Here is a 57,671-nt window from a genome sequence, read left to right on the forward strand (position 1 = left end):
AAGGGCACGTCCGGTGTGCTCGTCGACGATCATGACTTCGTCCTTGACTACGACGTAATCCTTGTCCTTTTTGAACAGCTCTTTGGCCTTTATAGCGTTGTTCAAGAACCCGATCAGCGGGGTGTTATTCGATTCGTATAGGTTTTCGATGCCAAGATAGTCTTCGACCTTCTCAATACCGGTTTCCAGCACGCCGATAGTGCGCTTCTTTTCGTCGACTTCGTAGTCGTCCTCACGGTCAAGGCGTTTGACGATTTTGGCGAATTCGGTATACCAACGATTCACGTCGCCGGAGGCTTGGCCAGAAATGATCAACGGAGTACGGGCCTCATCGATCAGGATCGAGTCGACCTCATCTACGATCACGAAATTATGCCCACGCTGGACAAGTTCAGCCTTGTTCCATGCCATGTTGTCACGCAGGTAATCGAACCCGAATTCGTTGTTCGTTCCATACGTAATGTCGTTTTCGTATTGTTTGCGTCGTGCAGCTGGATCCATATTGGACAAGATGCAACCACAGCTCAAGCCGAGGAAACGGAAAACGCGTCCCATAAGATCCGACTGATACTGTGCGAGGAAGTCGTTGGTGGTCACCACGTGAACGCCCTTGCCGCTGAGGGCATTGAGATAAGCCGGTGCAGTCGCAACCAAGGTCTTACCTTCACCGGTGCGCATCTCTGCGATATTACCCAGGTGCAAAGCTGCGCCACCCATGAGCTGCACATCGAAGTGGCGCATGCCCAATACTCGATCCGAGGCCTCGCGAACCGCTGCGAATGCTTCCGGAAGCAGGGCTTCAAGAGTTTCGCCTTCTGCTAGACGAGCACGGAACTTATCGGTTTCGGCTTTAAGCTCCTCGTCCGACATTTCGCGGAATTCGTCTTCCAACGTATTGATCGTGTCGGCGTAAGTTCGAAGAGTCCTTAGAATCTTCTTGTCGCCGGTACGCAAAATACGTTCTAGCAATGATGCCACGTGGTAGCTCCCAATATCTCAAGCACAGTAAATTCTGGCGTCTTTAGTCTACGTGAGGGAAACAGCACAATTTGCTATTTCCCGGGGTGGTTTGGCGTTCTGCATGCAAATAGAAACTGCACTGACAGGCTGTTCACAGTTTGTATCTCACGTTGTCTAAGGCGAGCCAGCGCGCCATTCGTTCGAGTTCAAATTCCAAGGCAACAGTAACTTCCTCTGGCGCGTGCGCCTCGTAATGCACCGAGTTTACTTGCAGTTCGCTCTTCGCACGATCGGCTTTCAAATCGACCCTACCAACGAACCGCTCGCCGTAAAGCATCGGGAAAACATAATAACCATAACGACGTTTCTCTTTGGGCACATAGATTTCCACCCGGTATTCAAAATCAAAGAAACGTTCAAGTCGTTTGCGGTTGAACACCATCGAATCAAATGGTGCCAGTAAGCGTAGGTCCGCTGAAATTTTCCGAGGGGTCTTCGTGCCCGGCATCATGTAGCACGTCTCTTTTATGCGTTCGACTTGCAACCGTTCCACCAAACCCTTGTCAGCCAACGATTCCAGAGCTGCTTTCACCTCCCTCACTGGCAATCTGAAGTAGTCGGCAACGCAATGCGTCGTACCTATTCCCTGAGCAGTAAGCGACTCTACGACTAGCCGATCTAACGCCTGAGTTTTATCCTTCTGAACGGCTTCCGGCAGCTCCTGCAAAACGTCTTGGCTCAGTGCAAATAGACGCTCGAATTGCGCGTTCCGACCCAAGGCAAGAATCTTGCCCTGAGCAAATAATGCTTCCGTGACAAGCTTGGTGTCGTTCCAGTTCCATCCCCAGTGATTTCGATCCTTCATGGGGTTTACCCCGAGGGAGACACTCAACTGACGTGCACTGGTGCCCGGATATAACGCCAGGTGATCCATCACACGGACGCTCAGATTATTCATGGCGTCGTCGAAATGCTCCGAGCGATCCACCCAGCGCCGCCGTTGCCAAGGCACCAGGGCCGGCACGAGCTCGCTACGCACGTAGCTTGCCTCATGCGCCCAGTATTCAGTTACCGGACCGTGCCGTTGAGATACCAGCGCGTCAAGCAGCTGAGTGTCATAGTGTCCGAGCCGAGCGAACAAAGGTACGTAGTGCGCCCTGCTAACCACGTTTATGGAGTCAATCTGTAATTGCCCGATGGCGTCAAGAACCGCCACGATATGGCGCTTTGAAACCGTGGTCTTGTTCCGTGGTCGAGACAGACCTTGGGCGGCCAACGCAATTCTTCGAGCTTGAGATAAGCCCAAAGAGCGTTGACCGCCCAGGTCGTGCGAGATATTAATGACTACCCCTCGTTCGCCAGAGCCTTATCGCGGTAGCCGCGAATTTCGGTTGGCAATTCATCGTCCTCACTCAACGACGGGTCTAAGGTGATGACACCGTACTGATATTGGGTACGTCCATATACGACCGAATGAGCGCCGGTAGCTTCATCGATGAACAGGTAGAAGGGGTGACCTACGAGTTCCATGCGGTCAACCGCGTCATCAACGCTCATGACTTCAGCGGGGAAGACCTTACGGCGAATGACAACCGGCGAGTACTCTGCTTCCTTCACATTTGCCTCGGCTTCAGCACTTGCCTGAGCTTCGAGAGTCTCCTGCACCAAAGTTTTGCCACTTGGCGCTACGGGCAACGAACTGGTCGCCTCGTGGACAGCGATTGGCGCATGATTTCCGCGGTGGACTTTCTTCTTGTCCCGTGCTTTACGCAGTCGTTCGAGGAGCTTTGCGAAAGCAATGTCGAATGCCGCAAATTTATCCGCTCCGCGAGCTTCCGCACGAATTGCGGGGCCTCGGGAAACGACCGTCAATTCGACGCTGAGCGCGGTGCTCTGGTTGCGCGCGTGAGCTTCCTTGACGACTTTCACATCGATGCGCTGAACCTTGCTGGCCAGCTGGTCGACCTTGGTGATTTTCTCGTCAACGTACTCACGGAATCGATCCGAGACGGTGATATTACGTCCGCTGTAATTCAGCTCCATGGTGTCCTCCAATAGGGAGTCGGGTGACACAACAGCCTGGGGTTTTCATCCCCCAAAGGCTGAAGATGGGCCTTCGCTGCATCTGTGATGCAACCCATACTTCACCCTATGCCACTTCCCGCAAGATTCAAGCACTAATCAGCTAGATTTCATATCGCGTTCAGCGAAATCGATTTGTCCTCGTCAATGCTTGGAGGTTTAGTGAAGGCGAGAACCACCGCTCCGATCACGTCATATCCCGCTTCGGAACAAGCAAGCGCTGCTTTGCGCAGCGTAGAGCCAGTAGTCGTCACGTCATCGACGAGGATTATCGGCTGTTTGAAATGTTCCGGAATTTCCGCAATCAGCTGCGTGTCGCCCGCACGTCGGGCGTGTCCTGTTTTCTTCTTCTGCTGCCCGCCAAGAAGCTCACTGAAACGATAGTGAAGCACCGAGGAGGTCCGAGTGTGCTCGCCCAGCAGTCCCCGTCGCTGTGCCATATTCAGCATCACTTCTACTGGTCGATAACCACGAGCACTCAGGGCTCGCACCGAGCTGGGCATGGGAACGACCAACGTGGGTTGGCCAAATAGTCTTGGAGGACAGGAGATGTTAATAGCTGCCGCTAGGAATGGTGCAAACTCTTGGCCTAAGAAATATCGTTGCTTGTTCTTGTACGCCAAAATAGCTCGCGCCAATTCGTTACTGTAGATTCCACTGGCGCTGACCGGCAACTGCCATTGCACACTGGGTAGCTCGATATAGAACTGCAGATGATCTCCCAATGGAGGCAAGAACAGTTGCTGATGAATCTTGTACCGGCATTCAGGACAAAGCCTGAAATCCGCACGCTCGCAAATTGCGCAGGACGTGGGTAAAAGTAAGTTCAGGGTCTCGCGCACCGAATGAATCATCCATCCGGTGCCCCGAGCATGAACTAGCGCATCAAGTAAGCCAGCAAAATGGGGTTGGATCGACATTCTTTAAGAATGTCGATCCAACCCCATTTTGATCGAGAACTAGTCACCAAATGTGCATTCAGCCCGGGTATGAGACGTCTTTGGCGTAGTCGTCGAGTGCATGCCATGAATTACCCACTCGCGTGTAAAGTTCCTCGCTAGTTTCGGCATACACCGGTCGGCGATCTCCGACACCAGAAGTTATGCCACTCATGCCAAGTAGCAAACCCAACCTTTCCGAACCATGTTCGAAAGTGATTTGTTCAGCTGCGACCTGTTCGGTAGCGCTTAACTCGGCAACGATGATTGAACGATCCGAGTCCCACACGGCAGTAGAAACTGGCACATCTGGGAAAATCTCCATTGGGTCATCGGTCAGTCCGCGTGGGACGCCATCGGCATCGCGCACGATGCCGGCAACATAAACCTTAGATTCGTTTTGTTCTTCGGCCACGATTAACGCACGTGAGCCATCACGAGAAATAGCCAAGGAGCTGACTTTGGTATCTTCGAGCCAGGAGACGCTGATCGGACGGGCCTCGCCCTGCCCTGCCACGTCTTCGGGTACAACCAACAATGGATGCTCAGCTGCGTTGTCAGCCGTCCATGTCCATCCAGCAACGTCTATGGAGGGGCGGATTAAAGCGCCCCCTTCAGCCGCGACACTGACGCTTCCGCTTTCGCTGATCGTCATCAACTGCGTACGTTTACCATTTAGGAAAGCATAACGATTGCCTACCGCCGACATGGCGGGATTGCGCGGGTGGAACGCCGAAATGTCCGGGACTCCGCCAACAGGGATAATCGATCGGCCCTTGACGTAAACCAGCGATTCATTTGAAATCGCGATTAGCGTGTCCGGCGTGCTCGGATTGACCAGCGCTGGCACAAAGTTCGCCGCGGGCGCTCCCAACGTCACTTCGGTTTCATCTTGAAGAATGCGTACAACGCTCACGGAGGACAAGGGCGTTAGTGTTTTATCAAGTTGCTGCTGCATGAGCTGTTTAGCATGATCTGAAGCTTCACTAATGCTCTCAGCACTGAGATCAACTGTTGCAGTTCCATCTCGAACCGGAACCGCCGAACGCACAAGTGTACTTGCTGGAGAAAAGGCCGAAACGACGGCATTCTGCAGATATGGCGCCGGACCGGCGAGTAAGGCCTCCACCATAGACGTGGTCGTTCCCGCGCCCGAGGTAAACCAACGTACATCCGGCACCAAATACTGGTAGCTGGCGTCGTAGAAATAAATGGTCTGCGGTGCGAAGATCTTGCTGAATGAACTCGATTCCAGCATGATCCCGTCTGGTGCTTTTGAGATCCGCCATTGATCATCCACTTTGGTCAATTCGACGTCCACGGCGCGCGTTGAATGTTCTGGTTCCTGGGTGTAGACACCCATCGCGTCGACTTCACCAGATATTTCGAGTTGAACCGTGTATCGGTTGCTGTCTGCGCCTGTGAGTACGTTCATTGCTTCATAGATCAGTGTGCGGGTATTTCCTCGCCAGTCCGCCGCTAGTTCAGGGGTCATGAATTCCCTCGAAAGCGCATAATCCTCGAGGACCGAGCGTCCAGCTTCGACGAAGCCTTCGACGATGCGTCGCGCATCTGCGCCTTCTGTTGGCCCCTGGGCATCAAAGCGGAAAGGCTGCGATTCGCCCTGGTCGGATTCGGCTTCAATCTTTTGCACGGTCGAATTACGCGGGATGGCGGCGCAGCTCGAGAGTATGAGCACCCCGGTAAACAAGATTGCTAATAGGCGCACTAGTTTCAAGCGCATTATTTGCCCTCCCCCGAATTGTCAGATGGATCCACTGGGTTAGAAAAAATCTCGTCTTCGATCAGGATTTCTTCATCGTCCAAGATCAACGGGGTGTATCCGATCTTCGGCACTTCTCCGGTCAGCGGGAAGGAATCACCGAGCAGACCGAGAATTTCTTCTGTCACCGGAGGTTCAAGTGGTAGCGGCGATGAGGTAATTGAGTCGTGTTCGGCCCGGGGCAGGGTTAAACGAAATACCGACCCCACGCCTTTCTTTCCCCAGGCTTCCAGGCGTCCGTCATGCAGGCGAGTATCTTCCATTGAAATGGACAGCCCCAGACCCGAGCCTCCTGTGGTCCGGGCACGCGCCGGGTCTGCGCGCCAGAAGCGATCAAAAACGTGCTTGCAAGCTTCAGGACTCATGCCGATACCGTAGTCTCGCACGGTCACCGCGACAGAACTTTCGTTCTGGCCGATGGTGATATCGATCGGGTTCTGTTCACCATGTTCAACTGCGTTCAATACGAGGTTGCGCACCACTCGTTCCACTCGACGCGGATCAAATTCTGCCACGCAACCCTCGGCAGGAGCGTTGAAGCGGATAATCGAACCGTATTCGTCGGCTACCGGGGTCGCGGTGTCGATGACCTTGCGTACGATGACATTCAGGTCCGTGGACTCGCGATCAAGTACCGCGACACCGGCGTCGAAACGTGAAACTTCCAAGAGGTCATTAAGCAGGTTTTGGAACCGTTCAATTTGCTCGTACATGAGCTCAGCAGAACGCGCGGTCAACGGATCAAAGTTCTCGCGAGCATCGTGAATCAGCTCGGCCGCCATGCGGACGGTGGTCAGCGGGGTGCGTAATTCGTGGGAAACGTCCGAAACGAAGCGTTGTTGCATGGCCGAGAGATGATTGAGCTGGGTGATCTGCTCTTGCAACGAGTGCGCCATGTGGTTGAACGCAGTACCTAGTCTGGCAACTTCATCCTTGCCAGCGACCTTCATCCTTCGGTCAAGATCACCTGAGGCAATCCGTTCCGATACATACGCCGCGTCGGCAACTGGGCGCACGACTGTTCGTGAGACTGACCAAGAAATAAACCCAACGACTAGCAGCAAGACCAGACCGGTGAAGGCCATCGCTCGGTTGATGAATTCCAAGGTGTCTTGCACGCTGGACAGGTCATAAACCAGATACAGCCCATACTCACGGCCGGGCGGGATCAGCACCTTGGTGCCGATGATGATGCCTGGCTGAATATCCGAATCGACGCCAAGCTCAATTGAACGCCAAAAAATCCCGGAATCACTCTGCACATTTTCGGCAAGGTCATCTGGGACTACCCGGGTCGTTAACGAGCCCGAGGCGGTGGGCCCCACGTACAGGTTCTCGTCTCCTTCGACCGGAATCGGCTTAAGCACAAAGTCGCGGATCACCGTGGCGCCGTCACCCTCTAGCGTCGCCAAGGTTGAGTTCACCAAGGACTGGGTAGAAACGCGGTCGGTAGTGGAGGCAGATTCAAGAATTGAGCGCGCTTGGGCCAGTCCACGTTCAGATTCTTTGGAAATCTGGTTGAACCGTTCGCTAAATAGCGCTGAGGAAATCTGGTTGGATAGAAAAGCACCGGCTGCCAACAGCGCCAACGAGGTAAAGAGCAGCGTCGAAATCACCGTGCGATACATCAGGTGGCGCTGCCAGCGCTGCCTGATCCATTCAATTGGCCGTCTGATCCACAGCCTTACCTTCAAGAATGCAGGAGCTACCGGAGGAGTTTGAGCACGCACTTCGACCGGTGCAATCTCGCTTCCGGTCGTGGCGTGTTCACTCAACTTGCCGTACCAGCCTTGTAACCCACACCGCGAATGGTCTGAATGACCTGTGGCTTCTCGGGGTCTAATTCAATTTTGGAGCGTAACCGCTGCACGTGAACGTTCACCAGACGTGTATCGGCTGCGTGACGATAACCCCAGACAGCTTCCAAGAGCTGTTCGCGGCTGAAGACCTGCCAAGGTTTGCGTGCCATAGTGACCAACAAGTCGAATTCAAGTGGGGTGAGCGAAACCTGATTACCAGCACGGGTCACCCGGTGCCCGGCGACATCAATAGTCACATCGCCCACGGTCAGAGTTTCTGCCGCATGCGTTTCGTTCGGGCGCAACCTTGCTCGGACGCGCGCCACCAGCTCTGCAGGCTTAAAAGGCTTAGGTACGTAATCGTCAGCACCGGATTCCAAACCACGAACCACATCTGCGGTATCAGATTTCGCGGTCAGCATGACTACCGGTACATCTGACTCCGCGCGAATCTGCTTACAGACCTCGATGCCGTCGATTCCAGGCAGCATCAGGTCCAGAAGGACAAGGTCGGGGTTGGCATCGCGGAATGCTTCTAAGGCGCCGGATCCGTCGTAGCAGAATGAAGCTTCAAAGCCATCATTTTGCAGGACGATGCCGATCATTTCCGACAACGCCTCGTCATCGTCGACGACTAAAATCCGAAACTTCATACAACATCCCCCTGAAACCAAAAACTGTGGCGTCACCCACGTCGCCTAAACGGGTACTTTTGCTTTCCCCGCTCATCCTAAGATACATGACACACCTCCATTTTCATGGTGTGACCGCACAATTCAAGGATTCCTCTACGCGTCAACCCGCGTTTGCTCCAAGGCTTGGGCATAACCGGTTAGATGTTGCAGACATTCAACCACTTGATTGGCACTCGTGTTGGCAAAGGTGCCTGCAGGCATCAGGGTTAGCTGGCCCAACTGAGTCAGGGGCAGGCCTAGCTGTCGCCAGGGCCGCAGCACTTTGTTTACCCCGTCGACGACTCCAGGGGCGCGCTGTCCCGCTTTCAGTAGCTGAATGAAAATCTGCGCACCGGTTTCCACCAGGGCGGCGACGCGTTCCCACGAACGATGATCCATTCGCACCGGATCAATCACAAACCCGTGCACGCCAGCCTGATGCATGATGTCCACGCGTTTGGTCCATTGTTCATCGGTGCTGGGCAGATCAACTACTACTTGCGTGCCTTCGACCTCGGTGAGCGTCTGTACGAACCGGGAGTAAACCTCGCGCACCTCCTGCCGTGGAATGGAACGCAAGGTGCGATATCCGCTGGCGGTGGGCAAGGCGCCGTCAAGTACCGCCGGCAGCTGCGGCTCATCGAGTTGCACCGTAAATCGTTGAATCGAGGTACTACCGCGCAAACGAAGTAGATGCTGCTTCACCCCATCGGCATAGGCCTCCAACACATCACGGCGTGCCCCATGATCGATCAGGATTCGCTCACCATGTTGGAGGTAAAGCCCCGCTGCCAACGACCACGGCCCCAGAGTCGAAAGCTTCAGCCGGGTAGCCGGCTTCTTCTCGGCACCGATGACATCGGCCAGAATGTTTTCGTCGCTGCGTAGCAAGCTTCGAGCCCGACGGGCATCGACTCCATCGTTGACCCCTATGCGCCATCCGTGCGGTTGCAGGTCGAAACCCATGTCGCTGATCATCGTGGCGCTACGTCCCAGCGTGTCTGAGCCAACACCGCGGTCAGTTAACTGCGGGAAGACCGCCAAGTTGGGCTCGCCTAATTCCCCGCGGACAACCTTGTGAATCTCCAACGGCTCCTGACCGGGAAATTGGCAGAACGAGGTGACGAAGACATCCGAGCGGGCGAAATCGTCACTTGGTTCAGTCATTTTTATGCGCGTCGGAAATGTTCTGGTGGTGGCGAATGACCTCAGAAATGATGAAGTTCAAAAACTTCTCGGCAAACTCTGGATCAAGGTGCGCCTCGTGGGCTAATGTGCGCAAGCGCTGGATCTGCGCCTTTTCGCGGTTGAGGTCACTGGGCGGCAGACTATGACGGGCTTTAAGCAGCCCCACACGTTGTGTCGCCTTAAAACGTTCGGCGAGCAGATACACCAGCTGCGCATCGAAGTTATCGATGCTTCCACGGATGGCGTACAACTCGTCGAGGACTTCTTGCTCAACTTCCCCTGGCAGAGAACTTGCATGCGGGTCGAATTCCTCGATGGGGGCAGTAGTGTTCGGCTCGCTCATGAGGTTTAGTTTACGTGGTCATCTCGTGTATTTCCCATTAAGTGACGTTGCCCCGACAACCTGCAAAAGGATGTCGGGGCAAAATCTAGAATCTGGCTATGCGCCGTTCAATTCTTCAATGATCTTTCGACGTACGGCTTGTTCGCGGGGATCCGGAACCGGCAGGGACGCGATCAATCGCTGGGTATAGGCATTTTGTGGCGCGGAAAGCACCTTGGACCCTAGCCCTTCCTCGATCAATGTGCCCCTGAACAAAACGCCCACCCAGGAAGCCAGCAGGTCAACCACTGCGAGGTCGTGCGAGACGAACAACGCGGCGAAGCCAAGTTCAGCCTGCAATTCACGAAATAGTTCAAGTACCTTCGCTTGCACCGACACGTCCAGTGCGCTCGTAGGCTCATCGGCGATCAGAAGCTTGGGTTCGAGCGCCAAGGCGCGCGCCAGGGAGGCTCGTTGCCGTTGACCTCCGGAGAGTTCGTGCGGGTATCGATCGGCAAAGCCTCCGGGCAGCTGGACCGATTCGAGGAGAGCTGCGACCTTTGAACGAGTCCGGGAAGGATTCAGCTCGCGGTGCACATTCAGCGGTTCGGCCACGCACTCCCCCACGGTCAGATGTGGGTTGAAGCTTGCCGCGGGATCTTGGAACACTAAACCGATCTGTTTGCGCAGCGGCTTGAAACTACGTTCCTTGAACTGCGCCATTTCATAGCCGAGCACCTTCAACGAACCATCGGTGATCCGGTTAAGCCCGGCGATGCTGCGTCCGATGGTTGTTTTTCCAGAACCTGACTCGCCCACCAGCCCGTAAACCTCACCGGCATGAATCTTCAGATCCACTCCGTCCACGGCGGTAAATCCAGGAGCTCCAAGCCGTCCAGGGAAATGCACCCGCAAACCCTTGGCTTCTACGAGCACCTCTGCTTGGGCATGCGGGCGTTCCTCCAGACCGGCAGAGGCGGAATTACGTCCCAAATGCGGAACAGCTGCCAACAAGGATTTGGTGTATTCATCTTGCGGGTTCTCGAACAGCTCGCGCGAGGTCGCTTGCTCGACAACCTTCCCTTGGTTCATCACGATCACCCGATCCGCGATATCTGCGACTACACCCATATTGTGGGTGATGATCACGATTGCGGTTCCCAGCTCATCGCGCAGTTTCCGCAGCAGGGCCAGGATTTCGGCCTGCACGGTGACGTCCAACGCGGTGGTCGGCTCATCGGCGACGATCAACGCCGGTTCCAGCGCCAGCGCCGCGGCGATCACCACACGCTGTTTCTGCCCACCGGAGAATTGGTGCGGATAATAATCCACGCGCTGCTCCGGATCCGGAATTCCTACCTGGCGCATCGCCTCAATGGTGCGCGCCTTGGCTTCCTTCTTCGACAGCTTGGTATGGGCTCGGATGCCTTCCATGATCTGCCAGCCGACCGTATATACCGGATTCAGTGCGGTGGATGGCTCTTGAAAGATCATTGATACGTCTCGCCCGCGAGCCGCCCGCAGTGCGGCCCCATGAAGGGTCAGCATATTCTGGCCCTTGAGATAAACGGCACCGTGTGAGGCGCCATTCTCCGCCAGGATACCCAAGGCGGTTCGCGCGGTCACCGATTTACCCGACCCGGATTCACCGACGATGGCCAAGATTTCTCCGGCTTTGACCGACAAATCCACGCCGCGGACCGCGGGTACGGCCCCGGCATCGGTGACAAAGTCGATATTCAGGTTCTCGATGCGCAGAACATCGTCGTTGGCCTTCATCTCAGTTATCAAATTGTTGTTCACCGTGCGGCTCCTGCCTGCGTGATGCGTCGTGCCTTCTTGCGGCTGAAGCGACGCAGCCGTGGGTCATTGAGGTCATTCATCGATTCGCCAACCAGGGTCAAGCCCATGACCGTCAGCACGATGGCAAGACCCGGGAACAACCCGGTCCACCAGATGCCACTGGTCGCGTCGGACATCGCACGGTTCAGGTCGAAGCCCCATTCGGAGGCGGCCGTCGGTTCGATGCCAAATCCGAGGAAGCCCAGACCGGCAAGGGTCAACAGCGCCTCGGTGGCGTTCAAGGTGAAGATCAATGGCAAGGTGCGCGTCGAGTTGCGCAATAGATGCGTGATCATCACGCGCCACGGGCTAGCACCGATCACCTGAGCGGATTCGACGAAAGGTTCCGCTTTCAGGCGCATCACTTCGGCGCGCACCACGCGGAAGTATTGCGGGATGAAGACCACGGTGATTGATATTGCCGCCGCCATGATGCCGCCCCAGAGACTCGATTGGCCCTGGGAAATGACGATGGACATCACTATGGCCAGCAAGAGTGACGGGAATGCGTAGATCGCGTCGGCCAGTACCACCATGATGCGGTCAAACCAGCCACCGAGGTAACCGGAGATCAGGCCTAACAGCACTCCGACGAATAGTGACATCAGCACGGCGGCGATAATCACCCAGATGGCGGTTCGCGCACCGTACATGGTGCGCGAGAAGACGTCGTAACCGGTGACGGTGGTCCCCCAAATGAACTTGTCATCGGGAGCCGCCTGACGTGGAAAATCTCCGGACGCATCTGATGACTGAGCGAAATCAAAGGGTGCAATCAACGGCGCGAAGAGAGCGGACAAGATGAACAATGCCGATAGCGCAAGGCCGGCGATCAGCATGCCCCGCTGGAGGCCAGAGGACATGCGCAGGTGCGAAACTACCGGAAGCCGTGCGAACCAAGACTTTCGGACTGAGGCAATCGAAGGGATGCTCATGATTAGTACCTGACTCTCGGGTCGATCAGGGCCGCAAGGACGTCAACAATGAAGTTGGTGACCGCCACAATAATTGCCAGCACCACTACGATGCCCTGTACTGCGACGAAGTCTCGGGCGGTGAGGTATTCAGCCAGCTTGAAGCCAAGCCCCGCCCACTCGAACGTGGTTTCGGTGAGCACCGCGCCACCAAGCAGCATGGCGATCTGCAAGCCCATCACGGTGATGATGGGAATCAAGGCCGGGCGGTAAGCGTGCTTGGTAACCAAGCGGAATTCGCTGACTCCGCGTGAACGTCCGGCTTCGACATATTCTCGTCCCAAGGTGCCAATCGCGTTGGTCCGCACCAAACGCAGGAACACTCCGCCGGTCAGCAGGCCCAAGGCCAAGGCCGGGAGCACCGCGTGAGCGGTCACGTCGCCCAAGGCTTCCAGGTTGCCGCTGCGTAGTGCGTCCAGCCAATAAATACCCGAAGGGTTTTGCAGCCCGGTCAGCGCAAGTTCGGTCTGCCAATCGGCACGACCACTAATCGGGAGCCAACCCAGCCACACGCCGAAAATCAGCTTGAGCAGCAAGCCTGCGAAGAAGACCGGGGTCGCGTAGGAAAGGATCGCCAGGATGCGCAGGACTGCATCCTGGTAGCGGTCACGGAATTTCGCTGCAATCAGACCCAGTGGGATGCCCACAAGCAAAGCGACGAGTACAGCGTTAATCGCAAGTTCCAGGGTTGCTGCACCGTAAGTCACCAGGACCTCGGTGACTGCACGGTTATCGCTCATGGTGCGTCCGAGGTTCCCCGTAAACACCTGTCCTAGGTATTCGATGTACTGGATGAGGACCGGGCGATCATAGCCAGCCTCATGGATTCGTATGGCCAGCTGGTCTGGAGTTAGACGTCCACCCATAGCAGCGGTAATCGGATCACCGGTTACGCGCATGAGGAAGAAGACCACCGTGATGAGGATGAAAACGGTGGGAATGATCAACAGGAAGCGGGTGATCAGATAGCGGAGGAATCCTCCGCCCTTCTGCTTCGCTGGTTTGCGCGCAGGTGCCGGGCTGTGCGTTTCGCCCGTTTGCGACGTGATTGTCATCTTTTGTCCTTAGAATCAGGATCAGAAATTTTGGTGCATGGCCCGAAATGGACATGCCAAGGGGATCTACCTGTGGTGCACGTATCTCTGCACTTGAGGTAGATCCCCTGGTCTTAGGTGTTCTTACGGTGCCGCTGAAATTACTTGCTCAGTACACCGAGGCGGAACTTGAAGGATGCGTCCAGAGTCTTTTCGACACCCTGAACATCCTTTCCGGCCACCGCAACCTGCGAGCCTTGCAACAGCGGCAAGGTCGAGAGGTCTTCGGCGACCATCTTCTGCAACTCCTCGATCGAAGCGGTTCGCTCTGCAACATCGGACTGGCCGCGCTGTTCAGAGATCAGTGAATCCACTTCCTTGTTGTCGTAGCCGTTTGACAGGAAGTTCTCGGTAGCGAAGAACGGTGAGAGGTAATTATCGGCATCCGAGTAATCCGGGAACCAGCCCAGCTGGTAGGCAGGGTAATCGGTGACGCGCTGCTTCTGGTAGGTAACCCACTCGGTCGACTTCAAATCGACGTCGAACAGGCCATCGGCTTCGAGCTGCTTTTCAACCAGAGCGTACTCGTCGCCTGAGTTCGGCCCATAGTGATCCGGGTTGTACTGCAGGGCGAGCTTGACTGGGGTCGTCACGCCAGCGTCTTCCAACGCCTTCTTGGCCTTGGCAGCGTCAGGCTTGCCGTCGGTGCCGTACATATCCTTCAGCGGCTCGATGGCGCCGGTGAATCCCTGTGGGACGTAGGAGTAAGCAGGTGTGTAGGTGTCCTTGTAGACGTTTGTGGCGATCGCCTGTCGGTCTACTAGATGTGCCGCTGCCTGACGTACCGCCAAGGACTTGGCCTCATCGGCGTCGTCGGTCTTCGCGCCGAATGGCATCGAATCGAAGTTGAAGACGATGTAGCGAAGTTCGCCACCTGGGCCCTTATGAACTGCGAGGTTCTCTTCCTTGCCCAGATCGTCGATGTCCGTTGGAGTCAACGAGCGCCAGGCAACATCGATCTTGCCCTGCTGCACCTCGAGCTTGAGGTTGTTGGCGTCCGCGTAGTACTTGATCGCTGCCTTTGAGTTAGCTGGCGCACCGAGCACACCCTGGTAGGCCTCGTTCGCCGCGAAGGAGATCAAGTTGTTCTTGTTGTAGGAATCGATGATGTACTGGCCGCCAAAGGCCTTGGCATCGACGATTTCCTGGTCATCGAGAACCTTGTCGGCAGGGAAGACCTCATCGTCAACGACGGGGCCCACCGGCGAGGTAAGCACCTGCGGGAAAGTCTGGTCCTCGGCAACCTTGAGCTTGAAGACCACTGTGGTGGCGTCCGGAGCTTCGACAGATTCCATGTTGCCCAACAGCGACGATGGGCCGTTGGGGTCCGCAATCTTCAGCTGACGGTCGAAGGAGAACTTCACATCCTTCGAATCAAGATCGTTTCCGTTGGCCCACTTCAATCCGGGCTTCAACTTGACGGTGAATTCGGTAGGAGTGGTGTACTCCGCCGACTCGGCCATGTCATTGGATGGGTCCGGGCTGCCCGGTTCCGAGTTCAGGACAAACGGGTAAATCTGGTTCATGACCATGAACGAGCCATTGTCGTAAGACGCCGCTGGGTCAAGCGACGTAACCTTATCGGTCGTACCCAAGGTGATGGGGGCACTGCTGGCTTCACCGGATCCGCCGTCGCCCGAGTCAGTTGATGACGGACCGGTACAACCGGTGAGCGCGATGGCGGAAATACCGATAACGGCAGCTGCGAGTCGCATACCGTTCTTTTTGCTGGCCATGAGCAATCCTTCTCTGTCGTAGAACATGCGGAGTGATAGTAAGCACATGCTTCATACAGCCTAAGTGATCGAGGTCACGAATGGCGAATGAATAATCCGATTTTGGCACAAAAGTGAGATCCAGGCCGCAGTCCCCGGTGATCTACGCCTCGTCCGCGAAAGCTTTCGAATGTCGCGAGAGCAATCACATATACCTAAGAATGCCCCCGTACTCTAGGCTTGGAGACGATGATGACACGTAGAGACGCAGCAATTGCGTTGGATATTCCCATGGAAATGGCCAAGCGCCATGGCGTCCCTTCGCGAATGAGCGAAAAAGAATTCGCCGAGCTCAATGCAAACCCGCCAGCCTGGCTGGTCCAGTCGCGGGCCAATCGCAAAGCCGGCAGCCGCCTGGTTTGGGTCCACCTGACTTGCATTGTGTGCGGTCAAGACGAATACGAGCGCCCAAAGAAGTGGTGGCCAAACTTCGATTTCGTGCACTGCGCAATTCACTCCCCCGCCCAGCTTCCAAAGCTTGAGACGGGCCATACTCGGGTGGAGTACCAAGACATTTCCGCACGCATGTTTGGCATTGTCGACGAAGGCAACGAATAGCCGACGGAACCTCAAACCAAAATAGGTCGGCCCGAAAATCCTTGTGGATTCTCGGGCCGACCTATTTATTTTTGCAGGCACCGAAGGGTGCCGCGGAGAAGTTAGAGAACCGAGGCCGGGTCCCATGCGGAAGAGCGGGCCGAATCGATCGTTGCCTGACCGAGGACGCGGGTCTGTTGATAAACCACCATGGTCTGGCCCGGTGCGACGCCGCGCATTCCTTCGGGAAGCTGAACGACCAGAATCTCAGTTCCGTCGGCGCGTTCCATGCGCGCCTTGGCGGTCACCGGATCTCCGTGGGCGCGAACCTGCACCATGCAGTCGAATTCTTCACCGGTGAGCACCTCTGGAATCGGCACCCCGGCCCAGGAGATCCGGATGCCGCGCAGCTCATCTACCGCAAGCAATGCCTCGGGTCCGACGATCACTTTGTTCTCTTTGGGACGGATCTCCAGAACGAAGCGGGGCTTTCCGTCAGATGCGGGCCGTCCAAGGCGTAGGCCCTTGCGTTGGCCTACGGTGAATGCCTGCGCACCCTCATGCTCACCGAGCTGGTTTCCGTCCTGATCGACGATGTCGCCCGGCTTCATTTCGATACGCTCGGCCAGCCAGCCACGCGTATCCCCGTCGGGGATGAAGCAGATGTCATAGCTGTCGGGCTTGTTGGCCACGGTGAGCCCGCGGGCCTCTGCCTCAGCGCGCACCTCGGCCTTGGATGGAGTCTCCGCCAGCGGGAACATGCAGTGCTCGAGCTGCTGATGGGTGAGCACGCCGAGTACGTAGGACTGATCCTTGGCCCAGTCTGCCGCGCGGTGCAATTCCGGATTGCCCGTTTCATCACGCAGCACCTTGGCGTAATGGCCGGTGCAGACCGCGTCGAAGCCCAACGCGAGCGCCTTCTCCAGCAATGCGGCGAATTTGATCTTCTCGTTGCAACGCATGCACGGGTTGGGGGTGCGTCCGGCTTCATATTCGTCGACGAAGTCCTGGACCACATCTTCGGCAAACCGATCGGAGAAGTCCCAGACGTAGTAGGGGATTCCCAGTTTGTCGCAGGCACGCCATGCGTCGTTGGAGTCTTCCACCGTGCAGCAACCGCGCGAACCTGTGCGCAGGGTCCCTGGCATACGAGAGAGCGCCAGGTGGACTCCGACTACGTCGTGCCCGGCTTCGACCGCGCGTGCTGCGGCGACCGCCGAATCGACGCCGCCTGACATCGCTGCTAGTACCTTCATCGTGTAAAACCCGTCCCTGCTGTGTGAATGCTGCTTTCGTCTGCCGCCATGCCGGCCTTCTTTGCCCGTTGATAGGAGTCGGGCAGCGCCTCTAAAAGTATGTCAACGTCCTTGCGCGTGGTTGTATGCCCCAATGTGAAGCGTTGCACACTTCGCGCGCTTCGCGCATCCCTTCCCATCGCCACCAACACATGCGATGGTTGCGGCACTCCTGCGGTACAGGCAGAACCGGTGGAGGAAGAAATCCCAAGCATGTCCAAAAGGAACAGCAAAGAGTCCCCCTCGCATTCAGGGAAGGTGAAATGCAGGTTTCCCGGCAGTCGCAAGCCCTGGTTCGCGGCATCGCGTGGACCATTGAGAATGGCTTCGGGAATGCTCTGCGCGATGCGCTGAACCGCGTAGTCGCGAAGCTCACTGAGCCGTTTGCCTTCGGCAACCATATCGGCTTGGACCGCGGTTGCGGCCGCTGCGAACCCCGCCGCCGCCGCAGCGTTCAAGGTTCCCGAGCGGAGCTTGCGTTCGTGGCCGCCACCGTGCTGGACAGGCATCAGGACGATGTCTCGGCGAACCAGCAGAGCACCGATCCCCACCGGGCCACCCACCTTATGGGCGCTAATGGCCATGGTTGCTAGACCGCTCGCGGCAAAATCCGTAGGTACGGTGCCGAAGGCCTGCACCGCGTCCGAATGCACCGGTATCTGGTACTTCGCGGCCAGGGCCACGAAGGCAGCGATCGGCTCAATGGTTCCGACCTCATTGTTTGCCCACATGAGGGTGCCCAACGCGATCTGCTGATGGTTGGCCTCGATAAGTTCTTCGGCTGCCTTCAGGTCCAGCACGCCATCTGCATCGACCGGCATCCACAAAAGCGTCGCGTTTTCGTGGGTTTCGAGCCAGGTAACGGTGTCCAACACCGCATGGTGTTCGATTCCAGCTACCAGGATGCTCCGCGCTGCCGGGTTTTTCTCGGTGCGATTCCAGAACAGGCCTTTGAGGGCCAGATTGTCGGATTCGGTTCCGCCCGAGGTAAAGATCACTTCGGTTGGATGAGCCGAGGCTACCCCGGCGATCTTCGTGCGCGCCTCATCGACCACGCGGTTGGCGCGACGACCGGCACCGTGCAACGACGAGGGGTTGCCGGTGTTGGCGAATTGCTCGGTCATTGCCGACAACGCCGCCGGATTGAGGTCGGTAGTTGCCGCATGATCGAGGTAAACGGCGGAATTAGTCATCGTCTTAATAGTACGAGCTTTCCCTACCTAGTTTGAATGGCCAATACGTGTGAATTGTCCGACTTCAATGGCTTCCAGCGCTGGATCATGCAAAATTGCCTCGATGAGCTCGGCAGGGCCACCGATCAAAGTGCAGTCATCATAAGGTTCGGTAGACAGCATCCAGCTGCGGTCTTCAGGGAAAGCCAACGCCGGACGCTGGCGCTGCGGCCCGTCTACGGTGGTTGCCCAAAGCGGCTGGGCCAGAAATTCGCCATCCACTTCAAAGAGCCGATAGTTGCGATAACCCCCGCCTAATTCAAGGGCCGGAGTTGCTAGGACTTCCAGGGAGAAGGCTGGGAGCTGAGCCTCGGCGAGCGCCGCTAAGTGAGCGGCTTGGTTTTCTTCGTCGCTGAGCTTGGGGTCGGGTTCGTTTTCGATCTGGATGCGTTCTCCACCTTCGATAAAGGCATAGCCTCCCCAGAGTCCCACCACAAATTTCTCTTGTGCATTTACTGCGCGCAGCTGCTGCACCAGCGCCTGCCACTGTTCGGCAGGCAACTCGTCTACCGGTAGATCGGTTTCTTCCCAAGCATCGTCGGTTGCGGGATTGCCCTGGGCATCCCATCCGGCGACGGTTTCGAAAAGATCTGCGGCGGTGAGGATATGGCCTCGGCTGGTGGCCACGGTCCCCCACCGGACAGGCCGATCATTCTCGTCATAGGCCGGATGCAAGATCCGCGCGTAGCGTTCGTAACCCACGGGGACTTGTGCGACTACCGTCAGCGGGTCGGCGGTGGCACAGGAATCAATGATCCATTGGCCCTGGGTGGCTGAGACATGGGAAAACTGCATGCTACAAGCCTAACCAGCATCCAGACATATCCCGCATCAGCTCGCGAGCGGGTGATATGAATGAACAAAGCAATGCTCAGCGGCGCCACCGCGAATCAAGGGAGACCAGGTCGATGTTTTTACCCGAGTTGCAGGTTCCGATTCACCACTTTTCGCGTCGGAGCATAGATTTCTCACGAACCATCGCTGTGATGGCAGTGATCAACCGCACCCCGGATTCTTTCTACGATGCCGGGTCCACCTTCGGTTTGGACGACGCCGTGTCCTCGGCGATGAGCGCGGTGCAAGCCGGAGCCGACTGGGTTGATATCGGTGGAGTACCGTTTTCCCCTGGCCCGGAGCTCCCTTGGGAGGAAGAAGCTGCACGTGTGGTTCCAGTGATCGAAGCGGTGCGCAAACAAAGCGATGTCGTGATCTCCGCCGATACTTTCCTTCCGGAAGTTGCCCAGGCCGCTATCAATGCCGGTGCTGATGTCATCAATGACACCACCGGACTGGCCTACCCGGAGATGGCGCAGGTTGTTGCGCGAAATAATGTGCACTTGGTGCTGACTCATTCCTTGGCGAAACCGCGCACAGTCTATCCCCGTCCGCAGTACCAGAATGTTGTTACCGAGGTACGCGACTATCTGGCGCAAAAAGTTCAACTGGCCTTGGATGCGGGAATCCACCCGTCAAAGATCATCATTGATCCGGGACATGACCTGAATAAGAACACCCGGCACACCTTGGATTTGACCGCGAATTTTGAGGCCATCGCCGCATTGGGTTACCCGGCGCTGGCGGCCGTCTCCAATAAGGATTTCATCGGTGAAACCCTGGACCTGCCCAAGCCAGAACGGCTTGTCGGTTCCATGGTGGCGGCAACCATGTGTGTGATGGGCGGGGCGCGGATCATTCGGATGCATAATATTGCCGAATCTGTACAGACGGTGCGTCTGATTGAAGCCGCACAGGGTTGGCGGGACCCTGCCTATCAACTCCACAACATGGGTGAGGTCAATCCCCCAGCGCATCCCGAACGTGAAACTAGCCGATAGGAACCGAGCCATGCGTGCACTGCTACCCAACTCAATCCCGGAGGTTGACGATACTTATCTGTTGACGCGCTACGCCGCGTCGCAGCGCCCCTTTGTGCGATTCAACTTCGTTTCAAGTATCGACGGTAGCGCCCAGCGCGATGGACTGTCCGGCGGGTTGGGAAGCGCAGGAGATCGGCGGATCTTTAGTTTGCTGCGACGCTTGGCAGACGTCGTCCTGGTCGGTGCCGGTACCGTGCGAGCAGAAGGGTACGCCGGGCCCCTCATCGGGGATGCGGACATTGCCTGGCGCGAAGCCCAAGGGTTGTCTGCGCAACCCGTCTTAGCCATCGTTTCGCACGGGCTTAATCTGGAGCCCGAAGATGAGGTATTCACTCTGAGTCCCGTCCCGGTGCTTGTCTTCACCAGCATTCAAGTCACCGAAGAACAGCGCAACCGCTTCGCTTCACATGTCGAGCTGGTTGAGGTTGCCGAAGTAGATCATGGTTGCGACCCGCAAGAAATCGTAGCTGATCTGCTGGCCAGAGGGCTAGGTTTCATTCATGCCGAAGGTGGCCCGCATTTGCTTGGCCAATTTATCGCTGCCGACCAGGTCGATTCGATGTGCGTGAGCTATTCGCCGTTGCTGTTAGCGGGCTCTGGTCAGCGCATTGCGCACGGTCCACGGCAGGAGGCACGAAAGTTGGAAATGCATTCGCTGTTTGAGGAAGAATCTATGCTCTTTTGCGATTATCGGCGCCCGGAATAAGTGACAATTCGCCGCTGAGCACGGTCATCTCAAAATTACCCTGGCCGATAAGTTCCCCATCGGCATAGCTTTCCTGGCTGGTTCGCACCACAACGTGTGCGGTCCGCTTGGATATCTGGTGCCGATGTGGCTTTCCGCTCAGAATGTGTCCTACAAAAGGCAGCACCGGCAGTAGTCCAGGGCCTTTCACCAGCGAGATATCAGCCAATCCATCTGTGTAGTCTGCATGCGGGAAAAGCCTCATCCCACCGCCAAGTGACTTGATATTTGAAATGCTTGCAGCAAAGACCGTCCCGTTGAATTCGAGGCCTTGCGCTTGGACTTCGGCGGGGTATGCATGAAGTTTTGGGACGCTCAACAGCAACCCAAGAATGTAACGCAGCGAACCCAAACGACGTGGCAAACCATTGGCTCGTCCATTTACGAGCCCTTCGAATCCCCAAGATACCGCTCCGATAACAAATGTGGTCCGTGTCGGGTCATTGGCAAAGCGCAGCTGGAGTAGATCAATCTGGGTCGCTGATTCTACGCCAGCCAGAAAACGTACGACCCGTTGCATCGTTTCATCCACCGACCGCGCCCCATACATTCGCCAGGTATCGTTTCCGCTTCCTGCCGGAATGATTCCCAGAGGGATGTTTTTCCCTGCAAGATGCTGGATGGTGTGATGTATTAGCCCATCGCCGCCAATGACTATCACGGCATCGGCGGTTGTCAGCGCTTCTGAGATTTCTCGCTCTTGCTGACTCGCGGTGTTCAACCTCTTTGGTTTAAGCCCACGCGCCCGGAGCAGAGCTTCCAGCTCTTCGACACGTCGCATGGCCAAACCCTTGCCTGAGTTCGGATGAAAAACTAGGCGAATGTGCTGGTATTTCACGGATGCGGCCATAAGGATAGAGAATACCCAGCAAACGCTCGGGTTTGAAAAGCCAACTCCCAATCGCGGAAGGTAAAATGGACTAATTGGCAAATTATCGCGCGGCACCGGCCGCGGAAATTTGCCTTAACCGAGAGGATCCGTCCGCATCATGAGTTCGCCAAGTCCCTACGAAATTCTTGGCGTGCCGCGGACGGCAACTTTTGAAGAGATCAAGGTCGCGTATCGGAGGGCCGCTCGCGCCTCACACCCGGACCTCGGAGGCAGCGCAGATCAGTTCAAGGACGTCCAACAGGCATTTCAGACCCTGTCGGATGATCGGAGCCGTTCGAGTTTTGACAGATCCTTCCAGGCACCTGGCCAAGCACCGCGCGCCGGCGCTTCTGCCCGTCAGTACGATGAAAAATTGCGCACCTCACCGCAACAGCCCAAGGCCCAGTTAGCTACCGAATATGTGCCTCGTCTCGATGACGGCTCATTTAGCTTGTTGGATAAAGCTCAGTCGATTCAACGAATTCACGGCGAACCTCGTAAACGCGGGCTGTTCAATTCCCGTTCCAGGCTTACCCGCGAAGCACAGACAATTAGCATGCTCAGCAAGAGCGTCCTCAACGTGCTGCCAGCGGCCCGACTGGTCAACGGGCTGAAGGCACCGGGCGGCGGACACTTTGACCATGTGTTGACCGCCGGCTATCGAATGGCGATCGTCAACACGATGACGCTTCCCGAAGGCTACTACGCATTTGATGGGAACGTACTGCGTCATGGAAATAGAATGACGCAACCTCCAGCCTTGAACATCACCGGGATGCAACGAGCCTTCATGCAAATGAACGTAGTTGCCTTTACGCTGGTCCTTTCCAGTAAGGGTAATCCCCACGAGCCGGTCATCGAATATCACCGCAGAGCAGATCCAACGCTGTCCTCCACCCCGAACGTGCTCAACGCTGCAGGACTGGTACGCGAACTGAAACTTTTCCTTGGCTCTGGACCCTCACCGAACATTGTTGACCGTTCGGTGCTCTCCCGCGTCCTAGGCGGAATGTACTGATTACCAGTTTTACGGCCCCGAGAGCTTAAACTGTTAGATGTGTTCCGTATTCTTTTCAATGCTCCCGAAATTCCCGGCAACTCCGGGAATGCCATCCGCCTAGCCGCAATCACCGGTGCCGAACTTCATTTAGTGAAGCCGTTGGGCTTCAACTTTGAAGACGCCAACTTGCGTCGTGCCGGATTGGACTACCACGATTTAGCGGTGGTCACAGTCCATGAAAACCTCGATGAGGCCCTTACCGCCTTAGGTGAGGGGCGTTTGTATGCCTTCACCTCCGAAGGCGACACGCTGTACACCGACGTGAGCTACACCCCAAGCGACATTCTCATGTTCGGGAAGGAATCGGTGGGGCTCAGCGCCGCAGATAAAGCCCACGAACGGGTCACAGATCTGGTCCGCTTGCCGATGCTTCCGGGGCGCCGTTCGCTCAACCTTGCCAACGCCGCTTCCGTCGTTGCTTTTGAAGCTTGGCGGCAAAACGGTTTTGCAGGCGCATAAAATACCAGCCGAATTCGGTGAAGTACACAGCTTTACCCAATCTTTATAAAGTAAGCTTTTGAGTATGTTCGCGCAGGCGAGCATCCTACAAGACCGACGACTTCTCGGGAGATTCCAAAACAATGAACGGTAGCCCTTCGCAGCACCGCGACGAGCCTCAGGATGAAAATCTGGGTCTGGACCTAGTCAGTCAAGTGGCTCGCAGCTCTCGTGCGGAACGGAGCTCACGGCCAAAACGCTGGATCTTCGCATTGGTTGGTTTGGTAATCGTGGTCGTCTTAGCCCTCGTGACGTTCTCCTTGCTCAATGGCGATACGAAGGCTTCTCAAGCCACGAAGTCCGATGATGCGATCACCGAGGTGATTGATCTCAGCAGTGGCGGTCAGGCGGCCATCAGCACTTCCAAGCAAGAGAACGCGCTAGGCGTCGAGCTGACTGCGCTACCACCACTCGATGATTCCGAACAGTACGTTGTTTGGGCCGTGCATGAAGAAGGCGGCATCAGCGTCGTTAGCAAGACCTCGGGAGAGGACGCCAAGGGCGGCCTGTCCCCCATCGATGATGTTGTCGCAGTACACATCACCGTGGAAGGTTCAGAGATACCTGCCTCGCCTTCAGAAGAGACCGAAGCCTCTGTGGACCTGCCGCTGGGCCAATCAGACAAGCCGAACGAGTAACGGCATAGCGAAGAGTTTCTCGTCGCTGAGCTAATGCTGTTCAGACGTATTTGGTGCGGTTCCCCGATGAGGGAACCGCACCAAATTATTTTAAACCCTGTGAGTGTCAGAATCCTGCGATCGTGTCATCGGCGTTCACTGCGACCAAGTGGAATGCTTCCGCCAGCGCGTCGGGAGACATGTTCCCGCGTGCTGCGTTGGCTTGGCACTGCTCGAGTACAAATTTCTCCATGGCACCGACGTCGGGATGCTGGGTGAAATGGGCCCGCAGTGCGTCCATCTTCTGAGCAAAGAAGTCGGTGATGTCCACAAAACCGTTTTCACGTTCTCTGGGGGCGCCATATAACCAGAGCCAGGGTAGTTTGTAGGCTTCCAGTCCTTCTTCAGCGAGTAGCTCTGGATAGGCGAACGGGTTTTCGACTGCCGGGTAGATAGCACGAGTCACCGCTTCGCCACAGGCTAAGTGATCTGGGTGAGAACGTTGAATTCGGTCCCAGTTTCGTTCCGTGTGCATGGCCATGACGATTTGCGGGCGTACCTGACGGATCAGCCGGACCACCTTGCGCATGACATCATGGCTTGGCTCTAGAAAGCCATCACGTTCCCCCATGAAGTGCACGATGCTGACACCAACTCGGGCTGCTGCAATGCGTTGCTCTTCGTGACGCAAGCGAACCGTTTCGGCAGGGTCTCGGTCATCAAAACCACCTGCATCTCCATCGGTCATGATGCAGTATTGCACTTCAATTCCCGCGGCAGTCATGGCTGCTACGGTTCCGGCAGCGCCGAAATCTAAATCGTCAGGGTGCGCCGCGAAAGCTAGCACTCGCTGTGTAGCTGAGTTAATGAATTTATTAGGATCAATCATTCTTAGCATCTTCAAATCTCTGTGACTGCCTGTGGCAGGGTATTGGCAAGGCGATTAGAGGACCAAGATCTTCGGTTGGAAAATCGGGTTCTCGTCCGCGAACTGAGGCGTTATTCCCTATCGTATCGAGATCCACTGACGGACCTTGATTTCTAGTCCAAAGCAAAGTGACGTGGCGCAGGATCATCCTGCACCACGTCACTTTGCTTGAATCTATTTAGCTTATTCCAAGGACCCAACCGTCACTGAGACCTTGTTTTCGGCACCGTTGCGGGTGTAGGTAATGTCGGCATTACCACCAGCTGGCACCTCTCGGATTGCGGCAGTTAGAGTCTGAGAATCCTGGATTGCCCGTCCGTTGACGCCGGTGATGATGTCACCGGATTTCAACCCGGCTTCCTCTGCCGCCGAATTTGGTGAGATCTTCCGGATCGCCGCACCGACACTGAACTGCGAAACATTAGAACCAGTGGAAGCGCCTTGTGCCTCTACCGTCGCGCCCAGCAGACCATGTGTGGCCTTGCCGTTGGCGATCAGTTCTTTGGCAATGCGCTGTGCATAATCCACAGGAATCGCGAAACCGACACCAATCGACCCAGAATCTTCACCACCGGAACCGCCAGAAGCAATTGCGACGTTCACGCCGATAATTTCGCCTTTGTTGTTCACCAGCGCACCGCCGGAGTTACCGTGGTTAATTGCTGCGTCGGTCTGCATCACGTTGATGTAGATCGAGCCTTGTCCGGACTGCTCCTGTCCTTCGGGCATTCCCGGGAATTGGAAGTTGAACTCACTTCCGCCGCCATCCTCGCCTTCTCCCTCACTCTGTGCATTTTCTTCTGGAACTGCGGAAGATGCCACCGAAATGGTGCGGTTAAGCGTCGAGACGATGCCGTCGGTTACGGTTCCGCTCAAACCAAGCGGCGCGCCAATTGCTACTGCCGTATCGCCAACATTTAGCTCAGAGGATTTCCCCAAGGTGGCGGGCACGAGATTCGGCACATCAACCTTGATGACAGCAAGATCTGAGAGTGGATCGGTGCCAACGAGTGTCGCCTGATGCACCTTGCCGTCGCTCAGGCGGACGGTAAGGGTAGGGTCGCCGGTTTCACCGCCGAGAGTGACCACGTGGGTATTGGTCAATATATGGCCTTCAGTGTCCAAAATAATTCCGGAGCCAGAACCGCTGGTTCCACTGCCGGAAGCTTCGATGGTGACAACGCTCGGCGATGCCTTCGCTGCGGCGGCTGTAACCTCCGTAACGGACTTGGGATTATTGATCACCACACCGTTTTGAGGAGTCTGCACCGTAGTGCCGCCCAAATTGTTGTCACCAGACATAAAGTACGTGGTGCCGGCCGCGGTTACCCCACCGATAAGTGCTGCAGCCACCATGCCGGCAATTAGCGTGCTACCGGCAAACTTCTTTTTCGGTGCACGCTCCGGCGGAACAGGGTAGTTAGAATTCGGCTGTTCAGGATGGCCATATGCTCCGGCGGCATAAGATGATCCAGATTGCGTAGTTTGCTCGCTCGATGCTTGACCGTAGACCCCGGTAGCCGGCTGCGGTTCAATGGACTGCTGTGTACGTGAGTAAACGTCGGTCGGCTGTTCATCCGAGCTAGAATCCGGTTTTACCTGGTCATAGCTACGCGTCGTGTCTGCCTCGGGGGTCTGCGATTCTTGCGTCGGAATATGCACGCGCGGTTCTTCAGCATCACCTGTAGTCTGAGCCAAATTCTCCGGCTTCTCGGGTTCGCCAATATCGTTGTTTCGCGGTTCATCCGGTGTCTGGCTCATCTTCATGCCTCTTTCGAATATCGGATCTCTTGAGTTCTATTATTCAGGGTCGAACTGTGGCAGTTGCGAGGGATAACTTTGCACAAGCTGTGAGTTAACTATTCTGGCAGCTGAATAGCATGGACGCTGTGTTGCCGTGCAAATAGAATCGAATTGAGCTGTGAAAGTAGTCGCAGGTAAACGTGGTCGGACAAGTGGTCAAATTATTAGTTCGATTCGGTAATTCAGGTGAGGACGACAATGATTTCCAAAGCACGGCGAGTCACTGCTGCAGCATTAATGGTGCTGGCAATATCGCTGGGGGCTTCAGCACCAGCATTAGCAGAGCCCCCTGTCACCATCCCACCTGGCGACTTCGTTGTCGACAACTCGCAGGTCCTTGGTGGCGACGAAAGCAATCTCGAAAACGATATTAAAGAACTTCGGGATGAAACCGGAATCAGCCTCTTTGTCGTCTACGTAGATGAATTCACCAATCCCTCTGATCCAAACCAGTGGATGCAAGAAGTCGCCAACACTAAAAACATGGGTAGCTCGGATGCCATTCTGGTCGTCGCTACCAGCCAAAGGCAAGCTAACTTTGCCGGTCATCAAAACGGACCGCTCAATGCCTACGCGCAAGAGATCTATTCAGAACAGATCGCTCCGGCACTCGGCCAAGATGATTGGGCGGGCGCTGCGGAAGGCGCCATCGAGGGGATCTCAAATGTTGCCGAGGGTGGGGGCGCTAGCAGTTCCTCCGGTTCCGGAGGTGGCTTCGTTTGGATTCTACTGATAGTTGGCGGCGTGGCAGTGGCCGCATACGTGGTGCTTTCCCGGCGCAGTAAGAAGAAGACCAACCAGTTCCCGCAGAACCACGGCGCCGTCAATGGAGAGCAGCCTCAGGAACTTGAGTCACTGGATAAATTACGTTTGCAGGCTGACCAGTTGTTGGTTGCGGCAGACGATTCGATACGATCTTCTGAACAGGAACTTGGGTTCGCTGAGGCGCAGTATGGGCCCGAAGCCGTCAAGGTCTTTACTACGGACCTTGCCGAGGCTAAGACCCACCTGGTTGAGTCCTTCCGACTGCAGCAACAGCTCGATGATCATATTCCCGATACCGAGGAAGACCAGCGTTCGTGGCTCGGGGAAATTATCAATCGTTGCGGGCAGGTCAATGAGACTCTTCAGAAGCACGCCGCAGAATTCAAGGATCTGCGCAAGCTTGAACAGAATGCCGAGTCACGAATCACTGAAGTTGCTGCGGAAAAGGAGCCTCTAGCTCAACGGCTTTCCCAGCGTGTGTCCGAGCTGGAGGGACTGACTTCGAAATACGACGAAAGCGCAGTCTCGCAGATTACCGACAATGCAGAGCAAGCTTCAGAACGACTGACTTTTGCGGCGTCTGCTTTGAAGCAAGCGCGAGAGAAACTCGATACCGATCGTTCCAGCGCGGCACTTCTTATTCAGAATGCTGAAGAAGCTCATGACCAAGCCGAAGTTCTGCTTGAAGCGATCACCAAATCGGCCGCCTCACTGCGGCAAGCAGATGCCGATTTGGAATCAGCGGTTGCCATGGCAGCGCGGGATCTGGCTCAAGCTAAAGCGTTAGTTGCCAACGGCTCTCAACCAAATCTTGCAGGCCCAATCGCCGGGGTGGAAAGTACTCTGGGTACCATCCAGCAGGCATTGCGCGGCGGCAAGCACAACCCATTGGCACTGATCTCGGCCCTTGACGATTCAACCAGGCCACTAGCTACCGCTTTAGGCTCACTACGTGACCGAGCCGAGCAGGACCGTGTGTCCCGTGATCAGCTTCAGTCGCTGTTGAACACGGCTGCATCGCGCATTCAGGGAACGGAAGATTACATTCGAGCCCGTCGCGGTGGCGTGCGCTCTTCGGCCCGTACACGCCTAGCCGAAGCGCAACGTTCATATGATCAGGCGCTAGCTCAGGCCGCACAGAACCCCACCGAAGCGGTGGCTGCAGCGCAACGCGCAGTGCAGCTGGCAGACCAAGCAGCACGCATGGCCGAACAAGATGTCAATGGGTTCGGCGGCGATGGTGGTTTGGGCGGCTTCGGCGGCGGAAACCGTGGTCGTGGCGGAATGTTTGACGGGATTGGCGGCGCCGTCCTCGGAGGTATCCTGATCGACTCGCTCCTCGGCGGCGGAAACCGCGGCGGGGGAAATCACGGTGGTGACGACGGGTTCTTCGGCGGCGGAGGCTTTGGTGGTTTCGGTGGCGGAGGCGGAGGCTTCGGCGGCGGTTTCGGCGGCGGAGGTGGTGGAGGCTTCGGCGGCGGAGCAGGCGGTAGCTTCTAGAGCTACGCGGTTTATCCCAAGTAGTACGCAAATTTCAGCAGCACTATTTCGTATAGAAAGGTCCAACCATGACCAAGCAATCACTTTTCGGACGCGTTGCCCAGCTGGCAAAAGCAAACATCAACGCCATGATAGATTCAGCCGAAGATCCTCAGAAGATGATGGACCAGATGGTCCGCGACTATACCGACAACATTGCCGAAGCTGAACAGGCGGTGGCTCAGACCATTGGTAACCTGCGCATGTTGGAAGATGACTACCGCGAGGATGAGCAGGCGGTCAACGAGTGGGGAACCAAGGCACTCGCTGCTTCGAATAAGGCTGATGAATTCCGTGCAGCCGCTGACACGACCAGTGCAGCCAAATTCGACAATTTGGCTAAGGTAGCCATCCAGCGGCAGATGCAGTCCGAAAGCGAGATGAAATCCGCCAATCCGACCATCAACTCGCAACGTGAAATTGTTGAGAAGCTCAAGACCGGCTTGAACCAGATGAAAGAAAAGCGCATCGAGCTTGTCAGCAAGCGCGACGAGTTGGTCGCGCGCTCCAAAGCTGCACACGCACAGAATCAGGTTAATGAAGCCGTCAAGTCCGTGAATCTTTTGGATCCGACCAGCGAGATCAGCCGCTTCGAGGAAAAGATTCGTCGTGAAGAAGCAAAGGTGATCGGTGCTTCCGAGCTGGCCTCGTCGAGCCTGGACGCTCAGTTTGAGTCCTTGGAGGACCTCGGTGAGCAGACCGAAGTTGAGGCTCGCCTGGCGGCTTTGAAGGCCAACCAGACCGGAGTGCTAGAGAGCTAAAGCTCGCAAGGATACAAGAGAGCGCCGGGGCAGAATAATATTTCTGTCCCGGCGCCCGTCTCTTAATTCAAATTTTAGAGTTAAACCAAAAGTGGAGATCCATTCGGATCTCCACTTTATCTCTGTGGCGGGGAGAGGATTTGAACCTCTGACCTCCGGGTTATGAGCCCGGCGAGCTACCGAACTGCTCCACCCCGCGTCGGTAAATACAACATTACCAACTCGTAAACGACATGGCGAATCGAGAGACCATGTCTTGTATCACAGCTGCGTAATTCTTGCCCATCTGCCAGAAATCAAAGACGCTCAGCTCATGGAAGGGTGGTCGCTAATCTCTTCTAGAAATCGCCCATGGCGCTGAAATTGGAGGCTGGAACAAGCCGCGCGCGGGCGATCAATCCAGACGTCGAACTGAAGTCGGCAGTTCCCGCATTCTTATCAACGTCAAATTCCCTATTGAAAAATGAGTCAAGATTCCAGCATCTCGGTGGCGATGCAAACCTCGCAATCTACTGCCGAGCCGACCAGATCCCCGCGAACGCCAGTTGGCTCGGCGAGCACCGTGCCAAATTGATTTCGTCAGCACAGGACACTATGCCAAAGTCTGGGACTACGGTCGACGTATGCGTGAATTTTTCGATTAGATCGACGGCAGCCGGATTTACCACGAGGCCAAGCGGAGCTGGCCGAAGGTTCACATCAACAGTCGCAGCATCAGCCGACAGTGGCTTTCAGCCAGCGACGGCGCAGGTCTATCTGAAACAAGCTGGTGACTGTCAAGGCCCGCCTAGAGCTGCTAATAACTTCTAAGCACTAGGGCGCACAGACGAGCGGACTCAGGGAATTAAAAACAAAAGTGGAGATCCGTTCGGATCTCCACTTTTTCTCTGTGGCGGGGAGAGGATTTGAACCTCTGACCTCCGGGTTATGAGCCCGGCGAGCTACCGAACTGCTCCACCCCGCGTCGGTAAATACAACATTACCAACTCGTAAACCACATGGCTAATTGAGCTGACATGTCCTTAGTCACAAGGGCAATTTATGCCTCAGACGTTGCGGCGAACGTTTATGTGGTTCGCCAGTAGTCAGCTTGTATCGGTCTCCATACGTTCGGCTTTGCTGGTATCTTCACTCGCAGTATTGATAAATTCGGATTGGTCATCCTGTAAAGGTCAAGCGTTTTTAGAGTGGTCCTACTTGCTTTTATTTCCTCGCGGTACTTCACGGTTCCAGCTCGAATAGCGATCCAGGATGGTGTGGCTTCGAGCAGTCGAGGCTGAGGTGGCGAAATGCCGACTTATTGGTCGGCTTCTTTATTCGTCCATACGCCGTCATTGAGTTCATTGGCGACGCCGTGAAGGCTGCCCACTGGGGCAATACCTGACTTTGGCGACTAGCTACTCGAATACATTATTTCGGAGCATACGAAGCGCTCGCAAAAGGATCCATGTCCAGTGAGCAGAATAGCAAAATCCCCCAGTCCGAAGACTGGGGGATTTTGCTTGGTCATCGCCGAATTATTCTCGACTTGTCCCATAAGTGGCGGGGAGAGGATTTGAACCTCTGACCTCCGGGTTATGAGCCCGGCGAGCTACCGAACTGCTCCACCCCGCGATGACTAGACTATTCTTCATCATCGCGGAGTAGATTGCAAATCGGGGCTTAGCTCACGCGCATAACTATCCGTTATTTGCGTCGGTTGGTGCAGCGGACTCGCTCGGTGCAGCCGGAGCTTCGGAGCCAGTTTGAACTTCACCTTCAGGGGCATCTTCACCGTTTATGGCAGCGTCTGCGTCCAAGGCACGGCTCAGGGCGTCCTGAAGTTCCTTCTGCGCTTCGCCGTAGGTGGCGAAGTCGCCAGCCTTCAGAGCTTCGTCGGACTTCTGGATCGCGGCATTTGCCGCATCCAGAGCATCCGTTAGCTTCTGAGTTTCAGTCTGCGTAGGCTGTTCGCTCTCCCCCGGCTGTTCTTCTGGTGTCGCACCATCGCCGTTTTCACCGGTTACGGCGCCCGAATCGCCACCAAAGACCTCGTCAAGAGCCTCTGAAAGCGTATCCGCGAAGCCAACCTGGTCGCCGAAAGCAACCAGTACCTTACGCAAGGTTGGGTAGCTGGTCTGGCCAGATGACTGAACATATACCGGCTGAACGTAGAGGATACCGCCACCGACCGGCAGTGAAAGCAAGTTACCGTTCTTCACCTCGGAAGCACCCTGGCGCAACAGGTTCAATTCTGTGGTCACACGCGGATTGGTATCGAAGTTCTGCTGTGCCTGACCTGGGCCAGGTACAGCCGTGTCTCGAGGGAGCTCCAACAAGCGAAGCTTGCCGTAGCTGTCAGCCTTCACTCCCTCTTCACTACCCGCGTCCGCGTCGGCAGATAAGAAGCCGAACAGTACGTTACGCTGCTGCCCGTTGGCTGCCGCCTGCGGGATGAAGGTGGAAGTCAGCGAGAAAGATGCCGCATCCTGAGTTGGCATCTTCAACGACAGGAAGTACGGAGGCTGCTTCACACCCTGAGTTGAAGATGTCGGATCATCTGGCACGGCCCACGCGTCGTTGGACTCGTAGAACGCATCGGGATCATCAACGTGGTAAGTCGTGAGGACTTCGCGCTGAACCTTGAACATATCCTCGGGGTAACGCACATGCTCCATCAGATCCGCAGAAATGTTTTCCAGTGGCTGCACGGCAGAAGGGAAGACTTTCTGCCAAGCCTGCAAGATTGGATCTTCGGTATCCCACGCGTACAGATCGACCTTGCCGTCATAGGCGTCAACGGTGGCCTTGACTGAGTTACGCATATAATTCACTCGACCCGACAACCGATCGAAATCTGAAGCGTTGGTCAGCGAGTCAGAAACAGCGGATTCGATCTGCTGTTGCTGTGCGTAAGGGAAATCATTTGAGGTGGTGTAACCGTCGACGATCCATTTGACTCGTCCATCGATAATTGCTGGGTAAGCACTCGAATCAAGCGTCAGGTACGGGGCTACCTTGCTCACGCGATCGCGTGGGTTACGGTCATACAGAACTTGGGATTCCTCGTTGACCGCATTGGACAGCAACAGGTCAGTCGAAGCGAACTTCAGCGCATATACAACACGGTTGAACAGGTTGCCGACGTTCGGACCGCCGTCTCCCTCGAAGGTGTATCGGGTGTCTTCACCCTCGCCACCAGCGCTCGGACGGTCAAGTTCCTGATCGGTCCAGCCTTCTGGGCCGCCAACCACAGAATACTCAGGTGAGTTCTCACCGAAGTAAATACGCGGCTCGTAATCTTCTTCGGTGATCAAATCACCGGTCGATGGAATGCCTCCGAGCATAAAGTCAGGGCGACCACCGGCAGCTACGCGGTTACCGTACGCGGCAACCAATCCGTAACCGTGGGTGTAGGTCACATGCTGGTTCACCCAAGTGTCATTGGGGTTAACGTTGACTTCACGAGCGGCGATTACCGTATCTTCGACTTTGCCGTCAATCTCGTAGCGATCCACGTTCAAAGTCTGAGGGAACGTGTAGTACCCACGGAACTGCTGCAGCTGCGCGAATGCGGCAGAAACCAGGTTAGGGTCCAACAGGCGAATATTCGCAGTTGTTTCCGTTTCCTTAGCCAGCGCGTTCTTCTCGGTGCTGACCTTGGCATCATATGGAGTGACTTCGACGTCATCCAAGCCAAAGGCTTCACGTGTCATCTGGATGTTTCGATCGATATACTCGCGTTCCAAAGTACGCTGCGACGGAACCACTTGATATTGCTGTACCAAGAATGGGTAAACGCCGCCGGCAACAATCATCGTCACCACGAGCATTGCGGTACCGATCAAAGGTAAACGCCAACGACCGTTAAACGCTGCAATCACGAACGTGACAGCAATCAGAATTGCCACAATAGCTAGAATCATCCGAGCAGGAATGACAGCGTGAACATCCTTGTACAGTGCACCAGCAACGCGCCCGGACTGATTATTGAGCGTTTCGTACTGAGAAATCCAGAAATTGACGGCCTGAAGAAGCAGGAATACGGCTACCACTACTGCTGTATGCACGCGAGCGGCTTTGCCCACCGTGATGCCGCCGCGTTCTTCAACACGAATGCCACCGTAGAGGTAATGCGTCAGCAAACCTGCAACGCCGCCGAGCAGAACCACCGAGATCAAGAACCCAGTAATCAGTCCAACGAACGGCAAAGTGAAAATGAAGAATCCGAGGTCCATGTTGAACTGCGGATCGGTGGATCCGAATGGAACCCGGTTGAGGAACAACAGGATGGTCTGCCACTGACCGGCTACTGCGATAGCGGAGAACAAACCCACGACTGCTGGGATGCCAATCATAAGGAAACGGCGAACCGGTTCCAGCTGTGCTTGGTAACGGGACATGGAGTCTGGACGACTAGTCTCCGGAGCGTAGACAGGACGATGCTTGTACGCGCTCCGCATGGAGAACCACATTGGCACAGACATCACAACAAATGCGATGAAGAAGATGATCAATTTGGCGACGCGCTCGGTCCAATAAACGTCCGAGAACCCAAGCTGATTGAACCAGAGAATATCTGCGTAGAAGTTCGAGAGGAAGACAAACACGGCCACCAAGATGACCACCGCAAATACCGTCAGGGTCAGCGGAGACGCCTTCTTATTTGCGGGTTTGGAAGGTTGCCGCGGCCCTTGGGGCCGCGGTGGGCCCCCGAACGGACTATCCGATCCGTATGACACTATTTCATTCCTTACCTAAATGTCCCGCACGCCTTTTCTAACGCCAGAACTCGTTTATCTATCACTGTACTTACTAAGCTTCAGACACCAAGTTGTATGACCGGTGTCGAGAGGATCTATGAGCAGGATTCCAACGTGGTCGGGTCTGTGCCTTGCTCAATTTTTATTAGCGCCTGCCGTGCCTCGTGGAGGGTCTCCACCTTGACGACATTTAGACCGTTCGGTACTCGTCCCCGAACATCTGAGCAGTTTTCTGATGGGGCTAGGAAGACCGTCGCACCATCTGCCTTTGCGGCGACCATCTTTTGGGCAATCCCTCCGATGGGCCCCACTTTGCCGTCGGCGGTAATTTCTCCGGTCCCGGCGATGTGATGTTCTCCCGCCAGCGACCCCTCGGTTAACCGATCAATGATGGCCAATGCGAACATCATGCCAGCGCTCGGACCGCCTATTTCTTCTACGCCAAATTTCACATCTATCGGGAAATCAAAGGCGGTGCTCAAGTAAACCCCGAGCTGTCGCGACCCCTCCTCGTTGGCGGCAGTCGTGACGGTGACGTCAGTTTCCTTCGGCGCACCCTCGGCGGAGGACCTGCGAACCGTCATCGCACTTGGCTGATCGCCACGCTCATTTAGTTCGGCTTTCAAGTCTTCCAGGTTAGAGACTGGTTTCCCTTCGAAGCTCAGCAACCTATCCCCCGGCTTTAACGAATCTCTATTGGTATCCGTGGAATAATCGGCGACTTCCAACCAAGTGGAATATTCGTGCCCCAGCTCATTCATGGCTGCTGCAATCGACAATTCTTGTGAAGAGACCATCATCGAATCGTTGGCCGCGCCGCGTTCCTCACTAGTGACGCCACGCGGAATCATGGTTTCTTCCGGAACAATATCTTTGTTCGGATTGAATAGTGCTTCGAGAATCACCGGGGTTGAGACCCGATTTTGCCCACCACCTTGAACGTAAATCGTGGTCATGTCCAGAACACTGCTGGACTGAAAGCTCTCGGCACCGTCGATTGTGATGAGTTCCTTGCCGTCGTACTCCCCCAGCGTATTCAGCACTGGCCCGGGTGTGCGCACCACAAAGTTGGTGGGCAAAAAGAGGATCAAACCGACCAAGAGCAGAGCTAGTGTTCCTGCAATCGTGGTTTTCACGGGCTTGGAACCAGAAACTTGCGTATCCGAAGTCGGGGTAACGCCCTTCGTGGATGATGGTTCCTGTTCGTGCACTGACCTTGCTCCCGCCGCTCAAAAAAATTTCAGAGGCGCTTTCACAAACGCCACCCCCTCTAGACTACTGAAGGCCTATGCAGAAGTTCATCAGCTATAAGGAGTATTCGATGTGCCGAAAGCGAACTCATGCTTGCATCGATATGAACTCTCAGCCGTAGAGGGTACTTTTAATGACATGGCACAGAACCCTCCGAATAACCGACCCGACGGTGACGACGACGAAAACAATCCGCAGGATCCAATGTCAGCGATGTTCTCGCAGCTCTTCGGTGCCGGTTTCGACCCCAAAGATCTCCCACCTCAGCTTCGCGACGCAATGGGTTCCCAAGACCCCGCTGCAATGCAGCAAATGATGCAGCAGGCACAGGCGATGATGTCGGCAATGATGCAGAACAATACTTCTGGGGGGCCGGTAAATTGGAAGCTCGCTTCGGATACCGCGCTTCAGGCGTATGCCGGTGATGACCCCGAAGTTTCTGAAAAGCGAAAAAGCGCAATTGTCGACGCTTCGTATCTGGCGGACCTATGGCTCAACAACGCCACGGCATTTGAGTCCAATGGTGAGGCTACCGAGGTATGGACGCGCAAACGCTGGTATGACAAAACCTTGGGTGTTTGGAAGAAAGTCACCGAACCGGTAGCCGAATCCGTAACCCGTGCAATCACCAGTGCGATGAAAGACCAAATCCCTGAAGAGATGAAGGGCATGCTCGGCAACTCCGATTCGATGTTCCAGAATCTCGGTTCCAGCATGTTCGGGATGCAGCTGGGGACAGCCCTAGGCGGACTAGCCAAGGATGTACTTGGTGGCACCGATATCGGGCTGCCGCTTGCTGGAACGACGCCCGGCCTGGTCGCTACCAACGTCGCCAACTTTGGCGAAGGTTTGGAAATCCCCGAGCAAGAAGTGCTGCTCTACGTGATTCTGCGCGAGCACGCCCACACACGCTTATTCAACCGGGTTCCATGGCTTTCTTCAAAGCTCATCGGAGCGGTCGAATCCTATTCGCGTGGTATTCACATCGATATGTCCCGCGTCGAAGAAGCAGTTCGCGGCATCGATCCGTCCAACCCAGAGAATCTGCAGGAACTTCTCGGCGAAGGACTGTTTACGCCCGAGCGAACAGGCCAGCAGGAAAAGGCACTTGAAAATCTCGAACTGACGCTAGCGCTGATCGAGGGCTGGGTTGACCATGTCGTGTCACTCGCGGCGGCTAACTTGCCATTCGCGGCCCACCTTCGCGAAACCATGCGTCGTCGTCGCGCCTCCGGTGGACCTGCGGAATCAGCGTTTGCTTCACTGGTCGGATTGGAATTGCGTCCACGCAAGTTGCGTGAGGCTGCCGCCCTATGGGAGCACCTCCATGAGGAACGCGGGACCGAGGGCCGAGACGCTATTTGGGACCATCCTGATTTGATGCCTACGGCCGAGGATCTAAGCGATCCGGCGGGCTTTACCAAGCGCAGAGAGTCGGCCGCGTCGGAATACGACGAGTTCGACGCTGCCCTCGGCAAATTGCTCGATGGCGGGTTCGATAATTCTGAACCTGATGATGAAAACTCTGAGGATTCTGATCCAGAAGGTCCGAAGAACTAACAAAAAGTTCTAATGAAAGTGGGGGTCCCAGCAGCTTGAGCTGCTGAGACCCCCACTTTTCATTTGAGCAGACGCGCAAACTTCACCGGTCACTCGTCATCTAGATCGTCGAATCCGCCAGTCTCAAAATCGGCTTGTCCATTGTCTTTGGCATGTGCGCGGTACCCCGCGCTGAATCCTGCCAGGAACTGATCTGCCTCGGCTCGTCTTTCGAACCGATCCAGCAGGTCCTGGAACCGTTTTCCGTGTCCTTGGCCCGGCGTTACCAGGTGCACTAGCTCGTGGACTAAAACATAGTCTTGCACCCAGCTCGGGGCATACTTCAGTTTGGCGGAAAGACGAATAGTTCGCTGATAGGGGGTGGCAGAACCCCAACGCTTATTCTGATTATTGACCCAACGCACTGACACAGGACTAGCAAGCCCGTCCAGATATTTTAGGTCCAAATAGGTGGCCCGATCCATCAACGATTCTTCGCTAGTCGCCGCTGATTGACGGCTCTTACGTTGACGGTATTTTTTGAGCATCTCGTCTACGAATGCGCGTTCTGTGCTTTCATTGAGTGCTGCGGGCACTTGGACAACTAACCGGTCCTCGCGCCATTGCGAGGAGATGGTCTTTTTTCGTTTGCTAGAACGTACGATACGGACCGGGATGTCATCCGCCGCGATAAAATCAACGGTCTGAGGGTATGCCGGCATCGGGTGCCTCCACTTCTATCCTTCACAAGTTTGCGCTGGTTTCTCGGTAATGAATTCACCATAGATCCACCTACGTGAACCGAATTTTCATTCCACGCAAACTGTCGATAACTAGCCTTGGTACTCCGCCAAAACCGCCAGCACAGCCTCGCCGTAGCGTTCAAGCTTGCTACGCCCCACTCCAGAGATTTTAGCCAGCCCTTGAACCGAATTCGGTCGGTGCTCCGAGATTGCCATGAGCGTCGCGTCGGTGAAAATCACGAACGCGGGAATCGAATTGCTCTGGGCCACCGAAGCTCGCCAAATACGCAGGTTCTCGAATAGAGCTTCGTCATATGCAGCGGGACAGGAGGAACATCGTTTGAGTTTCCGCTCTTTCGCAGTAGTCAAAAATGATCCACAACCGGCGCAAACCGATGGAGTGACTTTCTGCTGCTTACGGCGAACTGGTGCTTGTTGCCGGCTGCTGGCCTGACGCACAGATTTGATTCCATCCAAGAACCTTGAAGGGTAGCGATGCGCGCGACCACCCGGGGTCCGAGCTAACGACCACGAAAGGTAGAGGCGTGTCCGTGCACGTGTAATGCCCACGTAGAGCAGTCGACGTTCTTCATCGTAACCAGCCTGGTCCTTGGCATAGGTGATCGGCACGAGCCCTTCGCTGAGGCCCGCCAAGAATACGACGTCCCATTCAAGGCCCTTCGCTGCGTGGAAGGATGCGAGCGTGACACCATCTAAAGTCGGTGCATGCTGTGTCGACGCGCGTTCTTCAAGCTCGCGCACGACATCTCGCAATGTCACTTCGTGTCCTTGGTCGCCTTTGCTCGAAACCAGATCATCGGCCAGGCGCACGAGCGCTGATAGAGATTCCCACCGTTGGCGCACCGCACCGGTGCTGCCGGTGGGTGCCTCCGGCGCATACCCATGTGATGAGAGAACGTCACGCACCAATTGAGGTACCGATAAATCTGCTGCAACGTTTAGTGCAGCGCGTAGTGCAAGCATTCCCTCTTTGACTTCACGCCTTGAGAAAAAGCGTTCGGCACCGCGCATGACGTAAGAAATTCCGTGTGCCGTGAGCGATTGTTCGAAGGCCTGCGACTGCCCGTTGGTGCGATACAGCACTGCTATTTCAGAGACGTCTTGTCCGTCTTTGACCAGTGCCTTGATCCGTTGCGCAACTTCATCCGCTTCCTGTTCATCGTCGGCAGCTTCGAAAAATTCTGGACTTGGTCCGTGGTCGCGCTGGGCAATGAGCTCTAGGGGCTCTGGCCAAATGACAGTCGGATCAGGCATCGACATTTCGATTCGGCGCGTGGACAACACCTTATTGGCCAAATTCACCACTTCGGGTGTGGAACGGTAATCACGCACGAGTTTGACGACGGTTGCATTGGGGAATCGCGTTCCGAAGTTCAGCAGGTAATCAGGCCGGGCGCCGGTGAACGAATAGATGGTCTGGGAAGCATCGCCCACCACGCATAATTCGTCGCGGCCACCGAGCCACAGGTCGAGTAGACGTTGTTGCAACGGCGAAACGTCCTGGTACTCATCCACCACGAAATGTCGATACTGGGACCTGACGTTCGCGGCGACTTTCTCGTCTTCTTCAAGAATTGCGCTGGTGAGCAGCAAAACATCTTCGAAGTCGATCACGCTGCGGTCGTCTTTGAGTTCTTCATAGGTTTGGAAGATGCGCGCCATGCTCACCGGTTCCAAGCCGTTCGGTAGATCTCTGGTGGAAGCGACTTTGGCGTAGCTTTCGGGTGAATGCATCGACACCTTGGCCCATTCGATTTCGGACGCTAAATCGCGCACCATGGCGCGGTCGCTCGAAATACGGAGGCGGCGCGCGGATTCTGCAATGAGCGGCGCCTTATGCTCCACCAAGTTTGGCAACGTCCCGCCGACTGACTGCGGCCAGAAGTACTGCAGCTGTCGCAGGGCTGCGGCGTGGAAGGTCCGCGTTTGGACCCCGGGTGCCCCAAGCAGGCGAAGCCGTGTGCGCATCTCTGAGGCAGCACGGGTCGTGAAGGTCAAGGCAAGCACGCTGGTCGGGTTGTAGACCCCGGTATGCACGCCGTGGGCTATGCGGTGCGTGATCGCTCGGGTTTTGCCGGTCCCGGCACCTGCAAGGATGGATATTGGGCCGCTCAGGGTTTCCGCAGCGAGCCGCTGTTCGGCATCAAGCCCTGCCAAAAGATCCAGGGCCGGAATATTTTCTTGCTCGGTCACTTGCTTGGGGCCTCCGGGAGGGCTTCTCCGTACCAGCTACGGATCAGTGCGTGTGCGATGGAAATACTTCGCGGAACCTCTAGGGTGCCGGCGCTCAATTCGGAGCGCAGCTGTTCGCGCGTAAACCAACGGAGGTCAAGTATCTCCGCGCCGTCCGGTACCAGCTGCGTGCTCAGCGCTTCACCGGTGAAACCAAGCATCAGCGATCGTGGCATCGGCCACGGCTGGGACCCACGGTAGGCAACGTCGCCTACAAGTACGCCCGATTCCTCAAAGATTTCTCGACGCACCGCAGATTCAAGAGATTCCCCGGCCTCAACGAAACCCGCTAGAACCGAGTACATCGTGGATTTAAAGGTGCTGTTGGCCCCGAGCAGTAAGCGATCTTCGGAATCGATGATGGCGGCGATAACCGCCGGATCGGTGCGTGGGAACAACTCGTGGCCATTACTCACACAGCGCTGCACCCAGCCGGAAGTTGAGGGTCGAAGTTCGGAACCGCATCGAGGGCAGAACACTTCGTTCCGCCTCCAATTGGCAATCGCCTGGGCTTCAACAAACAACTCCGCTTGCGCTGCATCGAGAATATTAAAAGCTTCGCGCAACGTGGCCCAAGTGAATTTTTCTGCTTCGCCAAGCGCCACGGCGTCGACCATGGCCAGAACAAATAAGTGCTGCTTATCACGACCAAGGTAAACGAATTGTTCCTGTTCGGACGCCCGGTAGTCCGGACCCGGGATCAATAACAACGATTCACCGTTGATCGCTGCACCAAGCTCGGAAAGCATCATGACTCGGCTTTGAGGGTCCGCCAGAACCTTTGGTAACAGGTCAGGCTGATCATGCTCGGTGACCGGACGCTCGTACACGGACTGCGCAAAGCTCAATGAGGTAAGTGGTGCTCGATATTTTTCTGCCAACGCCATACTCCTAACCTAGTGCAATTCGCTGAGCACTGGCTTGGTTTGGCTTCACGGTGAAAACAATTGCGAATGATCTAAATCGCATCTGCACTCATATGCGTCGAAACAAGCGATCTTCAGTGCGTCATTAACGAAAGAAACGGCGGATCTCGCATACGGTGGAGGATGTGAAACGCTCTGCCATGGAACTCGCCGCAATTGCCACCGCCGCCGTGCCGGGATTGACCCCGGTAAGGTTCGCTGCATTGTCCGATGATGCAGAAGATTTCGATTCGGCACTCATCGTTGATGCGCAAAAACATCGCTGGCGCGTCCGCTCCCCACGCCACGACGAGGCAAGTATGCGTCTGGAAGCCGAGCTTTCGGCCCTGCGCGCTTTTTCGGCCAAGGTCAGAGCCGCGCTCCCGTTCGCTCTGCCATCTGTCGCCGGTACAGTGCGCCAAGGACCCTTGCGCACTTTCGTGTACAAGGACCTTCCCGGCAGAGTTCCCACCCTCGAGGAACTAGTCGAAGAGGGAAGCAAGCTTGCGGTGGCTCTAGGCCAGTGCATGGCGGCAATCCACCAGATTCCCGATGATTCGGTGGAAGTCGCCGGATTGCCGACATACACCGCTGATGAGGTCCGCCAGCGCAAGCTCAATGAGCTGGACACCGCCGCAGCGACTGGCCGAGTGCCTAGTGGCTTGCTGCGCCGTTGGGAACACGCCATGGAAGACGTGTCACTGTGGCGCTTTAATGCAACCGTGGTCCACGGCGACTTTGATGAAGAACAGCTCCAGGTTTCACACTCAAGCATTACCGCAGTCAAGGGCTGGACCGATTTGCATGTGGGTGACCCTGCCGATGACTTTGCATGGCTCTCCGCCATTGATGACCAGAGCTTTAGCGAACGAGTGTTCACCGCCTATGTGGAGGCGCGCGGCAATTCAGCAGATCCGCACATCATGCGCCGTGCCGCACTCGCTGCGGAATTCGCGCTCGCCCAGTGGTTGGTCAAGTCTTTGGACAGCAAAGACACTGAACGCATCGCGGACGCCGAAGAAATGCTGCGGGAACTGGATACGAATATAGCCGAGTACGGTGGGCAGCCGCTGTCCGTGGTCGAGGCTCCGCGGCCACTTGCTGCTCCGGTATCCGCTCCGGTTGCGAAACCAGACGTAGCGCCGAAGGCTAGCGCTGCGGCAATTAATTCTTCAAAGGTCACGCAGCTTTCGGCCGAAGATGAGGTCGCAGCGGATCCCGCACCGGTTGGCAGCCCTGCCAAGCCGCCTGCTGTGTCTGCCATACCCACTGCAGCTAGTGAACAGTCCGACTCGGCTCAGCGCACAAATGACATAGCTGTGGCAGGCACTACTTTGTCGGATGATTCAGCGACGGCCGACTCAGACAATAATTCTTCACACGAGGCGAAGCCAAACGAGTCGGTGCCCGCGAAAGGCACCGACTCCAAGGACGAAACTACTTCGTAGGTTCCGTTGCGGCTTGCTCCGACAGGTTTTCGAACGCGTTCGCAATCATAGCTTCAAGTTCTTCTTCTGAAGCCAGATATTCTGCGTGGATCGTAATGCCGGCGCCAACGTAATAGAACGCGGCTTGGATCTGTTCCAGGGGAATCCCATGCAAGCGTGACCATCCAAGTCGGTAAACCGCGAGCTGGACCAACTTGCTCTTCAGATCTTTCCCGCTGGGCACCTTGCCGGTTTTCCAGTCGAGCATCAACCAGGTGCCATCTTCAAGTTGGAAAACGGCATCGATGCGACCGCGGACGGCCACTGGCCCCACACGAGTTTCCAACGGCACCTCAACATATGCTGGTTGACGTTCGGCCCATTCGCTGGCCAGGAATGCTTCCTTCATCGATTCCAGATCCAGCACATCGTCAATATATCTGTCAGCCGGCTCCACAATCTCGCCCAAGTCAAGCATCTGTGTCTGCTCGTAGAATTCCTCGATCCAGGCGTGGAATGCGGTCCCTCTACGAGCGGCCAGGCCGGGACGGCGCGGAACGGGGCGGCGCAGATTCTCCAGCACTTCCACAGGGTCTTCGGCAAGCTCGACAAATAGTGAGGCACGCACATGTTCGGGGGCCGCGATGACACGTTCGCGGTTGTTGAGGAACTCGCGTTGCGCCAGCAGCCTGTCTGCCTCTTCCTTCCAATGTTCACCGAAGCTGGTCAGCATGTGGTCACCTGTGTCGACCGCAACCACATCTTCGGCAAGCGTGCTGAGCACCTCGCGACGAGAATATGGGTGTGGTGACTTTTGCACTGCTCCGGTGATCACCGGTCCATCAAGGGGGTCATACGGCCAGCGCGCCTCCATTGGTTGGGAACGCACAGGATTTTCCTCTGGCCCCTGATCGTTTTCGACCCACACTCCAATTTCGGCGCGGGGTTTCTTCCCTTCGGCCAGTGGTAGCAAGGCATTCATGAAGACCGAAGGTTCGCAAGGTTTGGAACGCGAGCCAGACCAGATGCTGCTTGAGCAGATCAACAATGATTTAGCCCGGGTGACCGCCACGTAGGCGAGACGGCGCTCTTCGGCAATATGGTGGTCGTCTACCCGATCCTTGAAGATCGATTCGGCTTCGAGTAATTCCTTCAGCGCTGGCTGGTCGGTATCCCACTGTGGCAAGTCGCCGGCGTCTCCGCGCAATGGCCAAGGCAGCGCCTTGTCGCCACTGGTCCAACGATCGGATTTAGCTCCCGGGAAGACCCCCTCGTTCAAAGACATCACCGCGACGATGTCCCATTCGAGCCCCTTTGAGGCGTGAATAGTCAGCAGTTGAACCGCCAATGGATCCGCATCCTCAGAGGGCAGCGGAAGCCCCTTTTCCTTTTCCGCGGCCTGTTCAAGCCACATGAGGAAACCTGCCAGTTCCACCCGCGGCGCATTGCGGCAATACTCGCGCACCACATCGGCGAAAGCATCCAAGTTCACCCGATATTTGTCCGAGGCAATCCAAGGTCTGGCAGCCACTTCGATGTCCAGGTTCATGGCGCGTTCGACTTCACGGATCAACGATTCCAAATCATCATTGGCGATCAAGCGCAATTGCCTCAGCTCGGATCGCAGAGCTTCAAGCCGTTCGAAGCCGGTAGTCGACAAACGCCGACCGTCGGAGCTGGTCCACCCAGCCGGAGGAAGATAATCCAGTGCCTCGATCAGGCTTGCCGCGTCGTTGAGCTCTGCACGGGCCGCTTCCTCTGTGCTTTGGTTTTGCGTGAGAGGTTCGGTGGAGTCTTCTCCCGGTTTCAGCCCACGCTCCCGGCGCCGGGCCAGTGAACGCGACCAATCCGCGAATGCTGCGAGGTCGGCGGCGCCTATGCGCCACCTGGCACCGGCAAGCAATCGCATGAGCTTGTCCGAGCGCAACGGATCCACCAGCACGTGCAAACAGGACACGAGGTCGGTTAATTCCGGCGTACTCAGCAGTCCGGAAAGCCCTACCAGCTGATATGGGATGCCCCGTTCGCCAAGTACCTCGCCCATCACTGAAAGGTTTGCCCGGTTGCGGCTGAGCACCGCGCTGGTCTTATGTTCGGCACCATCGCTTTTGCGATTTTCGGCAACAATGAGATCGGCGATCCTGATGGCTTCCTCACGGACAGTCTCGCAGCGATTGAGCACCACCCGACCCGATTGCGCAAAGGCTGAGGGTTCAAGAGGCTTGACGGAGACCGGTCCAATCGCCGGCTCCTGCCCACCTGCGGTGATATGGTTTGCCGCTTCCAAGACATTCACGGTGTTTCGCCAAGCCACCGTGAGGTGTTTGACGTGGGCGACTTCTCTGCTCGAATCGTGCACAATTGGAAATTCTTGCGGAAAACGGAACAGCTGCCCGGCGCTGGCACCGCGGAATCCATAGATGGATTGGTTCGGATCTCCCACCGCAGTCACCGGGTGGCCTTCGCCATAGAGTTGTGAGAACAGCACCATCTGCGCATGTGAAGTGTCTTGGAATTCATCAAGCAACACCACCTTGTGACTGGTGCGCTCGGCGAGCGCTGCGGCTGGAACTTCTTGCGCGATATGCGCCGCGTGGGACACCAGATCACCGTAATCCATCACACCGAGCTTGTTCTTGGACAGGGCATATTCTTGGGCCAGCTCGGCGATTGTGGCGCGGGATGCGAGCCGATCAATCATGTTCTGAGCGCCAACGGTACGCTTCTTTTCCTTGTCTGCCTGCATCGGGAACGCAGAGACTTCTTGAATGAGGCTGTCGAGCCACTGTTGAGCTTGTGGCGGAGAAACCAGATGCTCTGAAGACTCGGAGCTAAACGAGACGATCGCATCGATCAGCGTGCTGGTCGCCGAGCCAAGATGCTCGTAGTTTCCGGTATAATTCTCCAGGACCTGATGGGCCAGTTGCCAGGACTGCGCGGCACCGAGCAATACCGTGTCTTCTTCGATCCCCAGACGAAGTCCGTAGTCCTGGACCAAAGTATTGGCGTATGAGTGGTAGGTGGAAACCGCCGGATCGAGGAAGTCTCTGGTGTCTTCTTCGCTGAGCAGCCCCGTGGCTACTAACTGCGCGATCTTTGCCCGGATGCGGATGGACAGTTCGCCAGCTGCCTTACGAGTGAAAGTCACGCCGAGGATTTCTTCCGGGCGAACCAACCCGTTCGCGACGAGCCATACCACCTTGTCCGCCATGGTCTTCGTCTTACCAGAGCCGGCCCCAGCGATGACCAGCATAGGCTCTAAGGGCGCGGAGATGATCTCGGCCTGCTGCCCGGTTGGCGGGAACTGCTCCCCTAGGGCTTCGGAAAGTTCTTGTGGAGTGAATCGAATGTTGCTCATGGTTCGGTGACCTGTCGTCCTTGCTCGCACAATGGGCAGATTTCGGGCAGTGTGCATGATCCTCGAAGGCCTTCGGAGCCAACAGTGTGCCGGGTGGTGAATTCGCTCTCGCCCATCAGCTCCGCCGCTTCGAGAATCAGCTCTCGTGCCCAAGTTTCTTCGCCGAGAGCCGGCTGATCTCGCAGTGTTGCCGACTTTGTTGGCGTGCCTACGTACACCAGGGAGGCTCCGGCTGGTTCGGTGGAAAGTGCGGAAGTTTCTTCATGCTGCTGCAATGCACCGAGCTGCACGGCTGTTTGGTATACAGCCAACTGCGGGTGGGTTTCGGTGTCTTTGAGAGTTGGCGCTTTGCCGCCAGTTTTTAGATCTACCACCGTGGCCTTGCCGTGCTCGTCGGCTTCCACTCGATCGATCACTCCGCGAAGTTGAATATTCTTGCCTTCTTGCGGAACGTCAACTTGGAAGGACAGTTCTCTCGCTAGCAAGGCGCGCCCTGAGGTGCGCATTGCGATACTGTACTGCGCGAGTTTTTTGAGCATTTCCTCTGCCCTGTCAAAGTCACGTTGCCCCTCCCAGTTCGGAAGCTTTTCCAGTTCTGGCCAACGTTGCTCCAGTATTTTTGAGTATTCGCTCCCGCTAGCTTCTGGGTGTTCTTCAGCGATTGAATGAATCAAGGTACCTAAGGAAGCTGCGAAGTCATGTGCCGCTTCACCTCCGGCGCTTTGCACAAACCAGTTCAGAGGCGATTTAACCAGAGTCTCGACCTTTGAAGGTGACACGCGCAGCGGTTGATCTGTGGGAACCACCGGGGCGCTGGTGCTTAGCGGTTTCAATCCCCACCAGCTCTCTGGTTGAGCGCCACGAACTGGATATTCGTTGACGGCTAGCTGCCCTAGGACGGTGATGGCGTCGTGGTAAATTTCGTCGGCTGATACGTTCTCGGGACCTGGTACCGCGCCGAGCTGCGCAGCCTTGGCGCGCTCGGCCATAGAACGCAATTCGGCTACTAATGTGGAAAGCGCCCGAATTCTGGGAACCGGCGTGATTTCACGTTGTTCACCTCCGTTTGGATCGACTAGGTCCAAAAACGACGAGGGTTGAGAATCCTCGTTGTCCACCGCCGTGCAAATCAGTATCCGCGAGGCGCGCGAAACAGCGTTGCTGAAGCTTCGCATTTCGTCATTGCGGATTCCGCGCACCAGATGTGTCGGCGTGCGCGTGGTCAAGAAAGATATTCCATGTTCGACCGCATCGGCCAGGGCGTTTGAACCTAACAGCTCGCCACGCAATCGCAAGTTGGGCCAACTACCTTCTTGCAGTCCGGGGATGAACACGACTGGCCAATGCTTACCCGCGGCGGCCGCAGTGGTCAGCACCGTGACCATTTGCGTACCGGTAGCCCGCGAGGCAAGGGAGTCCATCGGCAGGTCCTGATGCAGGATGTGATCGATGAAAAGCTCCACGCTGGCGCCGGGCAACTGATCCACAAAGCGTTCGGCTGCTTGGAATAGCGAAAGAACCGCGTCCAAGTCGTGATCGGCACGACGGGCGGTATTCCCAGTTCCCAGAGCCTCTTTGCGCCAGGCATTGGCTCGGCCCGAAGCTTCCCACAACGCCCACAGCGCGGTCTCAGGCGTTGCCTGTCCGGTAGCAAGCTCTGCGCGCAACGCGCCGAACATACTTAGCAATCGCTCCAAACCAAATGCTACCGGCCCCAAATCATGGGTCAGTTTCGGTTCATGAAGACACGCTTCGAGGAGCTCTTGGCTGGACCGCCGCCCGCCTAACGAGCTTTCACGTTGGCGCAACAGTTGCCGCAATCGCCGAATTTCTAAAGCGGTACTCATTCCGTAGCGCGAGAGCAGCAGGTTCTGCATCAGCAGCGGATCATCACTCACCCCGTCTGCCAGGGCCAGCTGAACCAGATCCAGCAAGGGCCGAACCGCTCCCTCATCTTTCAAAGGAATTTCGGCCGGCGGGACCTGTACCGCGATCCCTTGGCCTTCGAGGAACCGGCTGAAAGAGCGCACCTGCGATCCGTTTCGAACCACGATGGCAATGTCGGAGAGCGGAAATCCCTCATAGAGATCCATCTGGACTATGCGTTGGGCAATATAGCGTTCTTCCAACGTGGAGTTTTCAAAGCACAGCGCGAGAACTTGTCCAGGTTCGGTTTCCGTTGAGGCTTGCAGATTTCGTCCGCGTAAGCCTGCTGCGAGAGGTATTCGCCGTACAACACGCTTCCATGCGTCCATGATGGTCGGTGCCATGCGGAAGCTGGTATTCAATTCGAAAAGTTGGACCTCATCGCTGCTGCTGTAGTTTTGGGCGAAACGACTCAACTCGTCGGCGCGTGCACCACGGAATCCTTGGACGACATTATCTGGCGCCGCAAAGGCTACAAGCGGGCGGTCACGGGCAATTAACTTTAATAGCCGGTGCTGCGACAACGTCGCTTCTTGAAGATCGTCCACCAGGATCAGCTGCAGCTTTCCGTGCTCTTCGGCCAGGAAATCTGGATGCTGTTCAAATAATTGGGCGGCACGGGTCATCAGACCTGCTGGGTCAAAAGCTTCGGCGCTGCCTAGGTCGAGTAAGTCACGATATTCCTGATAAAAGCGTGCCGCGGACAGCCATTCGGCGCGATTGGCCTGCTCCCCTAGCTCCGCAATATCTACCGGATCAAGCCCAAGCTCAGAAACCCGGTCAAAGAATTCACGTAGTTCTTTTCTGAACCCGCGAGTTTCGATCGCTAGTCCTAGGTCCTCAGGCCAACCAGGGCCAGCGGTCAATCCCTTCTGGTGTCCATCGAGCAGGTTGCCGATGAGCGTATCTTGTTCTGGACCTGATAGGAGCCGAGGCGCCCGTTCCAAGTTCGGCAACAGACCTTCAAGGCGTGCCCTGCGGATTAGATCAAACGCGTATGCGGACCAGGTTCGCACGACCGGCTCGGTAAAGGTCTGATCGGCCCGGCGGCTGAGATCGTCTCGAATGCCAGCCGCGGTCAGGCGAGTTGGCGCAATAATCAACAGCTGAAGCGGATCCAAGCCGGCATCTAGATGAGCTACGGCGATGTCTAGCAGAGCTGTGGTTTTCCCGGTTCCTGGAGCCCCAGTCACCAGCGTAGGTTTCGCTACTATTGCAAGCTGCTCAATCAATGAAGACGCATCTAGTGGTGCCGAGCCGATCATATCTTCCATGTTCATAGTTGATCATTCGCCTCGGACAAGTAACCCAGTTGCAACGCCGCTTTGAGCGAATCGATTTGTTCCCATTCGGCATCGATCGGTTTCCAACGCGCTTGAGTCATATCCACACGTTGTCCGCGGCGTGGAGTGTTTTCCAGCGACCACGCCTCGTTACCTCTTTCGGCAAGCGCCGCAGTCAGTGTGCCGTCGGCTCGAAGAATGCGCCACCAGGGCGTCCACGCTGGTGAACTTCCCATTGCTTTGCCAGCTTGCCGGGCTCCTCCGACCCCCAGGAGTTCTGCAACGTCACCGTAGCTAAGTACCGCTCCCGGCGGGACTAGCGCAGCGAGCTGATGAACCGCCTCGACATAATCGAGGGGCGAGGGTTTTGATTCGGGGCTCATGTCTCTATTGTGCCAACTTGGACATCCGCATCCACAAACGGAGCGTCTGTTGAAAGGTTGACCGAATGAGCGGGTAGCGTTGATTCCATGAATGAATGGCACAAGGGCCTTGCAGTTGGCTTTGACTTGGAAACCACTGGCGTCGACACTACTACTGCTCGTATAGTCACGGCATCGGTGGTTCTGCTTGATGCACAAGGTCAGGTAGTGAATCAACGTGAATGGTTGATTGATCCAGGAGTTGAAATTCCCGAGGCTGCTGCCGCGGTTCACGGCGTGTCCACCGAAAAGGCCCGTGCCGAAGGTATCCCTGCCGCACAGGGCGTTGCCGAAATCCTCAACCTACTCCAGTTCGCTGCCAAGCAGTCCCCCGTGATCGCGTTCAATGCCGCATATGACTTCTCCGTCTTGCATGCCGAAGCCTTGCGCTACGATTTGGTGCCGATCATCCCCGGAAACGTAATTGATCCGTTCATCATCGACAAACAGGTCGACAAGTTCCGCAAGGGAAAGCGCACGCTGGCAGCTGCTTGCGAACACTATGGCGTAGTTCTGGAAAATGCCCATACCTCGTTCGCCGACTCGGTTGCATGCGTAGCCGTAGCGCGGGCAATTGCTGAGAAATACCCGCAGCTGCAAGTTGATCCGCAGGATTTGCACGGCTGGCAGATCACCTGGGCGCGTGAACAGGCCGCCAGCTTCCAGGAATACCTGCGCAAGCGGGATCCCCAGGCTGTCGTAGATGGTGCCTGGCCAATAAAGGACAGCTAAGCTAGGCAACTCCAGCAATTGTTAGGCACTTCACACTTGGAAAACTAGTTTCCGCTGGATTCCGGGTAAGTCATTCGTTCATCTTCTGTCACAATTGTGCGAATCTTCTTCGATACGCGTCCCGGATTACCCTCAAATGAAGAATAGTGAACGCTTTTCACAGGTGGTTAGGGCGATATTGTTCGATAGTGATTCAATGGAGGGTACTCTCTATACCCCTTGAGAATTGAAGGAACGCGCCTAGTGATCACAGTTAGTGACCTGCGTAAGGTTTATCGTCAGGGCAGCAATGACGTTGTTGCTCTGGACGGTGTGAGCCTCGAAGTCCCCACCGGGAAAATTCATGGCATTGTCGGACACTCCGGAGCTGGCAAATCGACCCTCGTCCGCTGTCTGACATTGCTCGACCAACCGACGTCCGGCACGGTTTCTGTCAACGGCAAGGAACTGACAAACGTTAGCTCCGATGAGTTGCGCAAGGCCCGCCGCCGTATCGGCATGGTTTTCCAGCATGCCAATTTATTCGATTCGCGCACCACGGAACAAAATGTTGCGTACCCTCTCGAACTGGTCGGCACCCCTAAAAAGGAACTCGACAAGAAAGTTGCGCAGCTTCTGGAGCTCGTAGGGCTGACGAAGTTCGCAAAGGGCTATCCCGCCCAGCTTTCCGGTGGTCAGCGTCAGCGCGTAGGTATCGCCCGCGCACTGGCCACAGATCCCGATGTGCTGCTCTGCGACGAGCCAACCAGCGCACTGGACCCGTCGACCACCGATGAAATTCTTGAACTCGTCAAGAAGCTTCGCGACCGGTTGAACATCACGGTGTTGATCATCACCCACGAGATGCACGTCGTCAAGCAGATTTGTGATTCGGTGTCATTGCTCGAAGCCGGCAAGATCGTGGAGCATGGCGACATCGAAGCAGTCATCACTAATCCTTCGGGACGTTTGGCAGCGACATTGCTCCCGTTGCCCGGAGACGCCCCACAGGTTGAAGGCGCCGGTAGCGTTCTTGACCTGCTCTATACAGGTGAACAGGCAACCGAGCCAGTCATTTCAGGCATCGCGCGAAAGTTCAACACCGATGTCAACGTCCTTGCGGGCTCGGTCGAGCATCTAGGAGACCAGCAGTTCGCGCATCTGCGTGTGCAATTAGCCCCGGGTGCGGACATTAAAGCAATCGTCGAGCATCTGCAGTCCACCGGAATCGCAGTGACCGTGAAGGAGGCCAAGTAAATTATGGATTACTTTACGGAACTAATGAATAACCCTGGAATCACCAAGGCCATGTGGCCAGCCACCGTTGAGACCCTGCAGATGGTTTTCATTTCCTCGGTGGTATCGGTCGTGTTGGGTTTGCTCATTGGCATTCTCCTGCACACCACCGACAAGACTGGCTTGGCACCAGTTCGTTGGTTGAACGTGATCTTGTCGGGCATCATCGTCAATATCACCCGTTCGATTCCATTCGCAATCTTGATGGTCGCCTTGATTCCATTCTCGGCATTAGTTGTTGGCACCTCACTCGGTCCCATCGCCGCCTCGGTCTCGCTGACCATAGGCACCGTCCCATTCTTCGCCCGACTCGTGGAGACCGCACTTCGCGATGTCTCTTCCGGAAAGATCGATGCGGCCTTGGTAATGGGATCCACCAAGATGCAGGTCATAAGGAAGGTAATGGTTCCCGAAGCGTTGCCCGGCATCGTTTCAGCGATTACCACCACTGTCGTGACGATCATTGGTTACTCAGCCATGGCAGGTTTGGTTGGCGGCGGCGGCTTGGGCCGCTTGGCCTACAACTACGGTTACACGCGTTACGAAATCGAAATCATGATCATTACCATCATCATCATCGTGATCATGGTGCAAGTAGTACAGATCCTCGGCGACTGGATTGCCCGCAAGGTCGATCACCGCTAGGAAATCAATATTCCGCCGGGTCACCGGCGGGCCGGAGCGGCACACTCGCCGCACCAATCAGCTCCGTCTTTACCGACAACGGTTCAAATCAAAGGAATCACTCACATGCGTCAAAAGCTTGCCCTCGCCATCACTGGTGTCGCCACTCTCTTTGCGGTGTCCGCTTGCGGTAGCACCGGTTCCACCGAGCCATCTGCAGAAGCCAGCTTGGACCCGGCAAACCCTGTTGTGCTCACAGTTGGCGCGAGCTCAATTCCTCACGCTCAGATCCTTGAGTACGTAGATGAAAACCTTGCCAAGGAAGCCGGCATCGATCTGGACATCGTTGAATACGATGACTACATTCTGCCCAATACCTCGCTGGAAGATGGCTCACTAGACGCTAACTACTTCCAGACCCAGGCTTACCTGGATCAGCAGGTCGCCGATCGCGGCTACGAGTTCGAACACGGTCAGGGCATCCACGTCGAGCCAATGACCGTTTTCTCCAAGAAGTTCAACGAGCCAAGCGACGTCGCTGAGGGCGCATCGGTCGTCCTGAACAACGACCCTGCGAACCAGCTTCGCGGCCTGCGCCTGTTGGAAGGCGCTGGCCTCCTTGCCGGACTGGAAGACAGCGACACCGTCTTGACCATCGAAGACGATGAAGCGAAGAACCCTAAGAAGCTCAAGTTCAATGAAATGAACGCCGAGCAGGTTCCGCAGGTCTACAGCAAGGACGACTCGGTCGACGTCGCTGTTATCAACGGAAACTTCATCGCCCAGGCCAAGCTGAACCTTGACGAAATGCTTGATCAGGAGAGCGGCGAGAACAACCCGCACGCTAACTTCCTGACCTGGCGTGCCGGCGAGGAAACCCCAGCAATCGCCAAGCTCGAAGAACTGCTGCACTCCGATCAGGTCGGAACGTACATTGAAGAAACCTGGAACGACGGAAGCGTTATTCCAGCCTTCTAAGGACAGACAAATAAAGTGCTGCGCCGTTCCCCGTTTCGGGGAGCGGCGCAGTTCTGCCTTAAGCGGTGCATCTCCTTGTGACTGCGCAGCACCCGAAAGCCCCAACCACCGGACCCCATCAACCCGTTCGGAGAATCGCGCCGCCCAGACATTGAGCCTGCGAGCCATGCCAGCCTTATGCGCATGGGAAAGCGCTAGGATCGCCGCCACCCGAGCTCACGCAGCCGTTGGAAACGGGCGGGCTCATCCATGCGATAGGTGATTGGACAGGGACGATCATAATGTTGCCCCGCCTCGTCAAAGTACGCCCCGACCATTTTCAGCATCGGCTCAGGCATGAAGTGGACATGGATAGCGGCCAGCCGCGGGATACCTGGAAAGGCTAATATTTCCGGAATCTGTTGGTTGATGGTGTCAGCCTTCTGGAGTCCCTCCTGTTTCCACAGTCGTTAGAGATGCTCTGGGCCAAACTAGCAACCACCGCCATAGGTTGCCCACCGAACGTCTCCGGATAGCAAGAGGCCACGGCGTGCGCTGCCCTGTTGGGGGCGAGCGGTGCCATGGCCTCTTGGGTACTACTTACTGCGGGGAACCTCTATGCGGTGGCCGCAGCTGCCGCCAGAGCGGCTGCTGGCAATGCGGCGAAGATCTTCTCCATGGCTGCGTCGTCGTGTGCAGCGGAGAGGAACCAGGCTTCGAACACGCTTGGCGGCAAGTAGATCCCCGAGTCGAGCATGGAGTGGAAGAACGGCGCGTAGCGGAACGCATCCTGGGCTTGTGCGTCGGCGTAGTTATGCACGCCCTTGGCCGAGGTGCCGAAGGCCACGGAGAACAACGAACCGACGCGCTGGATCGAGTGATCCACGCCGGCAGCGTTGAATGCCTCGCGAAGCGCACCCTCCAGGGCGGTGGACTGCTTGAGGATATGCGCGTAGACCTCGTCGGTAGCGTGGGTCAGCTGGGCAATGCCTGCCGCCATGGCGACCGGGTTACCCGAAAGGGTGCCTGCCTGGTAGACCGGACCCAATGGGGCCAGATAGTCCATAACCTCGGCACGACCGCCCAGTGCCGCGGTCGGCAACCCGCCGCCGATAACCTTGCCGAAGGTGTACAGATCCGCGTTCCAGCCCTCTTCCTTGCCGGTCAAACCCCAGTATCCGGAAGACGAAGCGCGGAATCCGGTCAGAACCTCATCGAGGATCAGCAGCGCGCCGTGCTTGGCGGTGGTGTCCTTCAGGAACTTGTTGAAGCCCGCTTCCGGAGTCACAACGCCCATATTGCACGGTGCGGATTCGGTGATTACGGCCGCGATATTTGCGCCATGCTCGGCGAAGGCGGCTTCGATTGCTGCACGGTCGTTATACGGCAGCACCAGCGTCTCGGCCGCGGTGGCCGCAGTGACACCGGCGGATCCCGGCAACGCCAAGGTAGCAACTCCGGAGCCGGCGTCGGCAAGCAGGCTATCGAGGTGACCGTGGTAGCAGCCGGAGAACTTGATGATCAATTCGCGGCCGGTGAAGCCGCGGGCCAGGCGTACGGCGGTCATGGTGGCTTCGGTGCCGGTGGAGACCATGCGCACGCGGTCCACACCGTCCATGCGATCTTTGATCAGCCGGCCGAGTTTGGCCTCATCCGGGGTGGAAGCACCGAAAGACAATCCACGGTCAACCGCGGCGTGCACCGCCGACTGGATCTCCGGATGAGCGTGTCCCAACAGGGCCGGGCCCCAGGAGCAGACCAGATCTACATATTCTTTGCCATCGGCATCCGTGAGGTAGGCGCCCTTGGCACCGACCATAAACGGTGGCACACCGCCGACGGAGCCGAAGGCGCGAACCGGTGAGTTCACCCCACCGGGCATCACTTCACGGGCCTCGGCGAAAAGCTTCTCGGAATTCGACATCTATTTTTTTCCTTCGTTCAACCAGCCGGCGACTTCGGCTGCGTAATAGGTCAAGATTTGCTGGGCGCCTGCCCGGCGAATGGACAGCAAAGATTCCAAAACCGAGGCGCGGCGGTCAATCCAACCGTTGGCCGAGGCGGCTTCGATCATCGCGTACTCTCCGGAGATCTGATAGGCGGAGACCGGAACCGGGGACATCTGGGCAATATCCGAGACAATGTCCAGGTAGCTCATGGCCGGTTTGACCATGACCATATCTGCGCCCTCGGCCAGATCCAGTTCGACCTCCAGCAGTGCCTCGCGACGATTCGAGGCGTCCATCTGGTAGGTGCGGCGGTCCCCCTGCAGCTGCGAATCGACTGCTTCGCGGAATGGGCCGTAGAAGGCACTGGCGTACTTGGCCGCATAGGCGAGCACCGCAACGTCCTGCTTGCCGGCCTGATCCAGGGCCTCTCTGATCACCGCGATCTGGCCGTCCATCATGCCCGAAGGCCCGAGAATGTGAGCGCCTGCCTCGGCCTGGACTACCGCCATCTCAGCGTAAATTTCAAGGGTTCTATCGTTGTCCACCCGACCCTGTGCATCTAGCACGCCGCAGTGGCCGTGCGAGGTGAACTCATCCAGGCACACATCCGACATGATGACCAGCTCGTCGCCGACCTCTTCGCGCACCGCTGCGATGCCCTTGTTCAGGATTCCGTTCGGGTCGATTCCGGCACTGCCGTTTTCATCGCGCTCTTCGGGGATCCCAAAGAGCATGATGCCACCCAAGCCCCGCTCGGCAGCATCGGCCGCGGCAGCCTTGAGCGAATCCATGGTGTGCTGCACAACCCCGGGCATGGAGGTGATCGGGTTCGGCTCGGTGATCGACTCGCGGACGAAGGCGGGCAGGATCAACTGACGGGAGGAAAGCCCGAATTCTGCGACCAGCCGGCGAACTGCAGGATTCTGCCGGAGTCGGCGAGGTCGGTGCTGAGGGAAACCCATGTCACTTCTTTCTAGAATTGATGATTCGCATTTGGCAATAGTTCTTGGGCCGCGCGGGCTAAGCCGGCGGGCGTCGGTTCGCCGGCGATGGCGTCGGCTGCCATTCCGGCCGAGCGCAAGGCGGCTGCCGTAGGCTGGCCGATGGCCACGGTTTTCACCCGATCGGGCAAATTGACACCGGCTAGCTGCACGAAGCGGCGCACGATGCTTGGCGCGGTAAACACCAGCAGATCCAGGCCATCCAGCGCCTGCGGAATTTCTTCCGGGGCGAGTACGTGGATTCCCGGCGGTGCCGGTAGCTGTCCAAGCGGAGCTCCCCCGCTGCCCGCTGCAACCGTCAGGTAGGCGACGACCTCGTGGACCGCATGGGCGCTCAACCCGGCCGAGAGCGTGGAGCTGGCCAGATCCCCGTGCGGATAGAAAATCTTCTGCCCCGGTTCCAGCTGCCATTGGGCCACCATTCCGGCCGCGGACTGTTCAGCTGGCACGAAATCTGGGTCAACGCCTAGGCGCGTCCTGGCGGCTTTCGCGGTTTTCGTGCCTACCGCCGCCACTTTCGACCGCGGCGGAAGTCTGCGTCCGGCCAGCAGCGTGGAGATCACCTCCACCGTGTTCACCGAGGTAAGCACCAACCAGTGGTAGGAACCGGCCAGCAGCGCCTCGATCCCGGCGTTCAGCTCGCTAAGATCTGCAGGCCAGACGGTGTCGATCAGCCGGGCACAGAAGGATTCGATGCCCAGCTTCTCGAACTCCCGCACGGTAGCTGCGGCTCGCGCCGCGTCGCGCAGGATCAACGCCTGATAGGTCATGATCGCGGCTAGGCCAAACCTGCGACAACAGCCGCGCCGTCGGCGATCATCGATTCGGCCAAACTGCGTCCAAGCTCGCGCGCAGCCTCCGCAGTTGCTGCCGGGCTTTGGGCGTTGCGGCGCATGGTTTCGGACCCGTCAGGATTGCAGGCGACCGCTTCCAGGATGAGCATGCCGCCCTCCAGCCGGGCCAGGGCGCCAATCGGTGCCGCGCAGCCTGCCTCGAGGGCCGAGAGCAGCGCACGTTCGGCTTCGACCTGCATGCGGGTTGGCAGATGATCCAGTTCCGCGAGCGCCTGGTCCAAGGCCGGGTGGTCCGAACCGGTGCTGCGCACCTCCAAGGCCAGCGCCCCCTGCCCGGGAGCCGGCAACATGATGCTCGGGTCCAGGTACTCGGTGATATGCGATTCCAAGCCGAGACGGCGCATGCCGGCCGCGGCCAGGACGACGGCGTCCAGGTCCCCCTGCACGCTGCGTCCCACGCTTCCGTCATCGTGGGTGGCGCCGATGCCTTTGACCCGGCCAAGCCGGGTAGGCACGTTGCCGCGGATATCA

At 56.6% G+C, this 57,671-nt stretch carries 45 protein-coding genes and 3 tRNA genes (2 of these 48 running past the window's edge); 14 read left to right on the forward strand and 34 right to left on the reverse strand.

The genetic code is table 11. The features are described 5' to 3' along the window. The 13 genes from secA to LG294_RS11385 all read right to left on the reverse strand — a co-directional run. Positions 1-978, reverse strand: partial view of a preprotein translocase subunit SecA gene (secA, locus tag LG294_RS11325; protein WP_404285764.1) — the start only. Its footprint begins 1,686 nt before the window's first position; 978 of the gene's 2,664 nt are visible here — the first part of the coding sequence; it begins with the start codon at positions 976-978; its stop codon lies off the left edge, out of view. A gap of 133 nt (positions 979-1,111) precedes the next feature. Beyond that, positions 1,112-2,176, reverse strand: coding sequence for a winged helix-turn-helix domain-containing protein (locus LG294_RS11330; RefSeq protein ID WP_404285766.1), 1,065 nt, complete (start codon positions 2,174-2,176; stop codon positions 1,112-1,114). A gap of 128 nt (positions 2,177-2,304) precedes the next feature. Continuing rightward, positions 2,305-3,003, reverse strand: a complete 699-nt coding sequence (hpf, locus tag LG294_RS11335; protein ID WP_404285768.1) for a ribosome hibernation-promoting factor, HPF/YfiA family — start codon at positions 3,001-3,003, stop codon at positions 2,305-2,307. A gap of 149 nt (positions 3,004-3,152) precedes the next feature. Next, positions 3,153-3,884 (reverse strand): ComF family protein, encoded by a 732-nt coding sequence (locus LG294_RS11340; protein ID WP_404285770.1) that lies wholly within the window; start codon positions 3,882-3,884, stop codon positions 3,153-3,155. A 136-nt stretch (positions 3,885-4,020) separates the two neighbouring features. Then, positions 4,021-5,691: an LpqB family beta-propeller domain-containing protein gene (locus tag LG294_RS11345; RefSeq protein WP_404285772.1), complete on the reverse strand. Its 1,671-nt coding sequence runs from the start codon at positions 5,689-5,691 to the stop codon at positions 4,021-4,023. Positions 5,692-5,723: 32 nt separating this feature from the next. Beyond that, a complete protein-coding gene (gene mtrB / locus LG294_RS11350; RefSeq protein WP_404285774.1) occupies positions 5,724-7,538 on the reverse strand; it encodes an MtrAB system histidine kinase MtrB in 1,815 nt (604 codons plus the stop codon). Beyond that, on the reverse strand, positions 7,535-8,215 hold the full coding sequence (gene mtrA, locus LG294_RS11355) for an MtrAB system response regulator MtrA (RefSeq protein ID WP_404285776.1): 681 nt from the start codon (positions 8,213-8,215) through the stop codon (positions 7,535-7,537). Before mtrA ends, mtrB begins: the two co-directional genes overlap by 4 nt. A 135-nt stretch (positions 8,216-8,350) precedes the next feature. Further along, positions 8,351-9,403, reverse strand: coding sequence for a hypothetical protein (locus tag LG294_RS11360; RefSeq protein ID WP_404285778.1), 1,053 nt, complete (start codon positions 9,401-9,403; stop codon positions 8,351-8,353). Beyond that, positions 9,396-9,767, reverse strand: a complete 372-nt coding sequence (locus tag LG294_RS11365) for a chorismate mutase (protein ID WP_404285780.1) — start codon at positions 9,765-9,767, stop codon at positions 9,396-9,398. Before LG294_RS11365 ends, LG294_RS11360 begins: the two co-directional genes overlap by 8 nt. A gap of 96 nt (positions 9,768-9,863) precedes the next feature. Further along, complete coding sequence (locus LG294_RS11370) at positions 9,864-11,525, reverse strand: dipeptide ABC transporter ATP-binding protein (protein ID WP_404291734.1); 1,662 nt, start codon at positions 11,523-11,525, stop codon at positions 9,864-9,866. Between the two features lie 20 nt (positions 11,526-11,545). After that, positions 11,546-12,523: an ABC transporter permease gene (locus LG294_RS11375; protein WP_404285782.1), complete on the reverse strand. Its 978-nt coding sequence runs from the start codon at positions 12,521-12,523 to the stop codon at positions 11,546-11,548. 2 nt (positions 12,524-12,525) lie between these two features. After that, a complete protein-coding gene (locus tag LG294_RS11380) occupies positions 12,526-13,617 on the reverse strand; it encodes an ABC transporter permease (RefSeq protein WP_404285784.1) in 1,092 nt (363 codons plus the stop codon). Positions 13,618-13,757: 140 nt separating this feature from the next. Beyond that, positions 13,758-15,392: an ABC transporter substrate-binding protein gene (locus LG294_RS11385; RefSeq protein ID WP_404285786.1), complete on the reverse strand. Its 1,635-nt coding sequence runs from the start codon at positions 15,390-15,392 to the stop codon at positions 13,758-13,760. A gap of 228 nt (positions 15,393-15,620) precedes the next feature. On the opposite strand from LG294_RS11385, the gene LG294_RS11390 reads away from it, so the two are divergent. Further along, positions 15,621-15,989, forward strand: coding sequence for a hypothetical protein (locus LG294_RS11390; RefSeq protein WP_404285788.1), 369 nt, complete (start codon positions 15,621-15,623; stop codon positions 15,987-15,989). Positions 15,990-16,090: 101 nt separating this feature from the next. Here the strand turns inward: LG294_RS11390 and mnmA are convergent, their stop codons facing one another. From mnmA to LG294_RS11405, 3 genes are read right to left on the reverse strand one after another with little or no spacing between them, the layout of a single operon-like run. Further along, positions 16,091-17,224 carry a tRNA 2-thiouridine(34) synthase MnmA gene (gene mnmA, locus LG294_RS11395; protein ID WP_404285790.1) on the reverse strand — a complete coding sequence of 378 codons (1,134 nt, stop codon included), beginning with the start codon at positions 17,222-17,224 and terminating at the stop codon, positions 16,091-16,093. Beyond that, positions 17,221-18,456 carry a cysteine desulfurase family protein gene (locus LG294_RS11400; protein ID WP_404285792.1) on the reverse strand — a complete coding sequence of 412 codons (1,236 nt, stop codon included), beginning with the start codon at positions 18,454-18,456 and terminating at the stop codon, positions 17,221-17,223. The genes mnmA and LG294_RS11400 overlap by 4 nt, the downstream gene beginning before the upstream one ends. 27 nt (positions 18,457-18,483) lie before the next feature. Beyond that, positions 18,484-19,290 carry a hypothetical protein gene (locus tag LG294_RS11405; RefSeq protein ID WP_404285794.1) on the reverse strand — a complete coding sequence of 269 codons (807 nt, stop codon included), beginning with the start codon at positions 19,288-19,290 and terminating at the stop codon, positions 18,484-18,486. A gap of 113 nt (positions 19,291-19,403) precedes the next feature. Between LG294_RS11405 and folP the strand changes: the two genes are divergently transcribed. Together folP and LG294_RS11415 are read left to right on the forward strand one after the other, a co-directional pair. Beyond that, positions 19,404-20,330, forward strand: coding sequence for a dihydropteroate synthase (folP, locus tag LG294_RS11410; protein ID WP_404285796.1), 927 nt, complete (start codon positions 19,404-19,406; stop codon positions 20,328-20,330). A gap of 10 nt (positions 20,331-20,340) precedes the next feature. Continuing rightward, complete coding sequence (locus LG294_RS11415; protein WP_404285798.1) at positions 20,341-21,078, forward strand: dihydrofolate reductase family protein; 738 nt, start codon at positions 20,341-20,343, stop codon at positions 21,076-21,078. Here LG294_RS11415 and LG294_RS11420 read toward each other — a convergent pair. After that, positions 21,044-21,898 carry a diacylglycerol/lipid kinase family protein gene (locus tag LG294_RS11420; protein WP_404285800.1) on the reverse strand — a complete coding sequence of 285 codons (855 nt, stop codon included), beginning with the start codon at positions 21,896-21,898 and terminating at the stop codon, positions 21,044-21,046. The genes LG294_RS11415 and LG294_RS11420 overlap by 35 nt on opposite strands. A gap of 208 nt (positions 21,899-22,106) precedes the next feature. Between LG294_RS11420 and LG294_RS11425 the strand changes: the two genes are divergently transcribed. From LG294_RS11425 to LG294_RS11435, 3 genes are all read left to right on the forward strand, one after another. Further along, positions 22,107-23,006, forward strand: a complete 900-nt coding sequence (locus LG294_RS11425) for a J domain-containing protein (protein WP_404285802.1) — start codon at positions 22,107-22,109, stop codon at positions 23,004-23,006. Between the two features lie 39 nt (positions 23,007-23,045). Further along, on the forward strand, positions 23,046-23,507 hold the full coding sequence (locus tag LG294_RS11430; RefSeq protein ID WP_404285804.1) for a tRNA (cytidine(34)-2'-O)-methyltransferase: 462 nt from the start codon (positions 23,046-23,048) through the stop codon (positions 23,505-23,507). A gap of 122 nt (positions 23,508-23,629) precedes the next feature. Next, entirely contained in the window at positions 23,630-24,184 is a 555-nt protein-coding gene (locus LG294_RS11435) for an anti-sigma factor (RefSeq protein WP_404285806.1), read from the forward strand. 106 nt (positions 24,185-24,290) lie between these two features. Here the strand turns inward: LG294_RS11435 and LG294_RS11440 are convergent, their stop codons facing one another. Together LG294_RS11440 and LG294_RS11445 are read right to left on the reverse strand one after the other, a co-directional pair. Continuing rightward, positions 24,291-25,052: a PIG-L deacetylase family protein gene (locus tag LG294_RS11440; protein ID WP_404285808.1), complete on the reverse strand. Its 762-nt coding sequence runs from the start codon at positions 25,050-25,052 to the stop codon at positions 24,291-24,293. A 222-nt stretch (positions 25,053-25,274) separates the two neighbouring features. Then, positions 25,275-26,852 carry a S1C family serine protease gene (locus LG294_RS11445; RefSeq protein ID WP_404285810.1) on the reverse strand — a complete coding sequence of 526 codons (1,578 nt, stop codon included), beginning with the start codon at positions 26,850-26,852 and terminating at the stop codon, positions 25,275-25,277. A 240-nt stretch (positions 26,853-27,092) separates the two neighbouring features. On the opposite strand from LG294_RS11445, the gene LG294_RS11450 reads away from it, so the two are divergent. Together LG294_RS11450 and LG294_RS11455 are read left to right on the forward strand one after the other, a co-directional pair. Beyond that, positions 27,093-29,159: a TPM domain-containing protein gene (locus LG294_RS11450; RefSeq protein WP_404285812.1), complete on the forward strand. Its 2,067-nt coding sequence runs from the start codon at positions 27,093-27,095 to the stop codon at positions 29,157-29,159. A 68-nt stretch (positions 29,160-29,227) separates the two neighbouring features. Further along, on the forward strand, positions 29,228-29,959 hold the full coding sequence (locus LG294_RS11455) for a PspA/IM30 family protein (protein WP_404285814.1): 732 nt from the start codon (positions 29,228-29,230) through the stop codon (positions 29,957-29,959). Positions 29,960-30,084: 125 nt separating this feature from the next. On the opposite strand, the gene LG294_RS11460 is transcribed toward LG294_RS11455, so the two are convergent. The 5 genes from LG294_RS11460 to LG294_RS11480 all read right to left on the reverse strand — a co-directional run bounded on the left by LG294_RS11460 (position 30,085) and on the right by LG294_RS11480 (position 35,837). Beyond that, positions 30,085-30,158 (reverse strand) — tRNA-Met (locus LG294_RS11460). Between the two features lie 691 nt (positions 30,159-30,849). Next, positions 30,850-30,923 (reverse strand) — tRNA-Met (locus LG294_RS11465). A 576-nt stretch (positions 30,924-31,499) separates the two neighbouring features. Next, positions 31,500-31,573: transfer RNA gene (locus LG294_RS11470), tRNA-Met, on the reverse strand. Positions 31,574-31,638: 65 nt separating this feature from the next. After that, a complete protein-coding gene (locus LG294_RS11475; protein ID WP_404285816.1) occupies positions 31,639-34,680 on the reverse strand; it encodes a UPF0182 family protein in 3,042 nt (1,013 codons plus the stop codon). 116 nt (positions 34,681-34,796) lie between these two features. Further along, positions 34,797-35,837: a PDZ domain-containing protein gene (locus LG294_RS11480; protein ID WP_404285818.1), complete on the reverse strand. Its 1,041-nt coding sequence runs from the start codon at positions 35,835-35,837 to the stop codon at positions 34,797-34,799. A 253-nt stretch (positions 35,838-36,090) separates the two neighbouring features. Here LG294_RS11480 and LG294_RS11485 point away from each other — a divergent pair, with 253 nt between their 5' ends. Then, positions 36,091-37,512, forward strand: coding sequence for a zinc-dependent metalloprotease (locus tag LG294_RS11485; protein ID WP_404285820.1), 1,422 nt, complete (start codon positions 36,091-36,093; stop codon positions 37,510-37,512). An 89-nt stretch (positions 37,513-37,601) separates the two neighbouring features. Here LG294_RS11485 and LG294_RS11490 read toward each other — a convergent pair whose 3' ends face one another. From LG294_RS11490 to nudC, 3 genes are all read right to left on the reverse strand, one after another. After that, positions 37,602-38,213 carry a SprT-like domain-containing protein gene (locus LG294_RS11490; protein WP_404285822.1) on the reverse strand — a complete coding sequence of 204 codons (612 nt, stop codon included), beginning with the start codon at positions 38,211-38,213 and terminating at the stop codon, positions 37,602-37,604. Between the two features lie 111 nt (positions 38,214-38,324). Further along, the gene (locus LG294_RS11495) at positions 38,325-40,448 is read right to left on the reverse strand and encodes an ATP-dependent DNA helicase UvrD2 (protein WP_404285824.1); all 2,124 of its coding nucleotides are present in this window, start codon (positions 40,446-40,448) and stop codon (positions 38,325-38,327) included. Then, positions 40,445-41,374, reverse strand: a complete 930-nt coding sequence (gene nudC, locus LG294_RS11500) for an NAD(+) diphosphatase (protein WP_404285826.1) — start codon at positions 41,372-41,374, stop codon at positions 40,445-40,447. The genes LG294_RS11495 and nudC overlap by 4 nt, the downstream gene beginning before the upstream one ends. 164 nt (positions 41,375-41,538) lie before the next feature. On the opposite strand from nudC, the gene LG294_RS11505 reads away from it, so the two are divergent. Beyond that, positions 41,539-42,840 (forward strand): phosphotransferase, encoded by a 1,302-nt coding sequence (locus LG294_RS11505; protein ID WP_404285828.1) that lies wholly within the window; start codon positions 41,539-41,541, stop codon positions 42,838-42,840. Here the strand turns inward: LG294_RS11505 and LG294_RS11510 are convergent. The 3 genes from LG294_RS11510 to LG294_RS11520 are packed head-to-tail and all read right to left on the reverse strand — an operon-like array spanning position 42,830 to position 49,769. Then, on the reverse strand, positions 42,830-46,177 hold the full coding sequence (locus LG294_RS11510; protein WP_404285830.1) for an ATP-dependent helicase: 3,348 nt from the start codon (positions 46,175-46,177) through the stop codon (positions 42,830-42,832). The two genes, LG294_RS11505 and LG294_RS11510, sit on opposite strands and share 11 nt — an antisense overlap. Beyond that, complete coding sequence (locus LG294_RS11515) at positions 46,174-49,383, reverse strand: ATP-dependent helicase (RefSeq protein WP_404285832.1); 3,210 nt, start codon at positions 49,381-49,383, stop codon at positions 46,174-46,176. The genes LG294_RS11510 and LG294_RS11515 overlap by 4 nt, the downstream gene beginning before the upstream one ends. Continuing rightward, on the reverse strand, positions 49,380-49,769 hold the full coding sequence (locus LG294_RS11520; protein WP_404285834.1) for an MGMT family protein: 390 nt from the start codon (positions 49,767-49,769) through the stop codon (positions 49,380-49,382). Before LG294_RS11520 ends, LG294_RS11515 begins: the two co-directional genes overlap by 4 nt. Before the next feature lie 87 nt (positions 49,770-49,856). Between LG294_RS11520 and LG294_RS11525 the strand changes: the two genes are divergently transcribed. From LG294_RS11525 to LG294_RS11540, 4 genes are all read left to right on the forward strand, one after another. Next, a complete protein-coding gene (locus LG294_RS11525; RefSeq protein ID WP_404285836.1) occupies positions 49,857-50,540 on the forward strand; it encodes a 3'-5' exonuclease in 684 nt (227 codons plus the stop codon). Positions 50,541-50,783: 243 nt separating this feature from the next. Beyond that, entirely contained in the window at positions 50,784-51,776 is a 993-nt protein-coding gene (locus LG294_RS11530; RefSeq protein WP_404285838.1) for a methionine ABC transporter ATP-binding protein, read from the forward strand. A gap of 3 nt (positions 51,777-51,779) precedes the next feature. Then, on the forward strand, positions 51,780-52,460 hold the full coding sequence (locus LG294_RS11535; protein WP_404285840.1) for a methionine ABC transporter permease: 681 nt from the start codon (positions 51,780-51,782) through the stop codon (positions 52,458-52,460). A 105-nt stretch (positions 52,461-52,565) separates the two neighbouring features. Then, positions 52,566-53,417, forward strand: coding sequence for a MetQ/NlpA family ABC transporter substrate-binding protein (locus LG294_RS11540; protein ID WP_404285842.1), 852 nt, complete (start codon positions 52,566-52,568; stop codon positions 53,415-53,417). Positions 53,418-54,012: 595 nt separating this feature from the next. On the opposite strand, the gene hemL is transcribed toward LG294_RS11540, so the two are convergent. The 4 genes in view from hemL to hemC are tightly spaced (at most 11 nt apart) and all read right to left on the reverse strand, a layout consistent with a single transcriptional unit that may run on beyond the window. Beyond that, positions 54,013-55,320 (reverse strand): glutamate-1-semialdehyde 2,1-aminomutase, encoded by a 1,308-nt coding sequence (hemL, locus tag LG294_RS11545; RefSeq protein WP_404285844.1) that lies wholly within the window; start codon positions 55,318-55,320, stop codon positions 54,013-54,015. Then, positions 55,321-56,307 (reverse strand): porphobilinogen synthase, encoded by a 987-nt coding sequence (hemB, locus tag LG294_RS11550; RefSeq protein WP_404285846.1) that lies wholly within the window; start codon positions 56,305-56,307, stop codon positions 55,321-55,323. It abuts the gene before it with no gap. Positions 56,308-56,318: 11 nt separating this feature from the next. Beyond that, entirely contained in the window at positions 56,319-57,116 is a 798-nt protein-coding gene (locus tag LG294_RS11555; RefSeq protein WP_404285848.1) for a uroporphyrinogen-III synthase, read from the reverse strand. An 8-nt stretch (positions 57,117-57,124) separates the two neighbouring features. Further along, on the reverse strand, positions 57,125-57,671 hold the 3' portion of the coding sequence (gene hemC, locus LG294_RS11560) for a hydroxymethylbilane synthase (protein ID WP_404285850.1). The gene runs 428 nt beyond the window's last position; only the last 547 of its 975 coding nucleotides appear in the window; its start codon lies beyond the right edge, outside the window; it ends in the stop codon at positions 57,125-57,127.

It is taken from the genome of Glutamicibacter arilaitensis (assembly GCF_044793945.1).
Taxonomy (GTDB): Bacteria; Actinomycetota; Actinomycetes; order Actinomycetales; family Micrococcaceae; genus Glutamicibacter; species Glutamicibacter arilaitensis_B.

What these genes read in the sequence shown, in the direction of transcription:
- LG294_RS11520 (WP_404285834.1), bottom strand. Translation starts at nt 49,769, where the DNA reads ATGAGCCCCGAATCAAAACCCTCGCCCCTCGATTATGTCGAGGCGGTT.
- LG294_RS11525 (WP_404285836.1), top strand. Translation starts at nt 49,857, where the DNA reads ATGAATGAATGGCACAAGGGCCTTGCAGTTGGCTTTGACTTGGAAACC.
- LG294_RS11380 (WP_404285784.1), bottom strand. Translation starts at nt 13,617, where the DNA reads ATGACAATCACGTCGCAAACGGGCGAAACGCACAGCCCGGCACCTGCG.
- LG294_RS11435 (WP_404285806.1), top strand. Translation starts at nt 23,630, where the DNA reads ATGAACGGTAGCCCTTCGCAGCACCGCGACGAGCCTCAGGATGAAAAT.
- LG294_RS11385 (WP_404285786.1), bottom strand. Translation starts at nt 15,392, where the DNA reads ATGGCCAGCAAAAAGAACGGTATGCGACTCGCAGCTGCCGTTATCGGT.
- LG294_RS11405 (WP_404285794.1), bottom strand. Translation starts at nt 19,290, where the DNA reads ATGCAGTTTTCCCATGTCTCAGCCACCCAGGGCCAATGGATCATTGAT.
- mtrA (WP_404285776.1), bottom strand. Translation starts at nt 8,215, where the DNA reads ATGAAGTTTCGGATTTTAGTCGTCGACGATGACGAGGCGTTGTCGGAA.
- LG294_RS11400 (WP_404285792.1), bottom strand. Translation starts at nt 18,456, where the DNA reads ATGACTAATTCCGCCGTTTACCTCGATCATGCGGCAACTACCGACCTC.
- LG294_RS11390 (WP_404285788.1), top strand. Translation starts at nt 15,621, where the DNA reads ATGATGACACGTAGAGACGCAGCAATTGCGTTGGATATTCCCATGGAA.
- hemB (WP_404285846.1), bottom strand. Translation starts at nt 56,307, where the DNA reads ATGGGTTTCCCTCAGCACCGACCTCGCCGACTCCGGCAGAATCCTGCA.
- LG294_RS11370 (WP_404291734.1), bottom strand. Translation starts at nt 11,525, where the DNA reads ATGAAGGCCAACGACGATGTTCTGCGCATCGAGAACCTGAATATCGAC.
- LG294_RS11450 (WP_404285812.1), top strand. Translation starts at nt 27,093, where the DNA reads ATGATTTCCAAAGCACGGCGAGTCACTGCTGCAGCATTAATGGTGCTG.
- hemL (WP_404285844.1), bottom strand. Translation starts at nt 55,320, where the DNA reads ATGTCGAATTCCGAGAAGCTTTTCGCCGAGGCCCGTGAAGTGATGCCC.
- hpf (WP_404285768.1), bottom strand. Translation starts at nt 3,003, where the DNA reads ATGGAGCTGAATTACAGCGGACGTAATATCACCGTCTCGGATCGATTC.
- LG294_RS11375 (WP_404285782.1), bottom strand. Translation starts at nt 12,523, where the DNA reads ATGAGCATCCCTTCGATTGCCTCAGTCCGAAAGTCTTGGTTCGCACGG.
- LG294_RS11415 (WP_404285798.1), top strand. Translation starts at nt 20,341, where the DNA reads ATGCGTGCACTGCTACCCAACTCAATCCCGGAGGTTGACGATACTTAT.
- LG294_RS11535 (WP_404285840.1), top strand. Translation starts at nt 51,780, where the DNA reads ATGGATTACTTTACGGAACTAATGAATAACCCTGGAATCACCAAGGCC.
- LG294_RS11440 (WP_404285808.1), bottom strand. Translation starts at nt 25,052, where the DNA reads ATGATTGATCCTAATAAATTCATTAACTCAGCTACACAGCGAGTGCTA.
- LG294_RS11445 (WP_404285810.1), bottom strand. Translation starts at nt 26,852, where the DNA reads ATGAGCCAGACACCGGATGAACCGCGAAACAACGATATTGGCGAACCC.
- nudC (WP_404285826.1), bottom strand. Translation starts at nt 41,374, where the DNA reads ATGGCGTTGGCAGAAAAATATCGAGCACCACTTACCTCATTGAGCTTT.
- folP (WP_404285796.1), top strand. Translation starts at nt 19,404, where the DNA reads ATGTTTTTACCCGAGTTGCAGGTTCCGATTCACCACTTTTCGCGTCGG.
- LG294_RS11490 (WP_404285822.1), bottom strand. Translation starts at nt 38,213, where the DNA reads ATGCCGGCATACCCTCAGACCGTTGATTTTATCGCGGCGGATGACATC.
- LG294_RS11555 (WP_404285848.1), bottom strand. Translation starts at nt 57,116, where the DNA reads ATGACCTATCAGGCGTTGATCCTGCGCGACGCGGCGCGAGCCGCAGCT.
- mnmA (WP_404285790.1), bottom strand. Translation starts at nt 17,224, where the DNA reads ATGAAGGTACTAGCAGCGATGTCAGGCGGCGTCGATTCGGCGGTCGCC.
- LG294_RS11540 (WP_404285842.1), top strand. Translation starts at nt 52,566, where the DNA reads ATGCGTCAAAAGCTTGCCCTCGCCATCACTGGTGTCGCCACTCTCTTT.
- LG294_RS11455 (WP_404285814.1), top strand. Translation starts at nt 29,228, where the DNA reads ATGACCAAGCAATCACTTTTCGGACGCGTTGCCCAGCTGGCAAAAGCA.
- LG294_RS11420 (WP_404285800.1), bottom strand. Translation starts at nt 21,898, where the DNA reads ATGCGACGTGTCGAAGAGCTGGAAGCTCTGCTCCGGGCGCGTGGGCTT.
- LG294_RS11485 (WP_404285820.1), top strand. Translation starts at nt 36,091, where the DNA reads ATGGCACAGAACCCTCCGAATAACCGACCCGACGGTGACGACGACGAA.
- LG294_RS11425 (WP_404285802.1), top strand. Translation starts at nt 22,107, where the DNA reads ATGAGTTCGCCAAGTCCCTACGAAATTCTTGGCGTGCCGCGGACGGCA.
- LG294_RS11515 (WP_404285832.1), bottom strand. Translation starts at nt 49,383, where the DNA reads ATGAACATGGAAGATATGATCGGCTCGGCACCACTAGATGCGTCTTCA.
- LG294_RS11365 (WP_404285780.1), bottom strand. Translation starts at nt 9,767, where the DNA reads ATGAGCGAGCCGAACACTACTGCCCCCATCGAGGAATTCGACCCGCAT.
- LG294_RS11510 (WP_404285830.1), bottom strand. Translation starts at nt 46,177, where the DNA reads ATGAGCAACATTCGATTCACTCCACAAGAACTTTCCGAAGCCCTAGGG.
- LG294_RS11360 (WP_404285778.1), bottom strand. Translation starts at nt 9,403, where the DNA reads ATGACTGAACCAAGTGACGATTTCGCCCGCTCGGATGTCTTCGTCACC.